We start from the raw sequence: 57,671 nt of genomic DNA, 5'->3' as shown, positions 1-57,671 counted from the left end.
GAAAAAAGGTTTTGGCAGCCAGATCACCGATTACGATCGCCTTGGGGTCCGACCAATCGAAATCTTCGACCGATACGGGCTTGCCATCCTGTGTCGTATGCCGGAATACCTTGAAGAAATCAGTCTGCGGGTCAAACATTATAGCCTGTCCGTTCCCCTCACGTGTCGTATCCCGACGGCTCCGGAACCAGTCGCCATAAAAACTGCCTCCCCCGGGCGTGCTCCAACCGCTTAATACAGTCAGCGCTTCCACGTCTTTATACCGGCGAATCCGGTCAAGCACACGGTTATAATTGTCAAGAAGCGCAGTCGAATCGCTTTCACTCGGCTGATAGTCGGGATGTTCCGCAGGGAGCAAAGCCACATTCACTTGCCAGGTATGATCCAAGTCCCGGCAAGAAGACAGGCTCTTGTTATATTCGAGGACAAAGAAATAATCCACAATGTACCAAAGCAGGCAGAAAACCAGCAAAAGTTCTATTCCGATCCATAAGTTACTCCGCTTACGGTTCCATAACTGTTTAAATATATGTACTAACATAAAGCGCCTATTTTGCATTCAACGAATTAATAATCTGACGATGTGAAGCCCTCCAGGCAGGAACCAGCGCAGAAAGCAGGTTCAGCACGAAGCAGACGAGCAACGCAATGCCGAACACCTGATAGTTCATCAGCATGCCGGGAGTAAAAACAATATCCGCCCCTTCCGGCAAAGCATTGACAAAACTTGCCCCGATCTGCAGAATCCAGTCACGCGTGAGATAGATCAGCAGATACGAAAAAAAGAGTCCGAACACTCCGCCCAGTATCGTGAACAGGAAGTTTTCCGAAATGATCTGTGTCATCAACGAACCGACCGGAGCCCCGAAAGCCCTCCGCACGCCCATCTCCGACAAACGCCTTTCCATGCGCGAATCGGTCATGCCGGAAAGGCTGACAGACGGAACCAGCAGGAAGATCAGGATGATCAACCCGTATTGCAGGGCCACCAACCCGTAATCCGGACTGACGTTGCTCCAATACCGGAAGCAGGACTGCCAATAATAATCCGGTTGTCCCAATGCCGTAAAAGTACCTTCACCCAACGTCTTCCCGTAGCGTTCGGCATTTTCCTCCGCCTCCTTTTTCAGGGCTTTCAAATCCGTCCCCTCCGCAGCCAATATATAAGCCCTATAATCGCCTAATGCCCGAGTGTCGTTCCAACTGCTTCGCGACTTATATCCGTCGGCCACCGTATAGGGGAACCAGACCAAAGCATATGTCTTTTCCGTAACCAGCGAAGCATCTTTCACCACGCCGCAGACCTGGTACTGCCGGAAATCGACCGAGATGGACTTGCCCACAGCATCGGTCGTACCGAACAGACGACGCGCCAGGCTCTCGGCAATGACTGCCGTCCGGATAGCCGATTGCTGGTCAGCATCGGTAAACGGTTTGCCACTCAAAAAGCGGAACTCAAAGACCTTCCAGAAGTCCGTATTCACGTACTTGACCGCCACCGGCAACTGTACCGGATCTCCATCCGGCTGCACCATGCATTCGCCATCGTCCCTTGAAATCAAGGCAATCGCCTCCACACCATTCAAAGAGCCGAAGCAGGTGTTGATCATCTCCTCGGAAAGGGAACTGCTGGAGTTGGAACCGTTCTTATGTTTGACCATCCCGCTCTTGGCGACCAACATCCTGTCGCGGTTCGTCTCCGGATAGATATTGGCAACCTTCATGTAGAAGACGATCGACAGGACCATCACCATCGACACGGACAGCCCTGTCCCGACGATATAGATCAGGCTGAAGAGACGTTCCTGCCGGATCAGGTTCCAGGCTTGTTTGAGATAGATTTTTATCATACCATTTGTTTTTTAATTGACAATTATTCATAGTGCAACGCCTCCGCCGGCTCCAACCGCGACGCTTTGCGGGACGGATACCAGGTTGCCAGGAAGATGATGCCGGCCAGGATTCCCCAGGTCAACAGGCTGACAACCAACAGACGTCCGAAGGTCACCTTCATCACCACCGTGCTGAGCATATCGGCATAAGCCATGTTCAGGCAAAGCAGCAAAGCCGGAATGCTGACAATCGTCAGGATCAACAACCCTTCGCCAACGACCAGTTGCCGGATCGTGCGGCGGGAAGAACCAACTGCCATACGCAGCCCCAACTCGCCCTTGCGGCGGTTCACACGAAACCAGAACGTGCCGATCACCGCTAAGAAGACATTCACCAACAGGAAGGCATTCACTGCGATATTCAATCTCTGCCCGTTCACCTGCATCGTGTTGTCGAGGAACTTCCTGCGGATATCCGGATAATACTGCACATCGGCCAGCCAGAAGTTGCCGGCAGCCAAACTCTGCTTCATCTCCGTCTTGAACGATGCCGCATAGTCGGACGAGCCCGTTACACCGGAGCGAAGGCGGAAAGCGATCTGCATCTGCCCCAATTCCCGCTCGTCTGCCTCGTATAGATCTTTTTCCGTCAGGAGCGTAAAAACAACCGGACGGGGTTGATCGAAACCCTGCTTCTTGATCGGAACTGTTATGCCGTTGACACGGTAGGTCGTGCTATCCCCTTTATTATCCCAAGCCAAGCGCTTGCCCTGCAAATGCGCACCATCAACGAGCTTCTCCTCCAACGTCCGGCTGACGACCCATCCGTCTGCCAAGGCATCCGCCAACCGGTCGGGAGAACCTCCGTCAACGGCATGGATGCCGAATACCCGGAAATAATCCGGTGTGACCGTATAACAAAGGCTGTTGACTGCCGAGACCGTATCGTTCCAGCAAGTCCTGCTATTACTCGAATAATTAAAAGGCGCCGAATGCGGTCCGAAGAAAGCGACCGTCCCGACATCCGGGTGCATCTTCAGACGCTCGATAATACGAAGATAGTTTTTCCCGGCCTCTTCGCCGCCTTCCTGATAATCCACATAGGAAGCGCTGGTGCGCGGACGGACCGCCAAGGTGACCTTGCAGACATTATCAACCGAGAAGCCTTCCGGCTGCAAGGCGGTAATCCCCTGCATCAGGGTCGTATCGATCGACCACCAGAGCAGGATAAAGACGATCAGCAGTTCCATAAACACCCAGGCATTGCTTTTGCCCTGGGCCTTGATCAGTTTGAGTATATGTTTAAACATGGCATTTCTCCGTTTAACCGTTTATAGCATCTATTATATTCACCCGTACGGCACGCCAGACCGGTATTGACGACGACAGGAAGTTGAGCACCAAACAGACCAAAAAGGCATACCCGAAGACCGGAAGGTTCAGCATCATCCCCGGAGTCAGGTCCATATTCGCCCCGCCCGTCATCATGACGAACACTCCCGGAACCAGCAACAGATTCCGGAAAAGCAGGATCAGCAGGTAAGAGAACAGCAAGCCGACCAATCCTCCGGGCAACATCAGCACCATATTCTCGATCAAAATCTGCATGAACAGCCCCGTCCTGCACGCCCCGAAAGCTTTGCGCACGCCTAACTCGGCAATGCGGTCCTGCATGTGGGAGGCGTTCAAGCCCGAAAGATTGATAGCCGGGACCAGCAGGAAGAGCAGGATCAGCAGGAAGAATACGAAATAGAGGACATCCACCGGGTTCATCCCGTTTGCCCCGCTCGCCCCGCTCCCGATGCTTCCTCCTGCGAACTGGCTGACCACATGCCTGCCATGTGCTTCCAGGCCATTCATCAGCCGGATCTTCCCATCGCGCAAGGTCGAGTTGTAAAGCCGGATCTGCTCGTCCAGTTCATGCGCCACCTCTTCTTCGGAGACGCCGCGGGCAGGCAGGATGCATCCTACCAGAAAGCCCAGCGATGCCTCCCGTTCGCTACTGCCCGTCTCCATAACGGTGGGAAGGCAGGAATAGGGAACCCACAAATCGGCAACGACCGCAGGGGTGATGTACGATACATCCTTCACCACTCCGCTCACGATATATTCCACATCATCCAGCAGGAAGGCCTGTCCCGACACATCCGTCCGCGAAAAGAGCTTCCTCGCCAGCGACGAAGAGATCACCGCACGGGGCACGGCAGACCGGAACTCCGCCTCGCCGAACGGGCGGCCGTCTACGAAGGTGAAGTCGAAAATACGCCAAAAGCCGTCGTTGGTCCCCATCATCACCACCTTGTAGGGATCACCCGTGCCGGACAGCCGGGCATACGATTCGCCTGCCAATATCGACATGATCGTCGGGTCGGTCGTCACCGCCACCTCCTCGGCCGTTCGCAAGGACAGGAGGCATTCTTTAGCCGAGCGGGCGCTGAAAAAGAACGAGCTGTTGCTTTTATCCTTCGCATATTCAAGGAAAGAGACATACAGCATCCGGTCGCGATGCACTTCAGGAGCCATATTGGCCGTACGTATATGATAGGCGATAGCCATCACCATCACCATCGAGATCGCCAATCCCGTACCGATGATATAGACGGCACTGAAGAAACGGTTCTGCTTCATCAATTGCCAGGCTTGTCTGAGATATTGTTTATACATATATATAATGTATTGGTTTGGTAAAAGCTGATTTATATTATTACCTTTTTTATTCTTACCTTTATCACCTAATCATTAAATCTGAACGATCATGGACAAAGAATTACCTGAATCAGAACTGGGACCGAAGCCCCCGAAATCATATATCCGCGTCAGCAAAAGCTACCTGCCCGGCTACAAAGGCTATAGAGCCAGTGTCATCTTCCGCCGTACCATCGGCATCGAAACGATCGCCGAACGTATTGTCGAAAAAAGGAGCATATACGGCAAAGAGACCCTCGTCACGGCTTTCAACATCATCAAGAACGAGATCTACGAGGCCATCGAAGACGGCTTTAACGTCGATTTCGGCTTCGGCCGCACGGAGATCACCACCTCCGGGAGCTTCGAATACTTGGGCGAGAAGTTCAACCGCACGAAACATGCCCTCACCCCTTGCCTCCGCCCTTCGCCCCAACTGAAACAGCGCACGGCACGCATCCCGGTCGAAAACATCACGCAGGAAACTTTTGCCAATGCCCCCCGTCCGGCCTACGTCAGCCTCAAGATCGAACCTCGCACGGTCGACAGCACCGAGCCTTACAACCAGCTTCCTGCCGGACGCCATCCGTTCATCTCGATCTACGGCAGGCGATTGACGCTGATGGGCGACCTGCCCGGTGTCGGCGTCCAGCTCCGGTGTGTCGCTACCGGTGAAGAATATTTCTATCCTCCCAGCAAGATGTCCGTCAACTCGGTGAACCGCCTTTGCTTCCTCACCGACATCGACTTTACGCCGGGTGAATGGGAGGCGGTCATCGGCAGCCAATTCAACCCCGCCTACCGCCCTTACAAACAAGAGCGGTATGGCTATCTCACCTTTACCGTCGTCTAAAGCCTCTACACCGTTGCTTCGATCTTACCGCGTAGGTTTGCGGCTTGTTACCGCATAGCTACGCGGCATTAAGCAGCATAGGTTTGCGGCAACCAACCGCATAGCTATGCGGCATGATAGACGCTTAGCTACATCGGGCCTGCAAGACGTCCATCTTCGGGCAGTGACGCAGAGCCTCGTCTTCCTACATCACCTGGCGGCCATCGAAGAAGCGTACCGTGCGGCTTGTCTGCTTGGCCTGGTCCTCGTTGTGGGTGACCATGACGATGGTGCGTCCGTCTTCCTTGTTCAGTTTGTGGAGCAGTTCCATGACTTCGGCGCCCATCTTGGAGTCCAAGTTACCGGTCGGTTCGTCGGCGAGGATGATGTCGGGACCCCCGACAATGGCACGGGCGATGGCGACACGCTGGCACTGGCCGCCGGAGAGCTGCGTCGGGAAGTGGCGCATACGGTGCGAGAGGCCGACCTTTTCGAGCACGGCGACGGCGGCTTCACGGCGTTCTTTGGCACTGACCTTACGGTAGAGAAGGGGCAGTTCGACATTATCGAGCACGTTCAGCGAATTGATCAGGTGGAAAGACTGGAAGACGAAACCTAACTTCCGGTTACGGAACTCGGCCAGTTGCTTGTCGTTCATATTGACCGTGTTGGTCCCTGCAATCTCGACAGTGCCGGAGGTCGGGGCATCCAAGAGGCCGATGATGTTCAGCAAGGTGGATTTGCCGCATCCGGAGGGGCCCATGATACTCAGGAATTCTCCCTTATTGACTGTCAGGTTCACGTTCTCCAGGGCAACCGTCTCGATCTCTTTCGTCCGGTAGATCTTCTCAAGATTTGTAAGTGTTATCATAATCGTTATTGTTTGTTGTGGGACAGACCTTGGGGCCGGCCCGTTGTTATTATTTCTTTTGTTTAATGATGATTTACCGATATGTCCTCTAAGGGGCAAATTGCGTGCCAAAGAGGTAAAGAACTATTAATCAACAACTACACAAAACAAGAGGTGTCCGATATTGAACACATTGTCCGGTTTTGCAAATCTTCTCATTCATAATGCAACGCCTCCGCCGGAGCCGTCCGGACGGCTTTGCGGACAGGGAACCAGATGCCGATGCAGATCATGGCAGCCATCATCAGGTAGGTAATACCGAAAGTCACGCCGAAGCGTACCAAGCTGAGCGGCTGGCGATAGGTATCGAGCTTGTCCATAAACACCATGTTGAAGGCGAAGAGGATGACGAGCGGCAATGTCAGTGCCAGCAGGCAAAGGCCCTCGGTGTACATATAACGTTTCAACGTGATCCGGTGGGCGCCCAAGGCCATGCGGAGGCCGATCTCGCCCTTGCGGTTCTGCATGCGGAGCCAGAAAGTACCGATGATGCCGAAAAAGACGTTCACCAGCATGAAAGCCATCAGGGACATCTTGTTGTTCGCCTCCCGGTCATAGTAATACATTTGGCGGTCGCGGAAAGAAGAGATCGGGGAAATGCCGTACACATACAGGTTGTTTACCGTCAGCCGCTCTTCCATCCCGTCCAGGAAACGATTCATCTCGTCCTGCGTATAAGGGTGTTTCATACGGACACAGAACTCGGCACTGCTGGCTCCGAAACTGCTGACGGTCGAGTTGTACAGTTCTCCTTCGAGGCATTGGAAGTAACAGGCTTCCGGACGTTCATAGTCATTCGAACGGATGGAAGCTGAAACGGCCGCGATCTCGGACGTAAAATCATTCCCGCCATGATAAACGCGCCGGCCCACGACGTTCGGAGCACCGTGATAGAAACCTTCCGCCATCTCCGGAGTGATGACGATCACATTGTGTTTCCCGGCCACCTTGTCGTACACCGGCTCTCCGTCTGCTGTCCGGATACGGAAAAGGCGGAAGTATTCGGGAGTGACGTTACGCAACTGGAACGTCTGCATATTATGGGCATACACGGTATCGCCATCCACCGGCTTGACTTCGCGCCAGGAGTTGCCGTTCGAATAGGGACAGGAATAGAAGGTGACGCAGACATCCTCGACTTCGGGGTTCTGGCGGATCTGGGTCATCAACTGCGTGAGGTCTTCCGGATCGGACGAATGGTACAGGGAATCGGCGACGTAGCCCGGAGCTTTCGCATCCAGTTTGCTTAACTTGAAACGCCAGACGTTCTCGATATCGAATCCCAACGGAGCATGGTATGTCCGGTTATCCACCCAGAACGCATCCGTCATCATCCAAAGCACACAGGCGACAATCAGCAACTCCGCAAATATCCAGCCGTTACTGCGACGCTGGTTCCACATTATTTTCAGGATATGTTTGATCATTGTATTCAGTTTATCTATCGTTAATATGTTATAGACTAATTTTCTTTCAATGCCTCCACAATCTGTTCCCTGGCGATGCGGATGGCGGGCAGGCCGGCGCTCAGCAAGTTCAGCAACAGGGTGAAGAAGAGGGCTGCGGCAAACAACACGGGTTTGAACAGCATCTCAAACGTGAGTACCGTCTCTTTGGACAGGAGGAATGATTTACAGAGTTGAAGCAGCACGACGGAGAGGATAATCCCGATGATCCCCCCTATCAACGTCGTGATCAGGTTCTCGCACAAGACTTGTGTCAGGAGGCGTCCTTTCGTTGCCCCGAACGCCTTGCGGACTCCCATCTCGGAACGGCGTTTCTGTACGGACGACTGCACGACACCCGTCAGGTTCAACGTCGGAATCAGCAGCAAGAAGAGCAGCAAGGGGACTTTGTCAACCAGATACTCCTTCCAACCGACCTGTATGCCTCCGTTCATATCGTTCGATCCCAACGCTATGTCCATCCGGGAAAACACGTAATTGATACCCAGCACAAATTCCCGCCCGGCTGCATTATAGCGCGACACCGCCTGACGGATCTCCGCCCGGATCGCATCGAAATCGCCGGGCGTACGTGCCAGAATCACCGCAGTGAAGTTCCCGCAAACGCCACCGCACGACTTCATATCCACATAATTGGTATTACTGGTATAGGGAACCCAGACATCGGAATAGGCCCCCCCGGCAGCCCGCGTCGGTTCCTTCACCACACCGGTGACCTGATAGGCCACATAGCCCATCAGGATCTCTTTCCCTACCGGTTCTTCCGAGCCGAAGAGCTTGCGTGCCAACCGATCCGTGATCACTGCACGGGGCAGGCCGGAACTGAAATCGGCCTCCGTAAAAGGTTTCCCGGAGAGGAAATGGAAATCGAACACCTTCCAAAAGCCGGGATCGGTGTAACGAACCGTAAATTCTTCGAACAACCGGCGGTTCGGCAACGAAACGATCGTACTGCCTCCGGCCATAGCCGTCACCGCTTCAGGGGTCTGAAGACCGTACAGGCATTCCTTCACCACACCGTCCGACATGGCGGTCGAGTTGCGGTTCTTGTCGTCACGCGAGTCCGCCCGTATCCCCAGGATATAAAGCATCCTGTCCCGGTTAGACTCCGGGCGGAAACCTACCAGTCTGATTTGAAACTGGAGAATCACCACCAGTATCATCGCAATCGAAAGCGCCGTTCCAAGAATCGAGATCACACTGGTAAGGCGATTCTCCTTCAACATCTGGATGGCTTGTTTGAAATACTGTTTGAACATATTAGCTACTATTTATTATTCGTAATGTAAAGCCTCTGCCGGGTCCATCTTCGCAATCCTGCGTGCCGGAAACCAGATACCGACCCAGATCATGGCGGCCAGCAACAGGAACGCACCGCCGAAAGCGACTAAGAAACGCCACCAGGTGTAAGCCATTTTTGCCGTGTCGGGCAGATCAAAATAAAGCGTATTGGCAATGAAGATGAGCACTAACGGAATGGTAAAAGCGAGCAGCGAAAGCCCTTCCACATCGAGATACCGCTTCAACGTGCCTCGCGAAGCTCCTAATGCCGACCGCAGTCCGATCTCTCCCCGACGATATTGCGTGCGGAGCCAGAAGGTGCCGACAATGCCGAAGAAGACATTCACCAGCATGAAACCGACTAAGGCGATTTTCTTCTTCAAGTTGTCCATCCGGCCTTTCAGGATCACAGGACGTTGCTCTTCCAACGGGATCACACAGGACACATATAAGTTGTTCACCTCCAACTGCTGACCCATCTTATCCAGGAAGGCCTCCATCTCTTCCGCCTTGAAGCCGTCTTTCATGCGGACCAAACAATCCACATTCTCCGCCTTTGCCCAAGAGATCATTTCAACCACTTCTTCGTCCGTACGCATCAATCGATATAAACAAGGAGTGCTCACACTGAACTCATTCTGCCGGATAGGAGAAGTAACGGCAGCAACCGTTATGGATTCCGTTTCCCAAGCTGACCATTTGACTCGCTGCCCTATGCCCGACTCTCCCTCGAAGAACTTATCCTCCAAATCGGCCGTTATCACCAAATCGCCGATATTATTCTCCACTATCGGACGCAACGGGCGGCCTTCGCGATCTTTGATACGCAACACGTCAAAATAGGAAAGCGTCGTACGGAAACACTGGAAATAATCGGCCTTCATGCTGGTATCGGCATCCGCCCTCACTAACATAGTCCAGCTATTGGACCAGGTGTACGGGCAAGAGGCGTTTGCGATGCATACCTCATCCACTTCCGGGGCCCGGCGGATATTTCCTGTCAAACGTACCAGATCTTCACCCGTAGATGTATTCAACAACGAATCAGGCTTATAACCCGGTATGCCTGCCGCCTTTTTCCCGATGTTCACCTTGTAGACGTTCGTGATGTCAAACCCAAGCGGACGCTGGTAAGTACACAAGCTGACCAACATCGAATCCATCATAACCCAAAGTACACCGAACACCAACAACAACTCCATGAATATCCAGCCATTACTGCTCCGCTGGTTCCAAATCATTGTCCATATATGCTTGATCATTTCTATATCCTCCTCTTATTCTTTAAACTCTTCACCGTCTTTCAGAGAGACCACGATCTTCTGGCGAGCTATCCGTGCTGCCGGTATGCCCGCTGAAAGCAGATTCAGCAACAGGCAAAACAGCAAGGCCGCCCCGAACGTTATCGGCTGGAAAAGCATATCGCCGCTTAACGCCGTATCCGCACTCTTCAATAAGAAATCCTTGCAAACCGGAAGGAACAACAGCGAAAGGATCAATCCCAACGCTCCTCCGATCAACGTCATCAACCCGTTCTCGTACAATACCTGACGGATCAATACTCCACAGGTCGCCCCAAAAGCTTTCCGGACCCCCATCTCCGCCCGCCGCTTCTGTACGGCAGACTGCGTCACCCCCAACAGGTTCAAGGCGGGGACAAACAGCAGGAAGAGCAGCAACGATCCGGTCTCCAGCAGATAGTCCTTTAACGACACATGCACCTGCCCCTCAGAACCGATCGCGACATCCAAACGAGTAATCGGATTCCCCATGAAATTGATCTTGCAGTCTTTCTTCATCCCGTTATAACGTTCGATCTGACGGTCCAGTTCCTGTCGGATGGCATCGAAATCCCCTTTCCGCTTCGCCAAAATGCAAACGGAAAAGGAGCCGGCCATATTCTCTTTCGTCGTATTGGCCAAGAGGATGCGGTCGGTCGTATAGGGCACCCAAACAGAGGCGAAAGCCGTGTCGGCGGCGCGGCTGACATCTTCCACCACGCCGCAAATCGTATAAACGGCCTGGTCGATAACCACGTCCTTCCCCACCACATCCGTGGAGCCATAGAGCTTCCGTGCCACGCTTTCCGAAACGACGGCCGCCGGAATGGCGGAATCGAAGTCGGCCTGCGTGAAAGGTTTCCCCGCCACGAACCGGAAAGAAAAGACCAGCCAGAAGCCGGGGTCGGTGTATTTGATCTCATATCCTTTATACATACGCTTTCCCGGAATGGAAAGCGGTTTCAAACTCAGAGCATAACCCGATACGGCTTCCGGAAGTTCCAACGAGTAGAAACACTCCTTGACCGCTTCGGCCGACATATTCCCTCTGTTCCAACCATTGGAAGACTGTACTTCCGTGCCGCTTTCCACATACATCATCCGGTCGCGGTCGTTCTCCGGATAATAGTTGGCGAACTGGATTTGGAACACCAGCACCACGATCATAATCATAGCAATCGATATCGCCGTACCCGCTATGGAGATAATGCTGACAAGACGATTCTCTTTCAGCATGTAGAAAGCCTGTTTCAAATATTGTTTTACCATACAGCAGATTATCTTACTTATTCTTCTAATTTCAGTTTGTTTTTATCCTTATAAGCGTTCATATCCGAGACAACGACCTCGTCGCCTTCCTGCAGGCCGCTGACCACTTCGACATATTCGAAGTTGCTGTCACCCAACTGCACCTTGCGCTTCAACAACCGGTCGCCGTTGACGACAAAGAGTTCGTATTCCCCTTTCCCTACATAATAGGAAGAGTTGGCGATGCGGAGCACGTCGTCTTTCACGGCATTCATGACATAGACATCCGTTTTTAAACCGGAGCGGAGACGTTTATGATTGTCTTCCTCCAACTGGACGGTGAAAGAGATCACGCCGTTCTTCGACAGCGGAGTCACATCGCTCACCGTGCCGTCCAGCTTGTCGCTGCCGATCTTGATAACCGCCTTGCTGCCTGCGGCAATACGGTCGCCATAGGTATCGGCAATCTCGCCCTCGATCTTGAAGTGTGACAGGTCTGAAACGATCGCCACCTTCGCCCCCTGGCCTATCTGCGAGCCGATCTCGTTGTTCACATAGGTCAGGATCGCTTTGCGGGGCGAACGGATCCGGGCATCTTCCAACGTGCGCCGGGTCTCGGCAAGGCTTTTGCGGAAGATATTCAGTTCCAACTCTTTTACTTTCAGATCCGCTTCGGCAAGAGCCTGTTCGTTCTTATATTTTTGCTCGTCTTCCTTCAGTTTGAGGACACTCACGTTATAATCGAGTTCCACCTGGCGGACTTTGTCGGTCGTACCGGCGCCCAAGCTGTCCAAATAGCGTTCGTTACGGAGTTCGACAGCCTTGCGATCCAGTTCCATACGGGAGACTTTCAGGTTCATTTCCATTTCCGAAAGTTTGTTGTGGTTCGTCACGCGCTGTTGTTCCAGTTGCAGGTTCTTCATCTGTTCTTCGTCCAACTGCTTGTTATATTCGGTCTCGGCGCTCTGCAAATCCAGTTTCAGGATAGGCGTGCCGACATCGACCGAATCGCCGCCCCGCTTATACACTTCCACGATGCGGGAGTTGATCGGCGAATTGATGATTTCCTCAAACGCGGGGATCACTTTGCCGGACGCGCTGACCGAAACTTCGATCACTCCCTTGTCGACCTTCGAAATGTTGAGGTCTTTCCGTTTCAGACTGGTCTGAAGCATGGAGATCACCACTACGATCAGGACGATAAGACCACCGGCGACAGCTCCTATCTTGATAAACTGTTTGCGTTGTTCTTTTCTCTGTACTTCTTTTGAAATCTCTCTGTCCATATTTAATGTTGTTTTAAATCTTCTTTTTCCGGCATTCCCGCCTTGACGGCTTTTACAAGGCAAACTCCGTGCCAAAAACATAAATCATTGATTACGTGAAGATATGATCCGGAATAAGTGTTCAATATCGGACAGTGTGTTCGGTTTTGAGAAAACTTTTCCATCCCGGCTGTTGTTTATTCGTAACAAATTAAAACGATAAATTATGAACACTAAAATTTCAGTCTTTACGATCTTCGCAAGTTTCGCCCTGCTCTTTGCCGGCTGTAGCAAAGACGACGAAAACATACCGGGCGGCATCGAACCTCCCAAAACCATCCTGGACGCTTTCAATGCCAAATATCCGGATGCCCGCGACACAGAATGGACAGTCAATGACGATTATTATGTAATTGACTTTGAAAACAACTCGCTCGATAACACCGCCTGGTTCGACCATCTCGGAGTATGGGCCATGATCAAGACGGACTTGCCGCTCAACGAGTTGCCTACGGCTATCTCGACCGATATCAAACAAGGCAAATATGCCGGTTGGAAGATCGAGGAAGCCGATACCATCGGCAGAGCCGGAATGGGAACCGTATATAAGGTAGAAGTAGAAAAGGCGGAACAGGAGACCGACCTGTATTACACTTTATACGGCGACCTGATCAAAGCGGTCGATAATGCCAAAGATGATGTCGATCAACCGATCATCGTCCCCGAAAAAGTGGCCGGTCTGATGGAGCTGACCTTCCAGGGAGCAGAGTTGCTGGATATAGAAAACACGACTTTCGGTGTACAGTTGGCGATCCTCGACGGGAAGACCCTGAAGATTGCCGAACTGACCCAGATATATACCTGGAAAAGTACGACCTGGAAAGTTTCGGAACAGGAAGTCCCGACAGTCATCATGGATGCCTTCAAGGCCTCCGAATACGGAAGCGACCAGGTGGAGTCCATTTACATGTTCATAGATGCCAACGGCGCCTTCCACAAATTCAATGTCATCCACAACGGGCAGGCTGTAACGGTCGAGTTCGATGTGTTTGGGAATATCGTTACCGACAAGTAAAAAACAGATAGGCATCGGATTCATAACGGATGCCTGTCCGTTTCCAATCCGATGCCTATTCGTTTTTACCGGGATAACCACTCAATCCGGCCTATTCGCTGATCAGTTCTATCTTCGCACTCTTCACACCCGGAGCGGATGCTTCAAGGACTATCACGCCCGGTGTTTCTTCCGTCTGTACGACTGCTGTCAGTTGTCCTTTGAAAAGGGACATCTGCGGAGCCTGGAAAGATTCGAGCGACGCAGGGTCGCCGTTGGCGGCCGCGCGGTAAGAGCCGGAGCCTCGGACGCTGAACTTCACCTTATGGGTGGCGTCAGGGCAGAGGTTGCCGTTCTTGTCGACAACACGGACATTGATAAAAGAGAGATCCTTGCCATCGGCTTTCAGACGGTCGCGGTCGGCGGCCAGTTCGATATGGTGAGGCTTGCCGGCAGTATGCACTTCCTCTTCGGCGACGGGGTTGCCCTCCTTGTCATAAGCGACCACCTTCAGCGTGCCCGGTTCATATTTCGTGTCCATCCACATCAGGCGGTAGCGCTTCTGTCGTTCGAAACTCTTTTGGGCGGCCTCGGTATAGCTGCTGTCCAGTTCGATGCTCAGGTCTTTCGTGCGTTTCCCCTGGCTCTTGCCGTTGATAAAGAGTTCGGCTGTAGGATAATTGGTATAGACGAAGACAGGCGTCACTTCGCCTTCACGTCCCGGCCAGGTCCAATGAGGCAGGATATGCAGGGTACGCTCTGCCTTGTTCCAATGGCTGCGGTACAAGAAATAGCGATCCTTCGGAATACCTGCCAGGTCGATGATGCCGAACAGGGAACTATGGCTTGGCCAATCCGTATAGTAGGGAGTCGGTTCACCGAGATAGTCGAATCCCGTCCACACGAACTCACCGATGCAATACGGCAAATCTTCGTGCTGGATGAAGTCGTCTTCCGGCAAATTGGACCAACCGCAGTGTTCCACGTCATAACCCGAACTCTGGTGATCGTCGTATTTCGCCATCGCCTTCCGTTCGACCGGGAACTTATAAACGCCGCGTGAACTGACCGTCGATGCCGTTTCGCTGCCTAAGACGATCCGCTGCGGCAACTTCTTATAGTTTATCTTGTATTTGAAAGGACGGTAGTTGAAACCGGGCACATCCATCACGGCCGCAAAGTTGTTGTTGACCACGGCATCGGGGGCATCCATTCCCTGGGTTACCGGGCGTGTCGGATCTTCGCGGTGGCAGATATCCTGCAACCATTTGGCAATCTTGCAATCGCCTTCGTTCCACTGGTTGGGCACTTCGTTACCGATGCACCACATGACGACGCTCGGATTGTTGCGGAAGTTATGAAGCAAGTTCACAAGGTCTTTCTCCGCCCATTCGTCGAAGAGCAGATTGTAACCGTTCTTGCATTTCGCCACGTTCCACTCGTCAAAGCTCTCCGCCATGATCATCATACCCATTTCGTCACAAGCCCTTACCAACTCAGGAGCAGGCATGTTGTGGGAAGTACGGATCGCGTTACACCCCATGTCTTTCAGGATGCGGATCTGGCGGCGGATGGCAGCGTCGTTGACGGCAGCCCCCAACGGGCCGAGATCGTGATGGTTGCAGACGCCCTTGAAGACGGTCCGCTTGCCGTTCAGGAAGAAGCCTTTGTCCGGTATGATCTCGATCGAGCGGATACCGAAAGGAGTCGTATAGACATCCTTCAGCTCGTCGCCTTCATACAGGCGGGTTTCTGCCGAATACAAAGCCGGCATTTCGGGCGACCATAAGGACGGATCCCGGATGATAAACTCCTGCTCCGCCTGGCCGTTGTCGTATTTCATCTGCGCAAGAGAAGTGCGGACAGCCGTCAGCTTCTGCTTGTTCGGGTTCCATACGCCGGTTTCCACGCTGTATTTGGCAGGATCGGCCCCTTCGGGAAGCACCACTTTGGTGCGCACGTTCACTTTGGCAAACTTTTCGTTGACCGAAGGAGTCGTGATATATGTCCCCCAAACCGGGATATAGGCGTCTTCGGTAACGATCAGGTGAACATTCCTGTAAAGGCCGGCTCCGGGATACCAGCGGGAAGATTCCGGCAGGTTTTCCAAACGGACGGCGAGGGTGTTCTTCTGCCCGGGCTTCAGATATTTCGTGATATCGAAGTGAAAGGAGTTGTAACCATACGGCCAATAGCCGACCTTCTGTCCGTTGATATAGACATTGGCATGGCTCATCGCCCCGTCGAACAGGATCGTCGCCCGCTTACCGGCCTGGAACTGCGGGACGTCGAACTCGGTGCGATACCAGCCCACACCGACAAACGGCAGCCCGCCGGTACGCCCGGCATGCTCCATCGCCTCCTTCTGGCCGTCCTGCGAGATGGCGACCTCCTGTTTATCGTTCTGGGAACTGAAAGGGCCGTAGATCGCCCAATCGTGCGGGACAGTCACGGACTGCCACTTGCTGTCGTCGAAAGCAGGTTTTATAAACTCGTTGTTGTCTTCGCGGGTGAACTTCCAGTTTTTCTCCAACAGGACTTCACTCCGCCCTTGTGCCGACAAGGCCGACACGCACCCAAACAAGCCTACCAAAGCTGCGAAATAGATTCTTTTCATTCGTATTAATTGTTTTTGTAGTACTTAGCGCAACAAAAATAATTAAATTTGCAACCTTTACAAACTAAATCTGCATTTTACAAGACATGTTGTTACAATTACTATTCGTTTTAATTGCAATCATTATCGGAGCCCGCCTCGGCGGTATCGGTTTAGGCGTATTAGGCGGACTGGGACTGGCGGTCCTCACTTTCGGATTCGGACTGGAGCCTACTTCGCCCCCCATCGACGTGATGCTGATGATCGTCGCCGTCATCGCCGCCGCCAGTTGCATGCAGGCAGCCGGCGGACTGGACCTGATGGTGAAATGGGCGGAAAAGTTGCTGCGCAAGAATCCCTCCAAGATCACGCTCCTCAGCCCGCTGGTTACTTATATCTTCACCTTCATTGCGGGAACGGGACATGTGGCTTATTCGGTCCTTCCCGTGATAGCGGAGGTTGCAACCGAAACGAAGATACGTCCCGAACGGCCGTTAGGGATTGCGGTGATCGCCTCCCAGCAGGCCATTACCGCCAGTCCGATCTCGGCGGCGACCGTAGCATTGCTCAGTATGCTGTCGGGGCAACATATATCGTTGATGGACATCCTGATGATCTCCGTCCCCTGCACGTTGACCGGTGTCCTGACGGGAGCGTTCTGCTCGCTGCACGTCGGAAAAGAGCTGGCGGAAGACCCCGAATACCTGCGCCGCATCGCAAACGGGGAGTTCACGGGCGATAAATATAGGGCGAAAGGAGTCGAGAACCATCGCGCCGCCCTCCTGTCGGTGATCATATTCATTGCGGCGACAATCGGCATCGTCCTCTTCGGCTCGATGGATTCGTTGCGCCCGGTGTTCGGCCTGGCAGACGGGGCGACCCGGCAGATGCAGATGGCGCATATCATCGAGATCCTGATGCTTTCGGCAGCCGCCCTTATCCTCCTCGTCACCCGGACGGACGGGATAAAGGCCGTACAAGGCTCCGTCTTCTCCGCCGGCATGCAGGCGGTCGTCGCGATCTTCGGCATCGCCTGGATGGGCGACACCTTCATCGGCGGGAACATGGCGGAGCTGAAAGGCTCGATCGAACATATCGTGACGGAAATGCCGTGGCTGTTCGGCCTGGCCCTGTTCGTGATGTCCATCCTCTTGTTCAGCCAGGCGGCGACCATCCGCGCGATGTTGCCGTTAGGAATCGCCCTCGGCATCTCTCCCTATATGCTGATCGCGCTGTTCCCCGCCGTAAACGGGTATTTCTTTATCCCGAACTATCCGACCATCGTAGCCGCCATCAATTTCGACCGGACCGGGACGACGCATATCGGCAAATATCTCCTCAACCATTCGTTCATGATGCCGGGCTTGGTTGCCACCGGAGTGTCGGTGGCGTTGGGGTTGCTGCTGATCCGGCTGTTTCATTTTTAGGCATACATTATATATTATAGATCATCTTAAATAGTAATTCTATCATGATTAAATTCGATTATTCCCAAGTCCCTTACAATTACGGGACATGCGCCGCAGACAATTGCCCCAAGTCCTCTACCTGCCTCCGCCATCTGGCATTGGAACATGCCCCGGAAAAACCGGCATTCCTGATGACTTTAAGTCCGGCTGCACTCAAAAGCATAAAGGGAGATTGCAGATATTACCGCCCGAACATAGAAATCCGCTATGCCAAGGGCTTCCTGAACCTGATCGGCTCGCTGAAAGTAAATGCCGCCCAGACATTCCGCTGCAGGCTTATCTCCCACTTCGGACGCAAGAATTATTATCTTGCCCGCAAAGGGGAATGGCTGATCCACCCTACAGAACAGCAATACATCATCAAGCAGGCAAAAGAACTTGGGCTTGAAACGAATGATTACTTCGACGGTTATATCGACGGTTACGACTGGTAAAAAGAGAGGCAAAACAAAGGCCTTTATCTAATTAAGCTACAACATATTACAGTTTCCTACGGTAGGGAACTACAGTTTCTCGCCCAGGAAACTGAAATTCCCCGGGCAGGGAACTGTAATTTCCTAAGCAGGAAACTGCCGTTTCCCACTAAGGGAACAGGAAAGGGTTGCCTATGGGATTTTCTATCGCATCCAATCAGAATGCCCGGAAGCCGCTGTTCTTTTTTAAAAAGCTTTTGGGGATAGAGGTTATTACACCATATTTTCCTAACTTTGTGTAGTAATCAATTTAATCGGAAGTATATGGCAAAGCTTTATCCCATCGGCATACAGAATTTCGAAAGTCTTCGACAAGACAACTATACCTACATCGATAAAACAGAGTTAATTTATCATTTGGTAAAAACCGGCCGTTACTACTTCCTGAGCCGCCCCCGACGGTTCGGGAAAAGCCTGCTGATTTCTACACTCGAAGCCTACTTTCAGGGAAAGAAAGAGTTGTTTGATGGACTCGCGATTGCAGAGAAGGAAAAGGAATGGACCGTGCGTCCGGTGCTTCATATAGATTTGAATATTTCCAAATACGAGCAGGAAAGCGATCTGGAAGATATGCTGAACCGCAGCCTGGTTGCCTGGGAAAAGCTGTACGGGGCTGATCCGGCTGAAAGAAGTCTGGCGCTGCGTTTTGCCGGTGTGATAGAGCGGGCTTACGAACAGACCGGCCAACGCGTTGCCATATTGATCGACGAATATGACAAACCATTGCTCCAGGCCATCACCAATCAGGAGTTACAGGAGAAATTCCGCAATACATTGAAGCCTTTCTATGGAGTGATGAAATCCAAAGACGGGTGCATCAAGTTCGCCCTGCTTACGGGGGTGACCAAGTTCGGGAAAGTCAGCGTGTTCAGCGATTTGAATAATCTGATGGATATATCGATGGACGACCGGTACATCGATATTTGCGGCATTACAGAGAAAGAAATCCATGTCAACTTCGAAGAGGAACTACATGAACTTGCAGACAATCTAAAGATTAATTATGAACAGGCCTGCAAAGAATTGAAAGCTCGTTACGACGGCTATCATTTTGTTGAAGACTCGGAAGGGATATACAATCCTTTCAGCTTGTTAAATACTTTTGCCAAAATGAAGTTCGGCAGCTACTGGTTCGAAACCGGAACGCCTTCCTATTTGGTGGCGTTATTGAAGAAAAGCCATTACAACCTATATGAAATGGCACACGAACAAACCAGCTCCGCCGTGTTGAACAGCATCGACGCCAACTCTTTAAGCCCCATCCCGGTCATTTACCAAAGCGGTTACCTGACAATAAAAGGATATGATAAGGAATTCGGCATCTACCGGTTAGGCTTCCCTAACAAAGAAGTGGAAGAGGGTTTCATCAATTACCTGCTGCCTTTCTACACATCCGTAAACGCTGTAGATTCGGCATTTGAGATACAACGTTTCGTCCAGGAAATCCGGGGTGGAGAGATCGACGCATTCTTCCGCCGCCTGCAATACTTCTTTGCCGATACGCCTTACGAATTGATCCGGGATCTGGAAGTGCATTATCAGAATGTGCTTTTCATCGTCTTCAAGCTGGCCGGTTTCTATGTGAAAGCAGAATATCACACATCGCAGGGACGCGTCGACCTGGTCTTGCAAACAGACCGCTACATATATATAATGGAATTCAAACTGGAAGGTTCCGCCGAGGAAGCATTACGCCAGATCGAAGAGAAGGGGTACGCGCTGCCGTTCGCCGGCGATTCGCGCCAACTGTATAAAATCGGCGTGAACTTCAGCTTTAAGACACGAAATATCGAAAGCTGGATCGTGAAATAAGTTAAACATGAAAGAGTCACAACATGCAGGTCAATGCCTGTTTGTTCAGGATGTGGACTTTGTTGCGGGAAATCTTGATAAAGCCGCTGTCGACAAGTTTGTTGATCTCTTTGGACAGCGCAGGGCGCGTCACGCCGAAGTATTCGGCAAGCTGTACCTGGTTATGCTCCATTTCGACAACGTCCGAACCGTCTTTCAGGTGGTCGAGCAGATAATAAATGTAACGGCTGCGGATGCCCCGGAACGAAAGGACGCGAAGGCGCGTCATCGTGCAACGGTTACAGCTGGTGCTGACGCAAAGGAAATTGTGCAGGAGTTGCGGCATGCTGTGCATCAATGTAAAAAAATCGGCTTTAGCCACACGTACGAGGGTGACTTCTTCTTCGACGATAAAGGTAGCGGGAAACTGGTTCTTCTCGGCGAAGATATGCGGAGTGGCAAAGGTGCGGGGTGCCTGGATGACTTCGACACGGACAATATTGCCCGACACGTCCGTTACGTCCACATTGAGCTTTCCTTCCAACAGGATGTGCAAGGCGTTGCAGGCAGTTCCCTGCCGTATGATCGTCATCCCCTTCGGGTAATGGTCGATCGTGTATTCGAGCTTGTCGAGCAGTTCTTCCTGCATCTTCAGGGTAAAACCCCTGAAGAGCGGAATTTTAAATATATCGTGAATGTCCATATCTTTTGTGTTTAGTACCAGATCCGTTCCTGTCCGGCAAAGATAGGACATTTCCCGAACTAAACGGCTCACCACTTCGTCATAAATACGCGCGGATTGACATTTAACGACAGCCATCCCCAATCTTGCCAACTCGACTTGCTGCCGCCTTTCACGACTTCCATCGTTTCCCCGGCAAGCATCGTCGAGTAGCCGGCGGAGAGTTTCACATCTTTCATGATCTGCCAGTCCACCTGCAAATCGAGTTCCGATCCCAAGCCGCGGCCGGCATCTTCGCCGGGTCGAAGTTCGACATCGCTCGTGATCGAGAAGTAGTGGTAGGCCAGCGAGAGGTTTACTTTCTTCGACGGTTTGTAGGCGACGGACAGTTGGTTGTCCCACAAGCCGGGGTTCATGTTGCTGTCGATAAATTTGGAGGCGTAGAAATAGTCCATCGCTCCGTAGAACTTATGATGAGTTCCGTACAAAGGGTCGAAAGCCTTGTATTTCCCGTCCGGGTCGTTGCCGTTGCCGCTCAGGTAATCGCTGCCGATGCCGATCTTCCAGTGCGGATCGATCTGGCAGGCGGCATTGACGGCCCACATGAAGGCGGAAATGTCGCGGTTTGTGACGGTCTTGCCGAACTGGTAGTAGAAGGTTCCGCCGAAGGTCCAGTTGCCCGGCAGGTAATAGAGGTTCGTTCCGAGGGTCTGCATGTACTTCGTGTCGGCCTTTTTCTCTTCGGGACTTACCGGCTCGATACCTAAGTTCATAAAGAGGAAAGAGGCGCGGAAGTCCCGGGTGAACTTATGTTGGTACCAAAGTGTCTGCATCGTCTTATAGGGCTGTCCGCCGGGCGCGTAGTAGGTCCCGCCTATCGTTTTCTCGTCGTTCTGGTTGAAAGAGAGGATGAGGTGAAGCTGGTTATCGGCATTCTGATACCCCAACTTGAGAGCGTCGTGGTAGCGTCCGGCCACGTTCCAGTCCAGTGCGCCGAGGATGCGTTCGTCATCGTAGACCAAAGACTGGCGGCCGAGCTTGGCGAACAGGCCGTGCCCGAAGTCGAGCTGCGCCCAGGCTTCGTTGAGGATGAAGCGGCCGTTCTTGTCGATCTGCGGGTCTTGCCCCCATACGCCGACGTGCTGGGCGGAGAGTCCGATCGAGAGGTTGTCGCGCTCGTAGTTCATCGTGAGGCGTGCGCGGTTGTTGATGAAGCCCGTCGCCTCGTCACCCTTATGACGGGGGAAGAGAACGCCGTTGCGATATTCCGCCCGCGGACGTATCTGGATATTCATGGAGAAGGTGTTCTCCTTCGCATCGCTTTTTTCTGTTTCTTCGGCACGGAGTTGGCCGGAACTCCAAAGGACAAGCCCGGAGAGTATGCACATAAGTTTCTTCATACAATTTATTTTTAAGTTAATGACTATTCTATATTATAGGTATGTACGCTTTTGCCTTGCGCGGACGGCAGGTAGTTCACCCCGAACCAGCAGACCTGAAGGAGGACGAACGAGAGAAGCAGCAATCCGAGCGCAGTCCGGTGGCATGCCTGCCGATGGAGCCGGAAGTGGATATACAGAAGGTTGCCCAGCCAGGTCGCGGCGGCCCAAGTCTCTTTCGGGTCCCAACTCCAGTAGTGCCCCCAGGCTTCCTTCGCCCAGAGAGCACCGAACAGCATCCCGATAGTCAGGAAAGCGGTTCCCACATAGACGAGGTTGTCGCAGAGGTCCATCCGGTCGCAGCCGATCCCGGCTCCTTTCCGCAGGAAAAGCAGGTAGAGGGCGAAGATGGCGGCGGCACCCAGCACAGCGTAGGCGAACATATAGACGATGACGTGCGGGGCGAACCAGGCGCTTTGCAGAGCAGGCATCAGCGTCTTGTTGTGTATTTCCGGTTTCAGGAGGTTGATGCAGATGAACACACCGGCAAGCAGGGTACTGAACGAGAGGATCCATTTATACCGCCAGCGGACATAGGTGATCAATCCGGCTACCGGAAGAAAAAAAGAGTACCAGAGGCGCGTCTCGCCCATCGTGCGCAGGGGCGGACGTTCCAACGAGACCCACATGCCGACGATAAAGGCGAAAAAGACGGCCAACCCTAACAGGTTGAAAGCAACGGCACGCCCGAAACGTTCGGGACGGTAGGCCATCCAAGCGCCTGCTCCCCAACAGAGCAGGGCGGGGAATGCAAAATAGATAAAATGACTCCAATCCATATCAATTCTCCTTTCTCTTCGGTGCATAGATGAACAGGCAGACAGCCCCCGCCAGCATCAGGATGATTCCGGTATAAACTACCGGTAGCCAGGGGTCGCGCACCAGTTCGAAGATGCTCGTTTCGCTCCATTTCCCCATCGTCTCGTCGTAACTGAGCTGATAGATTTTCCAGCCGGCGACGGAGAAGGGTTTGTTGACTTCGATCAGGGCGTCTTTCTTTTGTTTGTCTTGTGTGTAGACGGTCACCTCCGAAGCGAAGCGTTTCGGCTCGCGTTCGGGCATGACGAGTACGGCTGCGTCGTCAAGGGGCAGGGTGACGTAAGGGAACATGTAATTCCCGCAGCTAACCCAACCTTCGCGGCGGCTTCCGTCTTTACGGTTCAGCGCTTTCACATAGAGGGCCGAGGTCGCTCCTTCGGTCTGGAAGCCGACGAAATTCACCGTGTCCTTGTCTGCTATGCAAGCAGCCATCGGGATGAAATCGGTCACCTCCAGCGTCCAGTCCAACAGATGGCCTGAAAGGGGGACTTCCTCCACCAAAAGGTTGGCGGGCTGTCCTTCGGGCAGCGCCTTGCCCGTCGTGTTATCGATCACCATGAGTTTAGGCGGATATTCGTCGATCGTGAATGATTTCAGTTCGATGGCAAGCGGGAGCTCGACCAGTGCGCCGGTATCGTCCGTCGCACGCCATTCGGCGGCTCCTTCGGTCACGGGCATGCGCAGGCGTCTCAGGTCGCCGTTTCCCAAGATCGCCGCCCAAAGCGTGATGAACAGGCCGGCGTGGTTCAGGGCGAAAGGGAGGTCTTTCAGCCGGAAGCGGGACAACCGGCGCAAGGTCACCAGTCCTAAGATCGTCAGCATGTAAAGGAACAGAAGCATGAACGGCCAGGAGGTGGTCATCCGGTTGAACCCCAGGCGGTCGATCAATCCTCCGGAAGGGAGTTCCGTAGGGGCTACTTGCGGAGTAAGCCCCATCAGAACGACTAATACCAACCAAAAACACAATGATGTTATACTCGCTTCCAAACCGGAGAACCAACGCAGGACGGCGCTTTTCCGGCTCAGAAGATGCAGGACGAGGATCAGGACGAGATATGCACCGCCTGCCAACAGGTTGACGGGATACCGGAACAAGGCGGTGTCCACCTTGCCGGTCGTGAGTTGCAGGACGAAGCCGGTGATCAACAAACCGGCGCCTATCGTGCAACCTTCCGCATATCTCCAGGGTCTATTCCACATATCAGCTGTTTTTTACCAAACGGTTGTTTGCTTTGGCTTCTTCAAGCCATTTCGGAACGACTGTATTCAGGAATTTTTCTTTCTGTGCACGCTCGGCAGGTATATCCAGGCCGATGTATTGCTGGGCTTTCTCTTTGGTCGACAGGTCGGGCATTGGGACGTCGTCCGTATAGCCTAATTTCGCCAACACCTTCGAGACCGCCAAGCGGGCTTGCAGGGCTTTGTCTGTCCCGTTGCCTAAGATACGTTGGATTTCCTGAGGGGCGTGGAAAGCGGCTCCATGCGAAGCGACTCCGAAGTCCCAACGCCACTGTGCCTGGCGGATCAGCTGCAGGACAGGGGCCATCTGTTCTTCGGTCGCCCCCTTGTCCCATGCAAACTTGGCTTCGATATGGGCCTTTGCCAATTCGGTTTCCAAGCGGTCGCGCATCTCACGGGCCTTGTTCTGGCGTTCGTAGACGTTGTTACGCAGGGTTTCTTCGCTTTCGCGATGGCATACCTGGCAGGTGCGGTCGATCATGGCGAGCGGGCTCATGATGTGGTGGTCGCTATACTTCACCCCGCCCTCACTCTTGTAAGGCATGTGGCAGTCGGCACAGGAGACACCACGCTGTCCGTGGATACCCATCATCGAAAGTTCGTAATCCGGGTGCTGGGCTTTCAGGATCGGGGTACGGCTGAGTTTATGTTTGTAGTCGAAAAAGCCTGCCTCGTCGTAATAGGCTTCCATATCTTCCACCGTGAAACCTTTATCCCAAGGGAAGGTCAGATATTTGCCGTCGCCTTTGAAATAATATTCCACGTGGCATTGTGCACAGACCAGCGAACGCATTTCCTGCTGGGTGGCTTTCGTCACATCCTTTCCCTGCCGCTGGAAAGCTTCGACCAGGGCGGGGCGGCTGATACGGAGGTTCATGTTCTCCGGCTCGTGGCAGTCGGCACAACCGATCGGGTTCACGATTTCCTTTCCCATAGCGGACCATTTGCTTTTATAGAAGTTCTCGGCTCCTATGCTCTGCATCATGCGGGGCACGTCGGGGCTTTTACAGGTCCAACAGGTGGCGGGCTGAGGACCGCCGTCTTCTTCCGTCATGGGAGAACCGACACGAAGGGTGTGACGCATGTCTTCGATCGCGTGCATGTGGCCGCGCGGGGTCGAATAGTCTTTGGAGAACGCGTAACCGGCCCAGAGGACGACCATATTGGGACGCTGTCCGAGGACATCCACAGCCTGGTTGCCGTTGTAGAGGCTTTTGAAACTGGTGTCTGCCGTCTCTGTCCAGGTCTGGTACTCACGCGGATAGTTCGGTTCGAACATCTCGTTTCTTCCTTCAACGTCTTTTATCTCGGTCTTCTTGTTATTGATGACGCTGGCAATCTCCGCCCTTCTCTCCGTGACGGAGGAGGCCAGCATGCCTAAAACAAAAACTACGGCCATTGTCCCGACGAACAATAACCAGCCTTGCCATGATTTTAATCTTTTTTCCATATCTGTTGCATTTTAATTTATCGGTTATTCTGTAAGCATATCTTTCAGCCATTGCGGCGTGTTTGTCTTCGGATAGGGCACGAGGGCGTTCGGGGTGGACGACAGGCTGTTCGTCCCTCCGTGAGGCACGTCCCGGTGACAGTCCCAGCAGGCTTTTCCCTCCCCGGCGAGCGCCATCTCGTGGTCGATACGGCCGGTGCTGACAAATTCGGTGTTCAGTTGCGTATGGCAACGAATGCAGTTGTCCATAATGACCTCGGCGCTACCGTCAAGTGCCTGGATGGCCTGAGGTTCGCCGCGCATGGTGAAAACCGCCGCATGACGCAGGCCGTCCATACCTTTGAAAAGCCATTTCCTGGCGAAGCTCTGGTGGGGTACGTGGCAATCGTTGCAGGTGGCGTTGCGACTATGCGAACTGTGGTTCCAAGTGGCGTAATAAGGAGCCATGATGTGGCAATTCACACAACCTGACGGATCATCCGACAGGTAACTCCAAGCTCTGGAGGCAAAGACGGTATAGGCTCCGAGACCACACACGACTCCCGCTGCTACGACAGCGAACAACCTCGCCCGCCGCGTGGGGAGTACCGTGTCCATTATTTCTCTTATTTTCATACTGCCTTAATTATAGTTTAATTATTTGCAAATATCCTAAACCCGATACAAGTAATGTGTAATAAATATTACATTCGCTAAAATTATCGACAAAATGAAAAAGGTTCTATTAGTAGCAGTCTCCGCACTGCTTGTCTGCACATCTTGTGTAACGAAGAAAAAGTACCTGCTGGCCGAGAACGGACGCCTGGAAGCCATCGCCCGGGGAGACGATCTGCAGAACCAGCTTGTGAACTGCCGCGATGACAACGACGGCCTCATTTCGCGCCTTGCCGCACTTGAACGGGACACGTCCCGCATGGGCAAGAACATCCGCAACTATCAAAGTATGCTCAGCACCAATATGACGGAGCAGGAAAAGCTGAACTCACTCCTGAGCCAGAAGATGAGCGAACTGGATGAACGCGAACGTACGATCAACGAACTGCAGGACATGATCAACGCCCAGACCGAACGGGTACAGAACTTGCTCAACAGCGTGAAGGACGCTCTCTTAGGATTCAGCAGTGACGAGCTGACCGTTCGCGAGAAAGACGGGAAAGTCTACGTTGCCATGTCGGACAAACTTCTTTTCGAATCGGGAAGCGCCCGTGTCGACAAGCGTGGAAAGGAGGCTTTGGCCAAGCTCGCTGAAGTCCTCAACAAGCAATCCGACATCGACGTCTATATCGAAGGGCATACCGACAGCAAGCCGATCAACACCGCCCAGTTCAAAGACAACTGGGATCTCAGTGTCATCCGTGCCACTTCGGTCGTCCGCATCCTGACAAAAGACTACGGTGTCAATCCGTTGCAGATCCAACCGTGCGGCCGTGGCGAATTCATGCCGATTGACGACAATGAGACTGCCGACGGCCGTGCCAAAAACCGCCGTACGGAGATCATCATGGCTCCGAAGTTGGATAAGTTATACCAAATGTTGAACCAGTAAGAAACAATAAAGGTATGCTCCATTGCCGGAACATACCTTTATCATATTATTAAAACTGTTATTTACAAGACGCTCACCTTCCGTGAAGCCCTCTTTCCTTCATCCATAAAGCTAACTACATAAACACCGGATTGTGGAACACGAACGTTTGTTACTTCCTCTATCTTATCCCGGAAAATAATCTTACCATCTATAGAGAAAACTGCGATATCAACCGCTGCATACGGATGGATAACCAAAGAGCCATCACGTACAACAAGCAGTGTTTCGGAAGCAATCTCTTCTATACCGGTTGGGACATCCGGGTCGGAGGGATCAGGATCTGTACCAGGATCTGTACCCGGACCAGGTCCCGGATCGTTAGACTTAGTTGCTGACAATCCAGTAATATCAACCGATACTTCTGTAGAATGAGAATAATTCGGATCTGCGGAAGTAAAGATGGCGGTATATGAATTTGTACCGGATTTAACTACTATCGTCGAATCTTTCCAGCTAAACGTACCTGCCACACTGCCTGCGCTACCTCCCAACATCTGTACCTGTGCCAGTGTTTCACCGGCGGCGATAGCTGTTGTTGTCGGGGCGGCAACTTCAGGGGCAGCGGGATTAATCGTATAAGAGAGAACTTTATTTATCTCATTATCCGTATCTGTTGCAGGGCGATATACACGTACAAAATAATCACCGGCATTCTTTAATTCGGCAGGTTGTGTACATGCTTCGTCTTTAAAGATTGCAATCTGGGCATTTTCAATTGCCGGGGATAATGTAATACCATGCTCCTCACCATACTTCGAATCACTTCGAGACAATGATACATTCACATTGTTCTTCAATTCAAAATGAGGTGTAAAGGTCATATCACTACCAACTGTTATGACAAAAGACGATTGATTCTTTTTATCATCAGAAACACCATCCCAATATACAAATCGGCTGTTTTCATCCGGTACAGCTTCGACTGTGATTTCTATGCCATCTTTTATAGCCGAACTCAATTCATCCGATGTATAAACCTTACCACCATTAGATATCCGGACATAACCTGTGGCCTGTGGTTCCGTACTTGCAGCACGTAATTGTATTGCATCGGAAATCGTTAATGTCCGGGGTGTACCTGTAGACAGGTAATAAGTTGTACCTTCGTAATTATTATCCTTATCACCCTTCGGGGAATACTTAAACTTCCAAACATTTCCATTTTGTTCTACTTTTCGAACCGTATCATTCCCAAGAGTTGTATTTCCATAATTTGTTATACTATTATTATTAACAGTCGGAGCCTCCGTCACAGCGATCTTCGCCTTCTTTATTTCCAATTTTCCTTCAAAATCAGTTGAAGAGTTAGGGGAAACCTCAGAAGAATAGTCTGCATAAATATCATCGGCATTACGAGTGATCGTCATATTGTACGTTCCGGCATCAATAGGAACTCCTGATACAATAGTATTCTCCTTTTTATACACCACATTGAAATCCGTAGCGTGTGTCTGAGTCGTACGGATGATGAAAGCCTTATATTGGCCGTTATATGTATAAGATTGCAGAGTATTAATAATATACTTATTCAAGATAGGTGTCAACTTCTCAAATGTAGCGGTAATACTCAGATTTCCACCGACTGTCAGAGTTGCAGGGAACTGCTCGATCCGCTGGCCGTTTGCTACAAGAGAAAGGAATTTATACCCCGTATTTGCCACCGGCTGACTGATAATAACTGACGAATTGTATGCAATCTTAGCTCTATTACTCAACTCGGTATCATCATCCTTCTTTACAGTTACAGTTCCATTTGTTGCGGTAATGGACAAATCGAACTCTTTCGCCTTAAAAGTTGCCGAAACAGTTGTTTCCTCACCAACCGTACCGGAATAAACATTGTCCTCTCCAGTCACATTCTCTCCATTAATCCAGAGATTGACAAGTTCATAACCGGCATTGGCAAACGGTATCGCTTTGAAGCTTTCGCCATCTTTCAGGGCTGTTCCAGACGGGATTGCAGTGCCATCAGCCTTATACAAGCGGACAATGCCGTTCGTAGCAGTTGCCGTTACCGGATATTCATTCACCAGTTCGGCAAAAGCAGCCCTGAAGGTAACGTCCTCTTTGTCTAACACATATTTGCCGGATGAGAAGGGATCGCCATTCAATGTCAATCCGCTCAAGCTATAACCTTCGTTTGGTGTCGCAACAATATTCAATTCCGTGCCTTGTATCCAAGGACTGCCGGATTTGACAGGCACTCCGCCTGCTGTGATAGAAAGCGATCCGCCTGTACCGGCGTCAATCGTCACCTTCCGGGTTATCGGGGCAAAGACTGCTGAAATCGTTCCGTTTCCGCTTATCTTCCAGGTAGTCGTATCGGTCTCTACACCATTCGACCACTTTACAAACCGATAGTTAGAAGCGGGCACAGCTTTCAGGATCAGTGCCTGCCCTTCCGCATACCGGTTGTCGCCACTCATACCCGTTGCCGAGATAGAGCCATTTTCAGGCTGACTGATAAAGACCTGGTAAACCGGAGTCACGGTCAGTTCGATAACAGTGTCTTTTGTAACGTAGTTGGCGTAATCGTCGGGGGAGAAGGTTATGCTGTATGATCCGGTAGCTGTCGCAGGGGCATTACCGTTTGTCCAGGCAAAGGTTCCGGGTAAAGGAGTCGTTCCTGTACCGGTTGTTACAAAGGCCTTACCACCGGATAAGATGGAAGCAGACAGGGGCTGTCCCTGCAAAACAGTCGAAGCCGTCGGTAGCGTAGTCCCTTCGGTTTTGAAATCAATATTTTGCTTGTTGCTGACGATCATTGTCAAAGTATCGTTTAATGCTTCGAGCGTATCGTCTCCGGCATAAGCGAATGTAACATAATAAGTACCTGCTGCTTTCCTATTAGTAGCTTCTGTGGAACACGCCGCATTTGAATAATATTTAACATCCAATCTCAAATCTTTCGGAACCGTTGTATATATAACGGCCGCATCCTTTTCCGTATTCACGATTTGTTCCAAACCGGAAACAGACAAGACAACCTTTTGCTTGGCAAGTAACGAGATCAGTCCGAACTGTGTCGAATAGGACAGACTTTCCGCTTTCTTATTCGTCATAACGACATTAGACATGGCGAAGGTTCCGTTTTTGAACCCTTCTCCGATAGTGACAGGGAGGGATATCAGCGTTCCGCGATTTCCTTTCAATGCTTTATTACCCGTATCATGCAACAGGAACCGATAGACATTAGCTGTATCCTGTTTCTCAACAGTCAATGTATGCCCATCTTTACGAGTGTCACTCAAACTGACAGAATTTGCATTCAACGTCAGGCCTTGCGGGACAGCCAAGTCAAACTGCAACGCCGTTACCTCATCCGTATTTTCTAAAGCCAGCTTGATAGTTGGCGACTGATCGGCAGGTTTCACGCTTACCGCCTCCGTCTTCCAGACATTCTGGCCGGTGGCAGTTACTGCTGCCGATAGCAGCAGTAACCCTATAGTCAAACTTTTCTTTATTTTATGTGTATTCATAACTTACTTAATGATAAATGTGTTAGACTTACTATAGTTGGTGCTAACCCCTTTTCGGGTGACAAGACGGTAAACATAAGTGCCTCCCGTCAGGCGGGTAGAATAGACAAAACGGTTTTCACCGGCTTGCGTACTCAAACCTTCAACGACCTCGACCAATGCACCGTTGAGTGCATATACCTGGATAAAGGCATTGTCTACGTCTTCATCCAAACGGTAAACCAGGGTAGTCGTTCCCCTGAACGGGTTCGGATAGTTACGGATCTCTTTGGAAGAGGCCGTCACGCTGATCGTCGCGTTGGAAGTAGCGATATCGCCCCGCGTCTCCACCTTCAGGCTGCGAGCTTGCGAGTCGGAGAAGGCGGCACCGGCCAGGCGTGCGCCTTCGGGCCATTTCATCAGGACGGTCTTGCCTGCCGGGATTGTTTCACCCTTCAGACTGTAAGCAAGCATACGGAGCGTATCGTCTGCATGGGAGGCCTGTGTAAGTTTGGCTGCCTTGCCCAACAAGGGCTCTGCTTTTGCCATACCGGTCAATGCCAATTGTACACCGGCAACCGGGACATCCGTTTCCATACACAGGAAGCCCTCTTCTGCTGTCAAGTTGACAGTCGGCACGAAGTCGCTGCGCAAGCCGTTGCTCTTCGTCACGGGTTTACCCATGATCAGGTTGGCGATACCGGTGATATCGGCTACGTCTATCTTATCATCGGTGTTTACATCTGCTTCATACCAGCCGAAGTCATAATCAGGAAGGACATTCGCCGTATCGTTTATCACCCAATTGACCGTAGTGGCAATATCACGTACATCGACCTTGTCATCGAGGTTGGCATCACCGTCGCGGGTATAGAACTCGCCCATTACAGACATTTCCCAACCGTTGAAGGCCTCGTTGGTGATAATCGCTTCAAACTTGTCTTTCGCCCGGCCGGAAACGGTAAACTTGCCGTCTGTTCCTGTTACCTGCACCGCCTTTTCTGCAAAGGTTTCACGGTCATAACCGAACCATTTGACTTCCGAAGCCTTGCCGTTTATCTTCATTTCGGAAGAAAGATCAATCAGTTTGCCGGCAGGAACCAGATAATAGATTTTCCCTAAAGCATAAGACCTGAATCCTTCTATCGGCAAACAGTTCCAACTGTAACCACCGAACCAAGGTTGTCCTTCCTTCAACGTGACGGTCGAGAACTTCAGCTTCGAATTAGACGGGTCTAAAATTTGCAATGAATCCAACTTATTCATATCAAATGATTCTACGTTTCTCGGTACGCCATATTCCCTTAATTTCGGATGGTTACTAACATTGACGGTCAGATCCGTGCCATTGCACCAGAGGTATTCCAGATTTGCCAATTGTGATAATTCCAGCGATCGGAATTTGCAGGAACGTACACTCAGGACTATAAGATTTGTATATCCGGCGACATCCAATGTTTCGAGCTTCGTGCAACCGTCACATTGCAAATTCTCCAAGTCCGTTTTATTGGTAGGCAATGTAAGCGTTGCCAACTTCGGGCTATAGCCACAATAAAGGCTTTTTAAGCGGGCGTTACCAGCCACAGACAAAGTTTCCAAACCTGAATTATCACAAGACAGTAAGATCAATTCCTTAAAAGCAGAAACATCCAATGTCGAAAGCGTATCCTGCAAGCTATTAAGTTGCAACTCGAACAAATGATAAGTATTGGTTTCCTCATCCAAGTGCCACCATGCGTTAAAGCGCCAATCCTCCGGATAATATCCGTTTTTCCATGCTTCGCTGTCCCACCAAGCCTTTAACGAAGGACTCGCACAGCCATCCACGATCGCCTCCAAGGCGGCGACTTCGGTTGTATCGTAAGTGGCTTCCGGGAGTTGGAGACACATCCGATAAGTTTCAAGACGCCATCCGCTCCAACTGCTAATAGTCCAACCTTCTCTGACATATTTTTCGTTTGCGATAATACAGAAATAGGACTTTCCGAGCACTCCATTTGCGACAAATACGCCCGGTTTTCCTTCTACCTGACGGAATGCATCGTTCGCCTCGACTCTGCCTTCTGTTTTTACCCAGGTATAAACGGAAGCGACTCCACCTATCATAGCTTCGGAAGAGAGATCGATCGTATCGCCGTTTTGAATCACATATTCATCATATTCATTTTTCACCAAGCCGGGAACCGGATATAGAGTACCACCACCGACATAGATTCCATCCTTTGCTTTAAGGGTGGAATACTTTAAGCCGGAATCATCTACTCCCAAATCACGAATATTCGTATTGGTAATATCCAGTTCCGTCACCTGCCGGGGTACTCCATATCCCACCAAAGAGGAATATTCAGATAAGTCTAACGCCGGATAATCGGTCCCTGCATAATACAAAGACTGGACGGTTGCAGGGTGGTTCTTTACTAAATCCTCCAATCCTGATGTATAATTCATCCTTAAAGTTGTCAGCGGAACCCCGGTCAAGTCAACATCCGACAATCCTGCACACGTACTTATATCCAAATAAGTAAGACTGTTGCATTTCGACAGGTCCAAACGGGAAAGAGTTCTGCAACCCGGAATATCCAGCGTATGCAAATTCGTATTCTTAGACAAATCCAACGTCGGCATATCAATATTATAACCCGCCATCAACGTCTGCAACTTTGTGTTGCCGGACAGGAGAAGTTGCTTTAAGCCTAACTGCTCGCAATCCAGATATTCCAATTCGGTGAACCCGGAAATATCGAACGACTTAACCGTATTCAGATTACGCACACGCAGTTTGGAAATACGTGCCGGCGTCTCATCATTCCAGTCTACCGCCACCTTCCGGTTTTGATCCAGCCAATACTCCGCCCAGGTTTCCGTCCAACCTTCAGCCGTGATAAATTGCTGCAACTCCACACAATCCGGATTGGCAGCAGCAAGCGCTTTCAACAGCTGGATGTCATCTTGGCTGTAATCGATAGCTCCGCGGGTCAGGCGGATCTGCTTGGTTGCATAAATCCAGTCAGGATATTTTGTGGTAGATATTTCACAGGAATAGGTCACATTGTCACCTGTCACTGGCGGCAAAACAAAAACACCTGGAGAAGTTTGTTCCAATGTTATTTCCTGGTGCGTGTACGAATCTTCATACCAGGTAAACTTCGCGCCTTCCAGTGCCGTATATTCCGACAGGTCAACCGTATCGCCTGCCACTATCTCACACAGATAATCCTCCTGCCCCACTACAGGCGTACCGATCTCTTTGGTATTCATTCTGCCCCAAATTGACAAATCCGGATTCTCCGGCAGCTTCACATCGGAATAGGAACCGATCTTGGTATTATAAATAGACAATGAATTCAACTTGCCAAGTGATGTCAAATCCAAAGAAGCGACATCGCAATCCTGTATTCCCAACGACTGCAAAGCGCCAAAAGAAGAAACATCCAACGTAGTCAGCCCTTCTTTCAGGTTATTCAATGACAGACCAATCAACCGGGCAGGCACTTCATTTTCATCCCATCTGGTATAGATCGTATCGTTATAGCTTTCATCGCCTTGAGACAACCAGCCTTTATTTGCAACATAATCTTTCAATGCCTGGCTGCTGTTGGCATCGGCTATTGCCTGCAAGCCTTTAACATCCTCTTCAGCCACCAAGTATGGGATCTGAACCGGTATGCGCAAACCGTTCGGTAGTTCTATATCCTCATCTATTCCTTCTATATTTTCCCGCAAACTGACATAAAAATTATCATTAACCTCCTGATTCACCCTCAATTCAAAAGAATAGACAGCCTCATCCGCAAGCTCATCAAGCTGAATCCGCCATCCATTATATTCCGACTGCAGTCTCCCATCTGTTGACGTAATTTCGTACTTACTGCTGTTATTATTCGAGATCCTCAACGTTATATTGGGACGGCCGGTAAAGCTCCCTCCCTTCACTCTTACGTCAAACGGAATCGTTTCACCTGCATTGCCTCTTATTTTCTTTACCGAAGAAGTTATTTCAGCAGGATCGACCACTCCCACATTGCCGGTAAATGTGGCTAACGGGTTGCTTTCTTCCATCGTACTGTAAAGGGAGATTGTATATTCGATAACATCCCCTACCGATGCTCCTGCCACACTGCGAAATACATTGTTGAAATAACGTTCATTTCCGTCAACTTGGGCTTGTGACAACGGCATCCATAGTTTTCCTTCAGAATCAAGGGTTTTATTAAGATCCCTAACTTCAAGCCGATATTTACTTGCCTGTCCTGGATCTGTCAACTTAAACAAAAGATAGGCTTCTCCGAGATCCTCATTTTCTGGACTTACAAGATGCAAACCATTCCCAGATCCAGAGTTTGGATTCGTAGTAAATTCCATATAATTTATCCCGACAATACCACCACTCAAAGTATAGTTTCCCTGCGTCTGAGACCCTTGCCCCTTCACCGGCAGACACCACGCCGTGATAAACATAAGCATGAGAAGGGCTGTTCGTTTAAAAGTAACATATTCATTCATAAGCATTAAGTATTGAAATATGATTAGTAATAAGTAATTAATTCGTTAACATTTATTAGTAAGGGGTATGGGGACACCGTTGTTCCCATACATATCAACACCACTGTTCCCATATACCTCAACACCTCTGTCCCTATACCACTCAACACCAGTGTTCCCATCTATAGGGACACCGGCATCCCCTATATGCCAGGGGTAGGCTTACAGTTCTCCCGGACGTTCTTCTTCGCCACCGGTATTTCCAACCGTCAACAAGATGGGGAGGCGATACGTGCGAGGTTCCTTCACGATCGAATATCCGGCACCGGCCTGTGTCGTTACACTCAGATAATAATTTCCATCGGCCAATGCCGGGATGGAGACGATAATCTGGGAGGTCGTGTTCGTCACTACCAAGGGAACTTTAATCGGATCACTTCCGCTTTCGGGAGTAAAGTAAACGCCGACAGAAGGGTCATTGCCTTTCAGCAACAACGTGCGGCCACTGATAACAGCGGGGGCGGAAGGAGTTAAGATACTGTCCACTGCACCAGTTGTCGAATCGGTGATGTGTTCAATCATCGGCCCTACCGATGCAATATCCGCATTCACATAAATGTTCTCCAATAGTTTCAACAAAGCGGCACTGGGGATGAACGTGACACCGATTTTGTTATCGGGAGATTTATAATCGGATTTCTTACCAGAAAAGGAGCCGCCGACATTTAGGAAAAAATGGCCTAAACCGTCTGAGACGCATTTGCCTGCTGCAAGAGCTTGCAATTTCTTATCATCGGACATTCCCAAGATGTTTTCGATGGTTTCAGGACGATACTCGGTACGTTCTTCGACGATCCCGGCTGAGACTTCTTTGTTACGAAACGTGCCGGTGATACGAATTTTTCCCGAATAGTCCCCAAGTTTCTCTGTTAACACATTGTCGTACAAGTCGACTGTCAAAATGGTCTTTCCTATTGCCATAATTTTATAAATTTAAGTTGTCCGTTGGTAAAGCGGCGACTACCAATACAATCATCTATTACCCTTAATTCTGATATAAGGGCAACAACCACATAGCCGAAAATCTTACCATAAAAAGACTAAAGAAAACAACCGGATAGGGCTGTTTTTTGACCGGATAGGACCACAATTTAACAAATTGGACACAGGTAAATCCAGTGTCTCAGACTCCTATTGACCTTTATACACAGTTATTTCTGCCCGTTTAAATCAAACAGGTAAAATTGTTACTTTAAACTTTGTTTTTTATAAATATTCTTTACCTTTGCAAGCAAATCATTCCAATATCCGATATAAAACAAGGTTTTTCTAACATGAGCACCCTACCTTATATCAGAATTAAGGTTAAGCCCTCCTTTTTACAATATTATCCACAGTACCCGTAATCAGTATATTTGCCTTGCTTAGCTCCGACTGATCTAATTGTGCCAGATAATGCCGTGTCGTCTTTTCAGAGGTGTGTCCTAAAGCTTGGCTAATGATAGCGACCGGAGTATATTTTCGGTAAGCGATTGTTGCCCATGAATGCCGGATGACATACGAAGTCAAAGAAGCCGGCAAATTCAACCGTTTACCGATCTCTTTCAAACAAAAATTATAGTTGCGTAAAAGAGACTTATAGTGTTCGTGTGAAATAAGCCCATCAGGCGGAAGGAGTGAAAACAAATACGGATTGTCTGCCGATCGATATTTGTCCAGCAAATAATTCATTCCCGGAGTAAGATCAATCCGTATGGGCGCTCCGGTCTTCGCCCGATGATAAATAAGTGTGTCACCGTTGATATTTTCACGTGTAAGATGTGCCAGATCGACAAATGGCATACCGCATGCGATAAATGAAAAGACACAAAGATCGGCAGCCTTTTGCATTTCAGGTTCATCACTCAAATCCAAAGCAGAAATCCTCTCAAAGACCTCTATCCCAACTGCACGTTTCGTTGTTTTCTCAGGATGGATAACGACATGTGCAAACGGATACCGATAAGGGATATAGCCCTGTTCACGAACTATCATATTATACATTGCCCGAAACGCGCACACATAACTGTTGACCGAATTCACCTTCAGACTGTCGAGAGACTGGAGGTAAACGATAAACTCATCGACAAGGGCCGGAGTGATTTCCGATAGACAGAGATTCCGGTTATTTACGAATTTCCTTAGCCAATTGCTGGATGCCCGATATAAATCGGCTGTCGAATCTTTGCCAATGCTACGCTTACGCAAGATTAAGATATTCATATAGTTAAACAAATCAATCTTGGAAGCCCGTTTTTTTGTTTTGCTTGTTGCCATACTCTAACTATTTATTAATAAAACGAATATACAACAAACAGAAAAAGAGAAGTGTTTTTCCTATCCTCTTTTGCACCTCAACGCAAAGTACAGGATGTACAGGAAAGCCAGCAGCGGAATCACAAAACCTATCGCCATGTTATCGGCGCCGATGTAGCCCATCAGCATCGGGGCGAAAGCACCGCCGGCTACTCCCATGACGATATAGGAAGAGGCTTTTTTGGTATGGACGCCCATGTCTTCCAGCCCCAGTGCGAAGATTGTCGGGAACATGATGGACATAAAAAAGAATGAGAGATAAAGCGCATACAAAGAAATCGTGCCGATAGAAACCACAACCAACGCCATGCAGACAGCATCAGCCAAGGCAAACCACATCAGGAGACGGGCGGGAGACATCCATTTCATCGTAAAGCTGCCGGACAAACGGCCGATCATAAACAAAGCCATTCCACCGAAAGCCAGGATACGCGAAGCCTCGATATTCGTCATTGAAACATCGGCCTCCGTCACATAATTAATGAAGAAACTGAAAATCCCCGTCTGTGCAGCGCAATAGCAAAACTGGGCTATAATGGCCCGGACGAACTGCGGATGCCTCCACATGGAAACCACACCCATCCCGGCTCCGACCTCCGTCTCATCCGGATGGGTATCCTCTTCCTCCACCTGCACTTCCGGCAGTCTGGTGAAGAAGAAAAGCAGAGCTACGAGCAAGACGATCGATCCGACCAATATATAAGGTTTCGTCAAGGTGAACGGATCATCTTCCGCCCCGCCGAAAATCAGCATTCCCCCTACCAGCGGGCCCAATATCCAGCCCAACCCGTTAAACGATTGGGAAAGATTCAGACGTTGCGCCCCCGACTCCTTCGGTCCCAAAATCGTAGAATAAGGATTGGCTGCCGTCTCCAAGATACACAACCCACAAGCAATCACGAACAATGCCACCAAAAACGGCGAAGCCGAATGCAAGTAAGCTGCCGGAATAAAAGCAAACGCCCCAGCGGCAAATAAAGATAAGCCCAATATGATCCCTTTCTTATATCCGAACCGCTTCATAAACATACCGGCAGGAAGTGCCATCAGAAAGTAAGCGATATAAGTGGAGAACTGCACAAGGCCGCTCTCCGCCTTCGTCATCGTAAAGACACCCTGGAAATGCTTATTCAATACATCCAGCAACCCATGGGCAAATCCCCACAATAAGAACAGGCTGGTGATCAATATAAACGGGACAAGATAAGATTTCCCGTCAGGAGCGGAAAACAAAGTTTTCTGATTCTTCTTTTTCATACTTGCTATTTGTTATGAGTCGGCAAAGATACTCTTTTTTTCAGATAATAGCCTCCTCCCATATAAGAGACCGTATAGGCCGAATCCGGAGAACTGCGGTAGACGGAAATCTCGCCGAGCACATACAAGGCCGAATCCAGATCCAGCCGGAGGATTGCAGGATATAAATCTTCCGGTATCGAATCGGCAGGAGCCAGCCCTGCTTTTTCCATCTGACGGAAAAGCAAAGAATCTCTCTCCGCTTCAAAAAGGATCTGTTGTTTTTTATCGCACAGATAGAAAGTATCCATCTGAATCATGCTGTTTACCGCGCCTTCGTCATAACGTCCGACGGTCTGAAGCGTTTCATATCCCGTAACATCCAAAGGTGAATAATCGGTAATAGTCACATATTCATAATAATTATTCGGACTTTTCGGAATCGGATAATTGTCACGCTTTTCCTGCGAGGCCCGTTCTATATCCCCCGCCGTTATGCCCGGTATATACGTGACTAAGGACAACAAAACGGCAGCAAGCACAGCCGCATACAAATAATGCGCAGTACGCCGGAAAAAAAACAGCAGGACAGTCCCCGTCAGGATAGCGCCTACCACCACCAGATATACCCTCTCTTCCGTATATCCATACTGGTTAATCCGGTAGAAAGCCCCCACCCAATACATGACCAGCGCCGGAAGTACAGCCCAACCGGAATGGCGGTAAAACCAATCGTAATATCTTCTCTCCAAAAACGACTGGCAACTTTTCAGAATGAAGGTAGCCGAAACAAAACTGACGACAATATAAGCAACCGCTCCTTTGGGCAAGGACCACAACAGGATCACCTTGATAAAATAGAGATACAAGATAACCGCATATATCAGCAAGGCCGGCGAAAGCACGTAATTGAGCAAGACTTCAAACAGTTTGTTCACACTCTCCTCCTTCTCCCGGTTAAACAGGAGAAACAACAACGGCAATATTCCTATAAATGCAATGCTGGACGAATAGGCCATGAACCGCCGTTCGCCATATTGCCATATCTCAAAAATATACTGGATCGAATAATAGATGGAAATGGAAAGCAGCCAGGCAATCCCAGCCAGCAATCCGGCAGAAAGTACCGCCCGAAGGTAACAAAGTCCTTTCCTGACAAACCAGTCATTATCCCGTCTCCAGTCACACACCAGATACAGCAGTTGCACCACGACAAGCGTCACCCAATAGAAAATTGACCCGAAATCATTCTCCTCCCAGAAAAACGGGATAAAGAACAGCACAGACAGATAATAGGCAAACCGCCAGCTTGATCCTACCGTCATCGAATTCAAGGTACAAGTAACCAAGAACAAGACCGGGAAATAATGAACGACAACCGCCAGGCTTGTACAGGAAGTCTCGTACAACGCACAACCGAAACAACAAAACAATACGGACAGAACCACCTCCGCCGGATTGTGCCGCACCGCTACTTGCAAACGTTTGAGAAGAGCCTCTATTTTCTTTTTCATATCTTCGAAAATTATGATTAGGCCATAAAGATAAGCGTTATTGCTTTTCTGTCACTATTTACATGCCAAAATGGTTCGCTTTCTGCCATATTTTCCTATAAACATCTCCCCTTAACAATCCTATTTTCAAACACATATATAAACCGGTACAAGTTTGTTCGCCTAAAATCATTGCCTCCGGAAAAGGTTTTCAGCTTCGTTTATCATCCTTTATCCATATTAACGTCCACCGGATCGCCCTGGCATGTCTTTTGAAGCAAGTATAGTGCTTTCGGGTTAGAAAAGACGAAAGCAAAAGTACATAAATGTTTAACTAAATAATTGGAGGACTGTATTATGACACCGATGAGAAGAAGTCAAAATTGGCTACCGTATGTATTCAATGATTTATTTGACAACGACTGGATGATTAAAGCAAACTCTACAGCTCCGGCCATCAATGTGATCGAATCGGAGAAGGACTATCGGGTAGAAGTTGCTGCTCCGGGCATGACAAAAGACGATTTCAACATCCGTATCGATGAGAACGACAACTTGGTCGTATCGATGGAAAAGAAAGAAGAAAAGAACGAGGAAAAGAAAGACGGACGCTATCTGAGACGCGAATTCTCTTATAGTAAATTCCAGCAGACAATGGTTCTTCCCGAAAATGCCGAGAAAGAAAAGATCGAAGCAAAAGTCGAGAACGGCGTGCTGAACATCATCATCCCGAAAATGAGCGAGGAAGCAGCCAAGAAAGCAGAAAAGATTATTGAAATAAAATAATCCGTACGTCCTTTATAAACTAAAGGTTATGATGGTTTGTTTTATCGGAAAAATAATATCCGAATAAAGCAAACCATTATTTTTTTATCTATATCTTTGCCTTTGCAAAATTGTATTGTATCGTATTATAAATCTAATAGAAAGAAAGGAAAACAGAATTATGATTTTAAGCAAGAAATTATCGGAAGCTTTTAACGCGCAGATTAATGCGGAAATGTGGTCTTCAAACTTGTATTTGTCCATGTCCGTGCATTTCCAGAAATTGGGATTAAACGGTTTCGCCCACTGGATGAAAAAACAGGCTGAAGAAGAAATGGAACATGCCCACAAAATGATCGACTTCGCTATCGACCGCGGCGGTGACATCACAATCGGCCAGATCAATGTCGTTCCTACTGCATGGGGTAACGTCATAGAATTATTCGAACACGTTTACAAACACGAATGCTACGTTTCCGAACTGATCGACAAAATGGTCGATATCGCAGAAGAAGAAAAAGACCATGCTTCAAGAGACTTCCTCTTCTGGTTCGTCCGCGAACAGGTGGAAGAAGAATCTACAGCCAAAGAAATCGTCGAACAGTTGAAGAACTACGGCGAATGTCACGTCGGTATCCTGGACCACAGATTGGGCAAAAGATAAAAACAACGGACAATTGATAGTGGACAATTGACAATTAGCTGACGTCTTCTTATTAATTGTCAATTGTCCATTGCACCAAGTATCGCTTTCCCCCACAACTCGCCCAAGGCAGCCGCCCCTTTCCGGTTAGGGTGCAGATAGAAAGTTCCGGCATTTCCTTTTTCGGGGAAGAGTTCACCTTTATAATGCGTCTTGAAATAATCGAAACCATCCGTATCTCCCATAAAGACCTGTCCGGGAAAACGTTTGGAATAATCGAGAACCAATGCTTGTAATTCAGGATAATAACTTTGCAGACGATCCAACCCCTCCTCCAGATATTTGGCTCCGTTGTATGTATTCGGGCTGTACCATACCGGCCGGTGCAATACGATCTTGCATCCCGGATAGAGTGCCAGCAACTTATCGATAATCGTTTTCATATTCTCATAATATTTGGCAGGCGAGACCGGAGCCCCGTTCGGCCCCGTAATGGCACTGTCGTTCGTCCCCAGCATAATGGAAAAGACCAAAGTCGCCCAATCCTCATCCCTGAACTGGTCGGCGACTTGGACTACCTTCGGAAAAAGAGAGGCTGTCCGAGGCAGGAAATCGGTCGTCGTACTTCCGCTTACCCCCTGGTTGGAATAACGGACAGTTCCGACAGCCGGTTGCCTGCGCAAATACAATGCAGCTTTCACTGGAGGCGCGTCGTGTCTCGGATTTTCCAACAAAGCCCCTTGCGTTATACTGTTTCCGATAAATACGATATTCAGATTTTTCTTTTCCTCTCCCATCATATAACAACTGATTGTCATACATAACAACAAGCCTATAATTTTCCGGATATCCTTCATGATTCAATCTTTTCTACTTTTCCGCGAATGTAGGAAAAAATTCATTCACTTCCGGATGTTTGGACAACCAAATCTTAGCTGCCTCTTCCTCGTGCATCGGATAAGCCTCCACACAATCCATCAATTCGCTCAATTGGCCATTATCGAGAGAAAAGTTCCGGAAAAAAGCGGCCGCATACGGATCTTTATCAGAAAAACCTTTGGTAGCCATAATCTGAATGTGCTCGGCATCACCATATTGCTTCTGCGGATCATCCAGAAACTTAAGATCGTAGCGGGAGAACATCCAGTGAGGAGTCCAGCCGGTCACTACGATCCATTCCTTGTTCTCGATCGACTTCTGGAGGAAGGCGACCATTGTCGCACCGCTCGAAGGTTTTAAAGCCAAGTCGACCGGATATTCCCGGACGACACGTTCAGTCTCGTTCATCAGGCCGGCCCCCACATCGATGCCGATGATCTCGTTGCGGAACTGATCTTTATGCTCATTCAATTCTTCTATGGAACCGATCGTGACATACGAAGGGACCACCAGCCCCATCCTGGCATTTTCATAGGCTATTCCTAACGATTCCAGGTTGTCGCCATATTTCTTTATATAATCGGCATGAGTAGCCGGAAGCCATGCATCCATAAAAACATCGACCTTGCCGGCCGCCATCGAGACAAAGACCGGCGCGATATCCGCATTCAGCAGCATCACGTCATATCCTTTGCTCTCAAGCATGACTTTCGCCAGATAACTCATGGCAATCCCCTCCGACCAGTTCACATAACCGATCGAGACCTGTTTCCTGTCTTTCGAAGAATCGCTGCAATCCGCGAACATCATCATGAAGGCAACAACAAGGGATAAATTTATAATGATAATCAATCTTCTCATAAACATTTATTTATCTGTTTTACTTTCTGCGGACAAAGCCCTGCGTAATGCGGTCCAGGACGATCGCCAGAATCACGACGGCTATGCCGCCTTCAAAGCCAAGTCCGATTTTCATTTGTGTGATCCCTTTCAATACGATCTCACCTAACCCGCCGGCCGAAATCATGGCCGCAATCACGACCATAGACAGAGCCATCATGATTGTCTGGTTCACCCCTGCCATAATGGTCGGCAAAGCCAACGGAAGTTGTACTTTAAAAAGAAGCTGTCCCGAAGTGGCCCCGAACGAACGCGTTGCCTCCACAATATCTTCCGGGACCTGCCGGATTCCCAAATCGGTAAGACGAACCACCGGAGGCATGGCAAATATCACTGTGGCAAAAGCGCCCGGAACAGGTCCCAGCCCGAAAAACAGGACAGCCGGAATCAAATAGACAAAAGCGGGCATCGTCTGCATCAGGTCCAGAACCGGCCGGATCACTTTGGCCGCCCTATCGTTCCGTCCGGTCCAGATACCCAGCGGGACACCGAACAGCAGGGCGATGATCGTCGACGACAAGACGAGTGCCACGGTCTGCATGGTCTGTACCCAGAATCCCATTCCCCAGATCAACAGTAAACCGAGCAAAGTCAGGACAGCGGTTCCCTTCCCCGCCTTCCACCAAGCCAAAGCGGCTATCCCCGCAATCATCAGATAGAACGGGATCCACATAAGTATCCCCTGGAAGCCGTCGATAAAGCCTCCTACGATATGGTTGATCACATCGAAGAAGCCGGCAAAATTCTCTGTCAGCCAATTAATGGCCATTTCTATATATTTCCCGATATTTATCATAAGTCTATTGCATTTTGAACGATTTCTTCTATTTCTTTCTGATCCTTTCCGGTCATCTCGATAATGATGGCCGAGGTCGATACGACACCTTTCAAACGGTTGTTCTCATCGACCACCGGCAAAGCCTGTTGAACTTTCGGCAAGAGGGGCAACATATCTTCGACTGTCGTATTCTCCAATACGGAAGGGACCTCTTTCATGACAATCGAACTGATGTCCCGTCCCCCTTCCCTACGCAATCGCAACACATCTTTCAGCCATATTTCGCCGAGGAACTGCTCGTCCGGACCGATCACGGGCAAAACATACAAATTTCTTTCCCACATCTTGCGGATAATAGCCTCCGGCCCATCCTTGCGGATACGGACAACGATCGGCTGAGTCAGCATGATCGAAGAAGCCGTCACGACACGCCCGCGATCCACGCTCTCGGTAAAACGGGTGACATAGTCGTTCGCCGGATCCGTCAATATCTCTTCGGGCGTCCCGACTTGTACGATTTCGCCATCTTTCATAATGGCAATACGGTCGCCTAACTTGATCGCCTCGTCCAGATCATGTGTGATAAAGACAATGGTACGTTTCATCTTCTCCTGCAAGTCCAGCAACTCGTCCTGCATCTGTTCGCGGATAAGCGGGTCGAGAGCCGAAAAAGCCTCGTCCATCAACAGGACTTCCGGGTTGTTTGCCAGCGCACGTGCCAACCCTACGCGTTGCTGCATCCCTCCGGAGAGTTCGTCCACACGCTGGTTCTCATATCCTTTCAATCCGACAACGGCTATGCTTTCATGCGCTTTCTTTTCGCGCTCTTCTTTAGGCACTCCCTGCAATTCGAGCCCGAAAGCGATATTGCTCAATACTGTCCGGTGAGGCAGCAGGCCAAAATGCTGGAATACCATCGCCATCTCTTTACGGCGTATTTGCAACAATTCCTTATCCGACAGAGAGGTGATATTCCTGCCGCCCAGCCATATCTCCCCCATAGAGGGTTCGTTCAGGCGGTTAATGCAACGCACCAATGTCGACTTGCCACTGCCGGAGAGCCCCATTATCACGAACATCTCTCCTTCCTTTATTTCCAGATTGGCATTACGGACAGCTACGGTACAACCTGTTTCCTTTAATATTTCCTGTTTGCTCTTACCTTGTTTGATCATCTTTTTCGCCTTAGCCTTCTCAGGTCCGAAAAGAATCGACAAGTCTTTTATTTCTATTTTCGTCATACTTAAAAATTATATTCGGTTATGTTTAGAAGTAATTCCCGGAACCGGGTTTGTGGCGTCTATTAAATAAACAGGAAAAGACGGATTTAGTTCAGGCAGGGTAGTCCTATCCTACCCTTACCGACCTTTTGTAGACATTAACAGAAAAGAAAGTCAAGGTTTGTCAATCTATCCTACGGATGAAGAGGCAAGGTAAAATTGAAGGTAGATCCTTTTCCGACTTTAGAAGTGGCAGAAATCGTCCCTCCCATCTTTGTCACCAGGCCTTTACAGATAGCCAATCCCAAGCCGATGCCTTGTTTATACCCTTTCAACTGGACAAAACGGCCGAAGATATTCCCTAATTCGGATTCAGGTATTCCGCTACCCGTATCCGTCACATAAAAATGGACAAAATCTTCCCGGATTCCACAACCAAAACGGATACTCCCCGTTTCGGTGTATTTAGCCGCATTGGTCAACAAATTAATAAGCACCTGCATCATCCGGTTCTTATCCATATTCAGGGTTATTTCGGGACAAGGGTCCAAAACCAACGTGACAGATTCCGGCACACGGAACTGCATGGTCTTATATATGTCGTGCATGACCGACGGCAGATGGTTATCCGCATAATTGAACGTAAGCATATCCGACTCGATCTTGGATATATCCAGGACATCATTGACCAGATTCAGCAATAACTCATTATTAGCCTTGATCAGGTTCGTGTACGATTCCCGAAGTTCGGGATCTTCCTCCTGGCTCAAAAGATCAGAGAAACCGACAATCGCGTTCAACGGCGTCCGTATTTCATGCGTCACATTGGCAAGAAAAGTGGATTTGAGGAGATCGGCATTCTCGGCTTTCTCCTTTGCCTTGATCAGCGACTCTTCATATTCGACATGTTTCTGGTTATCGATCACGCATCCGACAATCAGGTTCGTCTTGCCTTCCTTGTCCTTTTCAAACGCTTTGCCGATGACTTCGTAACTCCGATAGTTCCCATCATCGCTTTTCAAGCGGAAGTTGACCGAATATTCTTCCAAATCCTTATCCCGGATTTCGTTGAACAGGAGGAAGAAATCCTGCCGGTCTTCCGGATGGCGCAAGACAGACAAAGAGCGGCAGATATACCGATTGCGTTCCAATAAATGATTATTCACGCCATAGAACTGGAAACAATGATTACAATGCTCCTTATCACACGCACGGAACAACTCGAAATTGAAAGAGTAGGTGGCAATATGGCTATTATGCAAGGCAAGCTCCATCATGCTGCGGCTTTCGGACAATTGATGTGTCAAACTCCGGTTCTCCTTCTCTTTCTCGACGATATCGGAAACATTCCGGATGTAGGCCACCACATATTTATGACGGATCGGAACCAGCCTCAATTTAAAATGAACAATCGGTGCATTGTGTCCGGGAATGGAAAACTCGATGTTCAAAACTTCCGAAGTATCCAAGCTTTTCTGTACCATCGAAGCCACTCTCCTTTTAACCGGGTCGGGATAAATAAATCCGGGAAGGTCATCGATCCTCCGGTTCAAGGCAGCCGGGGTAATGCACGTCTCGGAAGCATAGGTGATGATGCGCTCGACAACCAGCCTGTCGTTTATCAGGATAATCGTATCGGGCACAGACTGGACGACCTTATCCGAAATATATTTCAATTCCCGCATCTTTTTGTCATACCGGATCATATCCGGATCCGCAAAATGGTTATCAGTCAGCAACAACGTATAACCGATAATGTTTCCTTCCGTATCAAATCCCGGTATGATCGTATATCCTATCGGATGGTTATCGGCCAAGACACTTCCGTTCTTCAAATGATTCTTTTGCAAATCAGTCAAATAATCCGTATCGAACAAATTATTCAGAATAAAATCATGCTGATCTTCTACACCGAACTTCTCACACAGAGTCCTGTTCATCTCCAGTAAAGCGCCGGACTCGTCATACAAAGCGCCTCCTGCCGGATAATAAGTAAAGAAGTCCGATAAAAGTATTTGTTTTACAGAAATTTCGTCCATGATATCTCTTGATTTGAAAGATTTAATGCAAAGTAAGTCAAAGTTCGGGAACAAAGGATACATATTGTGATAAAATAACTTTACAAGCCTTTTTCATCCAAAACGCAATCCTTTTTTCTCATTTCGTGAAACATGCTGCTACATATTTCCGTGATATCGGTCAGCAAATTTATAAAAAGTCTTATATTTGCGAGTATGAAATACACATAATAACGCATACTAATATGAGAACTAAGATTTCACTTTTGCTCCTTGTCATGCTCTGCAACCTAATGGGAGTTGCCCAGAATGACTTCGACAAGTACTTCGAGAAGAAAAGCCTTCGGGTGGATTTTGCCTTAAGCGGCAATTTAAAGTCACAATCGGCAGCCATCCAAGCGCTGCGTGAAGAACCGGTATGGGGAGGACCGGTAAAAAACCGGATTGACAAGTTTAATTATGGAGGCTATTATATCAACGTATATGATAAAGCGACGAATGAACTGATTTATTCACGCGGTTTCAACACGTTGTTCGAAGAATGGCGATCGACGGAACAGGCCAAGACCGAAACGCAGTCCTGGACCAACAGCGCTTCCGTCCCCTTCCCGAAAGCGCCTGTCTATATAGAAATCACGGCGCGTGACAAGGCGGACATGCAATTCCATCCGTTGTTGAAACAGGAGGTCGATCCCGCAAGCATCTTCATCGACCGGGGCAAGCTGAAAGACAACAAAGTGCACCAGATACAGAAAAGCGGCGACTCATCGGAAAAGGTGGATCTTGTTTTCATTGCCGAAGGATATACGGCAGACGAACAGGAGAAATTCGTAGCCGACGCAAAACGCTTTACAGAAGCCCTGTTCGCGACTCCTCCCTATACGACGCGCCGGAACGACTTCAACGTCTGGGCCGTCTGCCTGGTGTCGGAAGAATCGGGCACGGATGTTTCGGGCAAAGGTGTTTTCAAGAATACAGCCCTCAATTCCGGTTATTATACATTCGGCGTGGACCGTTACCTGACAACGCCGGATATGAAATCGATACGCGACGCCGTCTGGAACGTACCGTGCGACGCGATATTCCTGCTGATAAACACGGATATGTACGGCGGCGGCGGGATGTACAACTTCTATGCCTGCGGGACAGCCGACAATCCACGGACACCCGTCGTCTTCACGCACGAGTTCGGGCATAGCTTCGCCGGTCTGGCAGACGAGTATTTCTCTTCCGAAGTCGCCTACCAGGATTTCTATAACCTAAAGTACGAACCGTGGGAACCGAATATCACGACTTTGATCGATTTCGACAGTAAATGGAAAGACCTGTTGCCCGCGGGCACACCTATTCCTACCCCGCTCGATGCCGGGCATAAGGACAAAGCCGGCGTGTTCGAAGGAGGCGGCTACCTGTCCAAAGGCATTTATCGACCGATGGATCATTGTATGATGCGCGATTATGCTCCGTTCTGCCCGGCTTGCTCACGAGCCATTCTTCAAATGATCGATTTCTTAACGGATAAGGAATAAAACCATAGGTCTACCCGGCAAACCGTAACCCATAGGGTTAGGAGAGATAAAGCTATGCTTTAGATAACGTAAAGCATAGCTTTATCCATGAACTTTCATTATTTTAACCGCATCGCCTCCCCGTATTTACTGATATCGATCAATTTATAAGTATCAACCTTTATTTTCCCGCGGATAAGTTCGGGGATATTGAAAGAGAAGAGAGAGCGTTCATAATAATCCGTTTCTTTTTGCGGCAACAGGAAAGGCTTTCCGGGAACACCATTCGCATCCAGATAACAAATATAAGGGCGCGTATAAAGCCCGTCATCCCGGCGGCTGCTGAAAACAAACCACCGGCTGTTGCTGCTCCAGGAGTGGTAGCTCTCGACATCGTCACTGTTCACCCGGGGGAGGGTATCGGTCTTGCGCGTCAGCATATCCAACAGCCGCAAGTCCGCATCCTTGTGCCAGATGGAGAAATTCCCATAGTCCGAAACCGTGTACATCAGGAAACGGCCATCGGGCGATACGCGCGGAAACTTCGCGCTCCGCCCTTCCTTCCCGGCATTATAAAGCGTATCGACCTCCCGCCCGAAACTCCGTTTTTCCGGGTCGAAAGCTATGCTTTGCAGGTTGTAGCGGATATCCCGGTAGGATTCAGGCATCTGCTTCGCCTGTGCGGAACAGAAATACAACCGCCTGCCATCCGGCGAAAATGCCGGAAAGGTCTCCATATTTCCTTCCGAAGACAAATGGGGGACGGTTACGATTTCGTGTCTCTCCACGTCATAGACTACTACATCCGACCGGTTGTCGAACACTTCCACACGGTTCGCGTCCGAGAGGTGGAAATCCTGCTTCGTATCGTTTGTCGAGAAGGCCACATAACGTCCGGAGGGGTGCCAGGCGGGATAGACCAAAGCCGAAAGGGTCCGGTCGGTCTTCGTATCCAGTTTTTCGATACGGCCGTCCGTCAACAGGTACGTCCCGGCGTGCAGCGCCCGTTGGTGGAAAAGCATCAAGTCCGGATCCTGCATGCAGAAGGAATGGCAATTCATACAATTATTGTTCGTCTGCTTATTATCGAGAAAAGCCTCTTCTTCGAAATCCTCCAGGCAACGTTGGTAGATTCCCATCCTGTTCCACATCCTATAGCCCGGCGCGATACGCCGGTAAACCAAATAGGGATCGATTTTATCCTCGATGACCTGAATGGAGAAAGAAGGATACCGGAACCACTTGCCGTCTTTACGGATATAGATTCCGACCGTAAGGTTTCCGCCTGTCGACGCTTCCAATAACCGCTGCCACTTCTTCCGCGGGATACGGAAAGAGCCGTTATCCGAATCCACGCGTATCTGCCGGTCTTTGCCTGAGAAAAGGGCGATCGCCCGGCAAGGTTCTTTCAGTTTGAAGTTCAGCGGAGCGATATTGCAGGGGATCGCGACCTCCTTATAATCCGGGAAGATCCCGATTTCTTCTTCCACGACCTCCGCTTCGGGTATCAGGTCGTTGCAGGAGAGGAAGAAAACCGCACAAAGGTACAAAAGGGAATATATACATTTCATAGACTATCCATTCAATTTCTTACAATAAAAATAAAACCAGAAAGTGTCTCCATACTGCCGGTAAAGCCAAGGCAACCCGTCGCCGCCATCCTTGACCTTCAGAATATCCATCCGGAATTGCTTGTACCGCTGCACGATTTCAGGCCGGACGGAAATACGGTCAAGGACAGAACGGTCCTCGACCGCCAAAACCAATGCCGCCTCCTGGAAATGGAGCGGAAGGGGACGTCCTTGCGAAAATGCGCCGGTTCGCGAGAGGAATGCCTTGAACTTTTCCATTTCTTTTGCCAGCAGATAGGAACAACCCAAATATTCCCATGCGATCCGGTTTGTGCCCGGCTCCGAAAGATGTCCCGCCCACAGGCTGTCGATGTCGATGAGGCAAAGCAAATTGTCCGGCTGAAAGGAAGGCATTCTCCTTTCGGCAAGCTCTTCATCCTGCCCTATCCTTTCGGGGTGGCGCACGTAACCGGCATATTTTTCCGCCCAACGCCGATAGGCAGGCAACCTGCCGAGTAGGGCCAGATACTTATCTGCCAAAGCAAAGTCCCTACGTATCAGGCTGATCTTTACCAACCGTTGGAGCATACGGGGACTTCCTCCCCGCTTGGCAAGCGTCAACCCTTCCATCGCATATCCTTCCGAAAGGCTGATATCCCCGATCATATAATGGATATCGCTCAACAGGCAGCTCATATAATACGTCCGGTCCCAGGAAGCCAGAAGGCTTTGCGGTCCTTTCTGGTCATAATGGAACAAGCGGTCGCCCAAAATGCCTTTTCGGGCCAGTGCCATATTCAGATAGTTAAGGCCGGGACCCTCCTTAGGTTGTTCACGGATGATCGTGTCCCAGTCTTCTCTTTGTTCCCAAACGGACAGCTCGTTCATACGGCTGTTCCGCACCTCATAGGGTCCGGGCAGGCAAAATGCGGAAAAACAAAACAGGACGGCAAGCAAGCCTCCCGCAACAAGCGCTTTTACCCGACGTTTGCCAAGGGGAAGGACTTTCATGGCGAAAGCCGTTACAAAAAGAATCAGAAGCAAGGCGGTAAAACGGATGTAGACATAATACAGATAAGAGTCCGGCTGCAACTGGGACTCCTGGTATCTTTCGGAGTAAATCCCGTCTGTCAACGGAATACCGGTAGCCGACCGTATCCCGATATAAGTCAGAAGCCACCCGGTCAAACAGAGGGCAAGCGAACCATACCCTTTCCTCCTCCGGCACAGAAGATCCGAAAGAACCGCGACCAGGCCGTAAAGCGCCGCCAACTGGCCGGCCAGACCATAGAGGAGGAGCGCGCTCACCACGCCGCAAAGCACCGCCCTCGACCGGATACGGATAAAGATATAAGTAAACGACAGGAGCAGGAGAAGCGCGACCGTTCCGTCAAGCACATAAAAAGGACTGGTATGGACTTTCAACAATCCTAAAACGGGAAACAAAGCAAGCAACAGGTTATATCCGCCCGGTGAGATCTCCTGCAAAAGCAGATAACACAAGATACCCGCTGCACACAAGAATGCGCTGTTGACACACAACACGAACAGGGAAGAGTTATAATATTGGACCAAAGCCTGCCCGACCACCGTACAAAAACCACCGGGGACGGACAGCATATCCCGGATTACCTCCCATTCGGGGATAAACAACTGCACCTCTTCCTGCCGTTGGAACGTGGATGTGCCAAAGGACCAAAAGAAAAAACAAAGCCCTGCAAATACGAACAGCCAAAACACGAGTATCCTCTTTTTCATAATCCGATTGCTTTCGTTAAAAAGAAATGAAACGAAAGAAGAGAGGAATTCACCTTTCGGCGACTCTCCCTCTCTCCCTGGTCTAAAGAGTGAAAATTATAGTTTATCGTTATTCACTTTCTATTTACTGCCATAACCCGGGTTCTGTTCCAGCAGGTTGTTCGCACCGATCAGACTGTAGTGGATCGGGAAACGATTGAAGTTCGGATTATTCGTCGCCTTATGATCCCACCAGTCTTCCGTCACGTAGGCATCCCAACGGACCAGGTCCGTACGACGACGTCCTTCGGCCAGGAATTCCAATTGCCATTCGTCCAGCATACGGTATTTGTCCAAATTGGCGGCCGTTACCGGATCGGGATCGACTCCGCCTTCGAAATAACGCTTGCGCACCGTATTGATCAGATCGGCTGCCCCCTGTTTGTCACCTGCACGCATCTTGCATTCGGCCAGCATATAATAGATCTCGGCCAGACGGATCACCGGACAGTCGGGATCGCCTTTGCGCTTGAATTCATCCTGGTTCGGACGGGGACTGCGTTTCGTCACACGCACGCAGGAGTTTTCTTCTGCAGTTGCGATCGTGGAAGGCAATGAAGCCAGATCGGGATATTGCGGGTCTTTCCCTACCTTCGAGAAATAAGCGACCTGGTCTACGACCGTTATGACCTCACCTGCATATTCACGCGTACCGGTACAAACCCATTCGGGATTCAGCGGATTCACCAGTTTGCCGACGATGAACATACCGCGGTATTTGCCGTTGCCTTCATATACATACGGCTGCTTACGGATGTCCTTGTCGTGGAACTTCGCATACGCGCCTCCCAACTTATACGGATAACGTTTGCCGGTCGGGTCCAGACTCGGAATCAAACCGATACCGTTATTGGAACCGGAACCTTCAAGGCCTCCCAAGTAGTTCTTATAGTTGTAGGGAACCTGCCACGTCCAATACATGGCATCCGTCTCGGTCTTTGCGTTCTGGCTCGGCACCGACCAGATGATTTCAGGGCAACGCTCGTTGTCGAACCCGAAAATATTCGTCCAATCCGATTCCAAGGCATATTGGCCGTATTTACCGTCTATGATATCCTGGCAAATCTGGGCGGCTTCGGTAAACATCTCCTTGCCGATATAAGACTTGGCATTGAAATACAAGCGGGCCTGCAAAGCTGCACCGGCGGCACGATGGATCGAACCTGTTTCCATTCCGCCCAGCTCTTCCTTGATCGGAAGTTCAGGAACGGCAATCTTCAACAAGGAGTCGATGAAGTTGAATGTCTCGACATCCGTCGAACGTCCCTTCACCTCGCTCTGCGTAGTTGTGTAGAGAGGTACTCCCCCGAAGAAATCCAAACCGTCGATATAGAATGAAGCCGCCAACACGCGCTGCTGGTTCAACATGGACTCGCGTGTGCCTTCAGGAAAACCTAACGCATCGAAATCGACTTTTTCCAAATCTTCCAACGCATCCCAAGCCAAAGCGACTCCCATCGCAAAGTTAGTCCAACCGGTTTCTACGCGCGTCATGTCTTCCGTGTATTCATGATGGTGGAACTTCTGGTAGTTGGCTCCGTCATACCAGTCGCTACCACGTGTCGGCAGACAATATTCATCAGTACCTAACTCCTGCAACGCCCAACGGGGTTCATCATGGGCGATATACCAACGCCAATGTGTAAAAGGACGGTTGAAACGTTGCCATACGGCATCTTGTGAACTATAGAAAGTCTCCGGGACTACCTGCGAATAAAACTCAGGATCAACGCTACAGGAAGTAGTGCACAACAGGCAGATCACTCCGGATAAAAACAATCGGAATATATTTTTCTTTTTCATCTTACAATCTTGTATTAGAAGTTAAACTGCATACCTAATGTCCAAGTGCGGGTGACCGGGTAGAAACGTTCCGTATCCCAGAATTTTTCCGTGCCTTGATCCCAACCGGTGATATTGACTTCCGGATTCATACCGCTATAGCCGGTGATTGTACATACGTTTCCGACTGTACCGTAAATACGGATACGGTCGATCAAATTGTTCGTATATTTCTTCATCGGGAGCGTATAACCTAACGTGATCGCATCGATCTTCAGGAATGTTCCATCTTCCAGATAGTAGTCGCAGACCTGCTTTTCACCTTTGATATGGTTGAACTTGCCGTAAGCGTCTTTCAGGACGTTCAGGTTTCCCTGTCCCTGGATGCCGTAATACATATTGATTGTATTATACACATCGAAATCGATCCAGCTACGCAGGTTGATACCTAAATCGAAGTTCTTATAAGTCAAGGTATGACTCCAGCCGATAATCAGTTTCGGAGTATAGTTGCCGATATACTGCTTGTCGTTTTCCGTTTTCTGGGCTGCCGGGATCACTTCACCGTCCTTATTGTAGAGCAAGAAGCTGCCTTCATCATCGAAGCCTGCAAACTTCCAAATATAGAAAGAACCGATTGTCGAACCGGCTTCCATACGAGCTGCATCGCCCGGAGTTCCCGGAGCCACGAAACCATTGCCGTTATGATACGAGTTGTCGCCTTCCAAAGTCAGGATCTTCCCTTTGTTATGGCTCAGGTTCAAGTTGGATGACCATGAGAAATCTTTTGTCCGGATAATATTACCGCCGACTTCAAATTCCCAACCTTTGCTTTCCATCGAACCGATGTTCTGCATCTGAGTACCTTGCGTATAAGGCGGTTGCGGAACCTTTACTTCAAACAGCAAGTTGTCCACCTTACGACGGTAGTAGTCGAACTTGCCATACAGACGGCCGTTGAAGAAAGAATAATCGGCACCCAAGTTCCATTCCCTCTTTTCTTCCCATCCCAAATTCGGATTGACATTCTGCGACTTCCCGTACGAATAGGCCCATGTGCCGTCGGGCATCATCCAGTTCGTGTCGGAGCCTAACATATTGGCCATATACGTCGCATCAAAATCATTATTACCGGTCACACCATAACCGAAACGGACCTTCAAGTCGTCCAGCCATTCAAAATCTTTCATGAACTCTTCGTTCGAGATACGCCAACCGGCCGTTGCAGACCAGAAGTTCGCCCAGCGGTTGTCGGCCGCAAACTTGGAAGAACCTTCATGGCGGATAGAAGCGGAAATCATATATTTATCCAGATAAGAATAGTTAGCACGGGCAAACAAAGAGAACAGACGTTCCGTAACACTTTTTTCAGAGCTCATGCCGGCTTTACCATCAGACAGATAACTCCCCTTGCCTATATCCCAATACTTGATACCATCGACAGAAAAGTCATAGTTGTCCATATTGAATTTTTCCCGGTTATATTCAAAATAAGAATAACCGGCAGTCATATTCAGGCTATGTCCGCCTTTTAATTCTTTAATATAAGAAAAATATCCTTCCGAAGTCAGTCTCTCTTGTTTTTCGAAACCCAAATAAGCATGTCCCTTACGGGAATTATCCAATTCCCCACGATGTGTACTGGGCCAGTATTTATGTTCTTCCCATTGGCGGTTTTCAAACCCGACAACCTGCTGATAGTTCAAACCCGGAACGGGCTTGATGTTCAATTTCAAGTTTACTTCCGGCTTGAACCATTTATCCAACCTGTAGACATCTTCCTGCATGGCATCCGCTACTACGTTATAATCCAACGATTCGTTGAGCCAGACATTATAACCGGACTCGCTTTCCGAGTCGTACGGCGAGCGGGTCGGATTGTTACGCATAGCCTGCTGGAAATTCGGGAAGTGATTGTTACGGGCAGCCTGGCGGTAGTCCACGGCCGGACGTACTTCCAACCAGTCATCAAACAGTTTGAAAGAGGCATTCACACGTCCGCCATAATCCTGGCGTTCGTCCTGCAAAGCAATACCCTGGTTCTTTTCATAAAAGAAAGAGGTATAGACTTGTGCTTTTTCCGTACCCATTTCCAATGCCAAATGATGTTTTTGCGAGAAGTTATCCTTATTGATCATCTCGTCCCACCAGTTTGTGTCGGAACCGTAATCCGTGCCGATATTATGTTCGGCATATTCGCGTCCGGACAACATCTCCGGAGCATTATAGTTTTGTTTTTTTGTAAACTCGTTGCTATACGTGAGTTTCACTTTGCCATTCGTGTCCGAACCGCTTTTGGTCGTAATCAAGATTACACCGGAAGCCGCACGAGTACCGTAAATAGCGCCGGCAGAACCGTCTTTCAAAACATCGATAGACTTGATATCGTCTTGCGTCAGCGAACGAATATCGCCACCGGGAAAACCATCGATCACGACGAGAGGTTCTTTCCCTGATTTGATAGAGGTCATACCACGCAACTGAAATTTTGTTTCAGCATTGGCACTACCCAAGTTATACATTACCAAACCGCCGATCTTACCTTGCAGGGAAGCCGAGATATCCGCCCCACTCACACCTACCATCAGATCATCGGCTTTCAGAGAAGTGATTGCACTGGTCACCTGCTTCTTGTCCAAAGAACCATAGCCGATCACCACGACTTCTTCCAATGCTTTGGCGTCTTCAACCAGCTTCACATGGATAGTCGCCTGATTGTTAACTTTCACTTCCTGGGTTATATAACCGATAAAGGAGATCACTAAAGTCGAGTTATTGGAAACATTCTGCAAAACGACCTTTCCGTCCATATCCGAAATATTTCCGTTCGTAGTTCCTTTCACAACAACATTGGCTCCCGCTACCGGTCCCATTTCGTCCTGAATCATAATCGTTACAGTCTTCCCTACTTGATTCGGCGCCGCATTTTCTACCCGATTCGAGGTTAACAACTCTACATTTTCACCGGCAGCAAATACTCCTGTTGTCAAACAAAAGAGCAATCCGCAAGTGATTTTTGTCATTCGAGATATTGAACCATTCCAGCCTATGGGAAGGTCACAATTCTGTTTTTGTCGCATTTTTATTGTATTATTATAAAAAGGTTAATAATAAATAGATTTAAGCCATAATCTTTATTAGATCAATGCAAAGGTTTCAAAACCTCATTTAAAATATTTCACATTTTACGTCATAGGCTTACAGATTTAAATTGTCCATATAATTCGTAAATAAACTCCTTTATCAAAAAGACTATAGTTCTTGGAGAACTACGTCCTTTTATATAATGCGTAAAGCATTAGAAATGAATATTTATTAAAAACACATCCAAATGTCTTAACATAAAATGTACCTTTCTTAAAGAATACCTTATGTCGGTTGTAAAAG

General features: G+C 49.5%; 41 protein-coding genes (1 of these 41 running past the window's edge). 9 read left to right on the top strand and 32 right to left on the bottom strand.

Annotation, left to right across the window (positions count from 1 at the left end; translation table 11 throughout):
* The 4 genes in view from ACW6QF_RS02790 to ACW6QF_RS02775 are tightly spaced (at most 23 nt apart) and all read right to left on the bottom strand, a layout consistent with a single transcriptional unit that may run on beyond the window.
* A protein-coding gene (locus tag ACW6QF_RS02790; protein ID WP_456086744.1) for an FtsX-like permease family protein crosses the window boundary here: on the bottom strand, positions 1-541 show its beginning. 752 nt of this gene lie to the left of the window's left edge; only the first 541 of its 1,293 coding nucleotides appear in the window; its start codon is at positions 539-541; the stop codon falls past the left edge of the window.
* Between the two features lie 7 nt (positions 542-548).
* On the bottom strand, positions 549-1,850 hold the full coding sequence (locus tag ACW6QF_RS02785; protein ID WP_456086743.1) for an ABC transporter permease: 1,302 nt from the start codon (positions 1,848-1,850) through the stop codon (positions 549-551).
* A 23-nt stretch (positions 1,851-1,873) separates the two neighbouring features.
* The gene (locus ACW6QF_RS02780) at positions 1,874-3,142 is read right to left on the bottom strand and encodes an ABC transporter permease (protein WP_456086742.1); all 1,269 of its coding nucleotides are present in this window, start codon (positions 3,140-3,142) and stop codon (positions 1,874-1,876) included.
* 13 nt (positions 3,143-3,155) lie between these two features.
* A complete protein-coding gene (locus ACW6QF_RS02775) occupies positions 3,156-4,496 on the bottom strand; it encodes an ABC transporter permease (RefSeq protein ID WP_456086741.1) in 1,341 nt (446 codons plus the stop codon).
* A 91-nt stretch (positions 4,497-4,587) separates the two neighbouring features.
* Between ACW6QF_RS02775 and ACW6QF_RS02770 the strand changes: the two genes are divergently transcribed.
* The gene (locus ACW6QF_RS02770; protein WP_456086740.1) at positions 4,588-5,370 is read left to right on the top strand and encodes a DNA-binding domain-containing protein; all 783 of its coding nucleotides are present in this window, start codon (positions 4,588-4,590) and stop codon (positions 5,368-5,370) included.
* A 184-nt stretch (positions 5,371-5,554) separates the two neighbouring features.
* On the opposite strand, the gene ACW6QF_RS02765 is transcribed toward ACW6QF_RS02770, so the two are convergent.
* The 6 genes from ACW6QF_RS02765 to ACW6QF_RS02740 all read right to left on the bottom strand — a co-directional run bounded on the left by ACW6QF_RS02765 (position 5,555) and on the right by ACW6QF_RS02740 (position 12,820).
* Positions 5,555-6,220 carry an ABC transporter ATP-binding protein gene (locus ACW6QF_RS02765; RefSeq protein WP_298551564.1) on the bottom strand — a complete coding sequence of 222 codons (666 nt, stop codon included), beginning with the start codon at positions 6,218-6,220 and terminating at the stop codon, positions 5,555-5,557.
* Positions 6,221-6,414: 194 nt separating this feature from the next.
* Entirely contained in the window at positions 6,415-7,686 is a 1,272-nt protein-coding gene (locus ACW6QF_RS02760) for an ABC transporter permease (protein WP_456086739.1), read from the bottom strand.
* Positions 7,687-7,721: 35 nt separating this feature from the next.
* Positions 7,722-8,984, bottom strand: coding sequence for an ABC transporter permease (locus tag ACW6QF_RS02755; protein WP_456086738.1), 1,263 nt, complete (start codon positions 8,982-8,984; stop codon positions 7,722-7,724).
* A 15-nt stretch (positions 8,985-8,999) separates the two neighbouring features.
* Positions 9,000-10,268, bottom strand: a complete 1,269-nt coding sequence (locus ACW6QF_RS02750; protein ID WP_456086737.1) for an ABC transporter permease — start codon at positions 10,266-10,268, stop codon at positions 9,000-9,002.
* A 15-nt stretch (positions 10,269-10,283) separates the two neighbouring features.
* Entirely contained in the window at positions 10,284-11,555 is a 1,272-nt protein-coding gene (locus ACW6QF_RS02745; protein ID WP_456086736.1) for an ABC transporter permease, read from the bottom strand.
* A gap of 17 nt (positions 11,556-11,572) precedes the next feature.
* The gene (locus tag ACW6QF_RS02740) at positions 11,573-12,820 is read right to left on the bottom strand and encodes an efflux RND transporter periplasmic adaptor subunit (protein WP_456086735.1); all 1,248 of its coding nucleotides are present in this window, start codon (positions 12,818-12,820) and stop codon (positions 11,573-11,575) included.
* 205 nt (positions 12,821-13,025) lie between these two features.
* Between ACW6QF_RS02740 and ACW6QF_RS02735 the strand changes: the two genes are divergently transcribed.
* On the top strand, positions 13,026-13,874 hold the full coding sequence (locus tag ACW6QF_RS02735) for a PepSY-like domain-containing protein (RefSeq protein WP_456086734.1): 849 nt from the start codon (positions 13,026-13,028) through the stop codon (positions 13,872-13,874).
* 91 nt (positions 13,875-13,965) lie between these two features.
* Here ACW6QF_RS02735 and galB read toward each other — a convergent pair whose 3' ends face one another.
* Positions 13,966-16,470, bottom strand: a complete 2,505-nt coding sequence (gene galB, locus ACW6QF_RS02730) for a beta-galactosidase GalB (protein WP_298551578.1) — start codon at positions 16,468-16,470, stop codon at positions 13,966-13,968.
* 86 nt (positions 16,471-16,556) lie between these two features.
* Between galB and ACW6QF_RS02725 the strand changes: the two genes are divergently transcribed.
* From ACW6QF_RS02725 to ACW6QF_RS02715, 3 genes are all read left to right on the top strand, one after another.
* Entirely contained in the window at positions 16,557-17,876 is a 1,320-nt protein-coding gene (locus ACW6QF_RS02725; protein WP_456086733.1) for an anaerobic C4-dicarboxylate transporter family protein, read from the top strand.
* Positions 17,877-17,920: 44 nt separating this feature from the next.
* Positions 17,921-18,352: a DUF6078 family protein gene (locus ACW6QF_RS02720; protein ID WP_456086732.1), complete on the top strand. Its 432-nt coding sequence runs from the start codon at positions 17,921-17,923 to the stop codon at positions 18,350-18,352.
* 303 nt (positions 18,353-18,655) lie between these two features.
* Positions 18,656-20,203 carry an ATP-binding protein gene (locus tag ACW6QF_RS02715; RefSeq protein ID WP_456086731.1) on the top strand — a complete coding sequence of 516 codons (1,548 nt, stop codon included), beginning with the start codon at positions 18,656-18,658 and terminating at the stop codon, positions 20,201-20,203.
* A 16-nt stretch (positions 20,204-20,219) separates the two neighbouring features.
* On the opposite strand, the gene ACW6QF_RS02710 is transcribed toward ACW6QF_RS02715, so the two are convergent.
* The 6 genes from ACW6QF_RS02710 to nrfH all read right to left on the bottom strand — a co-directional run bounded on the left by ACW6QF_RS02710 (position 20,220) and on the right by nrfH (position 26,426).
* Complete coding sequence (locus ACW6QF_RS02710) at positions 20,220-20,885, bottom strand: Crp/Fnr family transcriptional regulator (protein WP_298551583.1); 666 nt, start codon at positions 20,883-20,885, stop codon at positions 20,220-20,222.
* A 68-nt stretch (positions 20,886-20,953) separates the two neighbouring features.
* Positions 20,954-22,264 carry an alginate export family protein gene (locus tag ACW6QF_RS02705; RefSeq protein WP_456086730.1) on the bottom strand — a complete coding sequence of 437 codons (1,311 nt, stop codon included), beginning with the start codon at positions 22,262-22,264 and terminating at the stop codon, positions 20,954-20,956.
* A 23-nt stretch (positions 22,265-22,287) separates the two neighbouring features.
* Positions 22,288-23,082 (bottom strand): cytochrome c biogenesis protein CcsA, encoded by a 795-nt coding sequence (gene ccsA / locus ACW6QF_RS02700; RefSeq protein ID WP_298551587.1) that lies wholly within the window; start codon positions 23,080-23,082, stop codon positions 22,288-22,290.
* 1 nt (position 23,083) lies between these two features.
* Complete coding sequence (locus ACW6QF_RS02695; protein WP_456086729.1) at positions 23,084-24,322, bottom strand: cytochrome c biogenesis protein ResB; 1,239 nt, start codon at positions 24,320-24,322, stop codon at positions 23,084-23,086.
* 1 nt (position 24,323) lies between these two features.
* Complete coding sequence (gene nrfA, locus ACW6QF_RS02690; protein WP_456086728.1) at positions 24,324-25,811, bottom strand: ammonia-forming cytochrome c nitrite reductase; 1,488 nt, start codon at positions 25,809-25,811, stop codon at positions 24,324-24,326.
* A 24-nt stretch (positions 25,812-25,835) separates the two neighbouring features.
* Positions 25,836-26,426 carry a cytochrome c nitrite reductase small subunit gene (gene nrfH / locus ACW6QF_RS02685; RefSeq protein ID WP_456086727.1) on the bottom strand — a complete coding sequence of 197 codons (591 nt, stop codon included), beginning with the start codon at positions 26,424-26,426 and terminating at the stop codon, positions 25,836-25,838.
* 94 nt (positions 26,427-26,520) lie between these two features.
* Here nrfH and ACW6QF_RS02680 point away from each other — a divergent pair, with 94 nt between their 5' ends.
* Positions 26,521-27,357: an OmpA/MotB family protein gene (locus ACW6QF_RS02680; protein WP_456086726.1), complete on the top strand. Its 837-nt coding sequence runs from the start codon at positions 26,521-26,523 to the stop codon at positions 27,355-27,357.
* A 62-nt stretch (positions 27,358-27,419) separates the two neighbouring features.
* On the opposite strand, the gene ACW6QF_RS02675 is transcribed toward ACW6QF_RS02680, so the two are convergent.
* The 6 genes from ACW6QF_RS02675 to ACW6QF_RS02650 form a co-directional block, all read right to left on the bottom strand.
* Entirely contained in the window at positions 27,420-30,851 is a 3,432-nt protein-coding gene (locus ACW6QF_RS02675) for an InlB B-repeat-containing protein (RefSeq protein WP_456086725.1), read from the bottom strand.
* Positions 30,852-30,881: 30 nt separating this feature from the next.
* Positions 30,882-35,036 carry a T9SS type A sorting domain-containing protein gene (locus ACW6QF_RS02670; RefSeq protein WP_456086724.1) on the bottom strand — a complete coding sequence of 1,385 codons (4,155 nt, stop codon included), beginning with the start codon at positions 35,034-35,036 and terminating at the stop codon, positions 30,882-30,884.
* A gap of 525 nt (positions 35,037-35,561) precedes the next feature.
* Complete coding sequence (locus ACW6QF_RS02665) at positions 35,562-36,320, bottom strand: DUF4469 domain-containing protein (RefSeq protein ID WP_456086723.1); 759 nt, start codon at positions 36,318-36,320, stop codon at positions 35,562-35,564.
* Between the two features lie 384 nt (positions 36,321-36,704).
* Positions 36,705-37,655, bottom strand: a complete 951-nt coding sequence (locus ACW6QF_RS02660) for a site-specific integrase (protein ID WP_456086722.1) — start codon at positions 37,653-37,655, stop codon at positions 36,705-36,707.
* Positions 37,656-37,715: 60 nt separating this feature from the next.
* Positions 37,716-38,951 carry a sugar MFS transporter gene (locus ACW6QF_RS02655; protein ID WP_456086721.1) on the bottom strand — a complete coding sequence of 412 codons (1,236 nt, stop codon included), beginning with the start codon at positions 38,949-38,951 and terminating at the stop codon, positions 37,716-37,718.
* A 5-nt stretch (positions 38,952-38,956) separates the two neighbouring features.
* Positions 38,957-40,444, bottom strand: coding sequence for a DUF4153 domain-containing protein (locus ACW6QF_RS02650; RefSeq protein ID WP_456086720.1), 1,488 nt, complete (start codon positions 40,442-40,444; stop codon positions 38,957-38,959).
* Positions 40,445-40,780: 336 nt separating this feature from the next.
* On the opposite strand from ACW6QF_RS02650, the gene ACW6QF_RS02645 reads away from it, so the two are divergent.
* Entirely contained in the window at positions 40,781-41,209 is a 429-nt protein-coding gene (locus ACW6QF_RS02645; RefSeq protein ID WP_298551599.1) for an Hsp20/alpha crystallin family protein, read from the top strand.
* A gap of 160 nt (positions 41,210-41,369) precedes the next feature.
* Positions 41,370-41,852 (top strand): ferritin, encoded by a 483-nt coding sequence (locus ACW6QF_RS02640; RefSeq protein ID WP_298551600.1) that lies wholly within the window; start codon positions 41,370-41,372, stop codon positions 41,850-41,852.
* A 59-nt stretch (positions 41,853-41,911) separates the two neighbouring features.
* Here the strand turns inward: ACW6QF_RS02640 and ACW6QF_RS02635 are convergent, their stop codons facing one another.
* The 5 genes from ACW6QF_RS02635 to ACW6QF_RS02615 all read right to left on the bottom strand — a co-directional run bounded on the left by ACW6QF_RS02635 (position 41,912) and on the right by ACW6QF_RS02615 (position 47,647).
* Complete coding sequence (locus tag ACW6QF_RS02635; protein WP_456086719.1) at positions 41,912-42,688, bottom strand: SGNH/GDSL hydrolase family protein; 777 nt, start codon at positions 42,686-42,688, stop codon at positions 41,912-41,914.
* A gap of 13 nt (positions 42,689-42,701) precedes the next feature.
* Positions 42,702-43,571 carry a glycine betaine ABC transporter substrate-binding protein gene (locus ACW6QF_RS02630; protein WP_456086718.1) on the bottom strand — a complete coding sequence of 290 codons (870 nt, stop codon included), beginning with the start codon at positions 43,569-43,571 and terminating at the stop codon, positions 42,702-42,704.
* A gap of 19 nt (positions 43,572-43,590) precedes the next feature.
* On the bottom strand, positions 43,591-44,406 hold the full coding sequence (locus tag ACW6QF_RS02625) for an ABC transporter permease (RefSeq protein ID WP_456086717.1): 816 nt from the start codon (positions 44,404-44,406) through the stop codon (positions 43,591-43,593).
* Positions 44,403-45,629 (bottom strand): quaternary amine ABC transporter ATP-binding protein, encoded by a 1,227-nt coding sequence (locus ACW6QF_RS02620; protein ID WP_298551604.1) that lies wholly within the window; start codon positions 45,627-45,629, stop codon positions 44,403-44,405. Before ACW6QF_RS02620 ends, ACW6QF_RS02625 begins: the two co-directional genes overlap by 4 nt.
* 173 nt (positions 45,630-45,802) lie before the next feature.
* The gene (locus tag ACW6QF_RS02615) at positions 45,803-47,647 is read right to left on the bottom strand and encodes an ATP-binding protein (RefSeq protein ID WP_456086716.1); all 1,845 of its coding nucleotides are present in this window, start codon (positions 47,645-47,647) and stop codon (positions 45,803-45,805) included.
* A 224-nt stretch (positions 47,648-47,871) separates the two neighbouring features.
* On the opposite strand from ACW6QF_RS02615, the gene ACW6QF_RS02610 reads away from it, so the two are divergent.
* A complete protein-coding gene (locus ACW6QF_RS02610; protein WP_456086715.1) occupies positions 47,872-49,155 on the top strand; it encodes a M64 family metallopeptidase in 1,284 nt (427 codons plus the stop codon).
* Positions 49,156-49,253: 98 nt separating this feature from the next.
* Here ACW6QF_RS02610 and ACW6QF_RS02605 read toward each other — a convergent pair whose 3' ends face one another.
* The 4 genes from ACW6QF_RS02605 to ACW6QF_RS02590 form a co-directional block, all read right to left on the bottom strand.
* Positions 49,254-50,705 (bottom strand): hypothetical protein, encoded by a 1,452-nt coding sequence (locus tag ACW6QF_RS02605; protein ID WP_456086714.1) that lies wholly within the window; start codon positions 50,703-50,705, stop codon positions 49,254-49,256.
* Positions 50,706-50,708: 3 nt separating this feature from the next.
* On the bottom strand, positions 50,709-52,463 hold the full coding sequence (locus tag ACW6QF_RS02600) for a DUF6057 family protein (protein ID WP_456086713.1): 1,755 nt from the start codon (positions 52,461-52,463) through the stop codon (positions 50,709-50,711).
* 120 nt (positions 52,464-52,583) lie between these two features.
* A complete protein-coding gene (locus ACW6QF_RS02595; protein ID WP_298551609.1) occupies positions 52,584-54,305 on the bottom strand; it encodes a RagB/SusD family nutrient uptake outer membrane protein in 1,722 nt (573 codons plus the stop codon).
* A 14-nt stretch (positions 54,306-54,319) separates the two neighbouring features.
* Positions 54,320-57,364, bottom strand: a complete 3,045-nt coding sequence (locus ACW6QF_RS02590) for a SusC/RagA family TonB-linked outer membrane protein (protein WP_456086712.1) — start codon at positions 57,362-57,364, stop codon at positions 54,320-54,322.
* Positions 57,365-57,671: the final 307 nt, after the last annotated feature.

This window comes from Parabacteroides sp., from assembly GCF_977054455.1.
The sequence above is the reverse complement of the archived record's forward strand: the minus strand, read 5'-3'. Positions and strand labels throughout refer to the sequence as shown.

Excerpts from the sequence above, each read along its gene's own strand:
- ACW6QF_RS02665 (WP_456086723.1), bottom strand. The coding sequence starts at position 36,320 with ATGGCAATAGGAAAGACCATTTTGACAGTCGACTTGTACGACAATGTG.
- ACW6QF_RS02770 (WP_456086740.1), top strand. The coding sequence starts at position 4,588 with ATGGACAAAGAATTACCTGAATCAGAACTGGGACCGAAGCCCCCGAAA.
- ACW6QF_RS02710 (WP_298551583.1), bottom strand. The coding sequence starts at position 20,885 with ATGGACATTCACGATATATTTAAAATTCCGCTCTTCAGGGGTTTTACC.
- ACW6QF_RS02625 (WP_456086717.1), bottom strand. The coding sequence starts at position 44,406 with ATGATAAATATCGGGAAATATATAGAAATGGCCATTAATTGGCTGACA.
- ACW6QF_RS02670 (WP_456086724.1), bottom strand. The coding sequence starts at position 35,036 with ATGCCGTTGTCACAAGCCCAAGTTGACGGAAATGAACGTTATTTCAAC.
- ACW6QF_RS02695 (WP_456086729.1), bottom strand. The coding sequence starts at position 24,322 with ATGTGGAATAGACCCTGGAGATATGCGGAAGGTTGCACGATAGGCGCC.
- ACW6QF_RS02745 (WP_456086736.1), bottom strand. The coding sequence starts at position 11,555 with ATGGTAAAACAATATTTGAAACAGGCTTTCTACATGCTGAAAGAGAAT.
- galB (WP_298551578.1), bottom strand. The coding sequence starts at position 16,470 with ATGAAAAGAATCTATTTCGCAGCTTTGGTAGGCTTGTTTGGGTGCGTG.
- ACW6QF_RS02635 (WP_456086719.1), bottom strand. The coding sequence starts at position 42,688 with ATGAAGGATATCCGGAAAATTATAGGCTTGTTGTTATGTATGACAATC.
- ACW6QF_RS02610 (WP_456086715.1), top strand. The coding sequence starts at position 47,872 with ATGAGAACTAAGATTTCACTTTTGCTCCTTGTCATGCTCTGCAACCTA.
- nrfA (WP_456086728.1), bottom strand. The coding sequence starts at position 25,811 with ATGGAAAAAAGATTAAAATCATGGCAAGGCTGGTTATTGTTCGTCGGG.
- ACW6QF_RS02775 (WP_456086741.1), bottom strand. The coding sequence starts at position 4,496 with ATGTATAAACAATATCTCAGACAAGCCTGGCAATTGATGAAGCAGAAC.
- ACW6QF_RS02595 (WP_298551609.1), bottom strand. The coding sequence starts at position 54,305 with ATGAAAAAGAAAAATATATTCCGATTGTTTTTATCCGGAGTGATCTGC.
- ACW6QF_RS02615 (WP_456086716.1), bottom strand. The coding sequence starts at position 47,647 with ATGGACGAAATTTCTGTAAAACAAATACTTTTATCGGACTTCTTTACT.
- ACW6QF_RS02590 (WP_456086712.1), bottom strand. The coding sequence starts at position 57,364 with ATGCGACAAAAACAGAATTGTGACCTTCCCATAGGCTGGAATGGTTCA.
- ACW6QF_RS02735 (WP_456086734.1), top strand. The coding sequence starts at position 13,026 with ATGAACACTAAAATTTCAGTCTTTACGATCTTCGCAAGTTTCGCCCTG.
- ACW6QF_RS02630 (WP_456086718.1), bottom strand. The coding sequence starts at position 43,571 with ATGAGAAGATTGATTATCATTATAAATTTATCCCTTGTTGTTGCCTTC.
- ACW6QF_RS02765 (WP_298551564.1), bottom strand. The coding sequence starts at position 6,220 with ATGATAACACTTACAAATCTTGAGAAGATCTACCGGACGAAAGAGATC.
- ccsA (WP_298551587.1), bottom strand. The coding sequence starts at position 23,082 with ATGGATTGGAGTCATTTTATCTATTTTGCATTCCCCGCCCTGCTCTGT.
- ACW6QF_RS02620 (WP_298551604.1), bottom strand. The coding sequence starts at position 45,629 with ATGACGAAAATAGAAATAAAAGACTTGTCGATTCTTTTCGGACCTGAG.
- ACW6QF_RS02645 (WP_298551599.1), top strand. The coding sequence starts at position 40,781 with ATGACACCGATGAGAAGAAGTCAAAATTGGCTACCGTATGTATTCAAT.
- ACW6QF_RS02640 (WP_298551600.1), top strand. The coding sequence starts at position 41,370 with ATGATTTTAAGCAAGAAATTATCGGAAGCTTTTAACGCGCAGATTAAT.
- ACW6QF_RS02760 (WP_456086739.1), bottom strand. The coding sequence starts at position 7,686 with ATGATCAAACATATCCTGAAAATAATGTGGAACCAGCGTCGCAGTAAC.
- ACW6QF_RS02750 (WP_456086737.1), bottom strand. The coding sequence starts at position 10,268 with ATGATCAAGCATATATGGACAATGATTTGGAACCAGCGGAGCAGTAAT.
- ACW6QF_RS02680 (WP_456086726.1), top strand. The coding sequence starts at position 26,521 with ATGAAAAAGGTTCTATTAGTAGCAGTCTCCGCACTGCTTGTCTGCACA.
- ACW6QF_RS02660 (WP_456086722.1), bottom strand. The coding sequence starts at position 37,655 with ATGGCAACAAGCAAAACAAAAAAACGGGCTTCCAAGATTGATTTGTTT.
- ACW6QF_RS02655 (WP_456086721.1), bottom strand. The coding sequence starts at position 38,951 with ATGAAAAAGAAGAATCAGAAAACTTTGTTTTCCGCTCCTGACGGGAAA.
- ACW6QF_RS02740 (WP_456086735.1), bottom strand. The coding sequence starts at position 12,820 with ATGGACAGAGAGATTTCAAAAGAAGTACAGAGAAAAGAACAACGCAAA.
- ACW6QF_RS02725 (WP_456086733.1), top strand. The coding sequence starts at position 16,557 with ATGTTGTTACAATTACTATTCGTTTTAATTGCAATCATTATCGGAGCC.
- ACW6QF_RS02600 (WP_456086713.1), bottom strand. The coding sequence starts at position 52,463 with ATGAAAAAGAGGATACTCGTGTTTTGGCTGTTCGTATTTGCAGGGCTT.
- ACW6QF_RS02720 (WP_456086732.1), top strand. The coding sequence starts at position 17,921 with ATGATTAAATTCGATTATTCCCAAGTCCCTTACAATTACGGGACATGC.
- ACW6QF_RS02715 (WP_456086731.1), top strand. The coding sequence starts at position 18,656 with ATGGCAAAGCTTTATCCCATCGGCATACAGAATTTCGAAAGTCTTCGA.
- ACW6QF_RS02785 (WP_456086743.1), bottom strand. The coding sequence starts at position 1,850 with ATGATAAAAATCTATCTCAAACAAGCCTGGAACCTGATCCGGCAGGAA.
- ACW6QF_RS02605 (WP_456086714.1), bottom strand. The coding sequence starts at position 50,705 with ATGAAATGTATATATTCCCTTTTGTACCTTTGTGCGGTTTTCTTCCTC.
- ACW6QF_RS02705 (WP_456086730.1), bottom strand. The coding sequence starts at position 22,264 with ATGAAGAAACTTATGTGCATACTCTCCGGGCTTGTCCTTTGGAGTTCC.
- ACW6QF_RS02755 (WP_456086738.1), bottom strand. The coding sequence starts at position 8,984 with ATGTTCAAACAGTATTTCAAACAAGCCATCCAGATGTTGAAGGAGAAT.
- ACW6QF_RS02780 (WP_456086742.1), bottom strand. The coding sequence starts at position 3,142 with ATGTTTAAACATATACTCAAACTGATCAAGGCCCAGGGCAAAAGCAAT.
- nrfH (WP_456086727.1), bottom strand. The coding sequence starts at position 26,426 with ATGAAAATAAGAGAAATAATGGACACGGTACTCCCCACGCGGCGGGCG.
- ACW6QF_RS02650 (WP_456086720.1), bottom strand. The coding sequence starts at position 40,444 with ATGAAAAAGAAAATAGAGGCTCTTCTCAAACGTTTGCAAGTAGCGGTG.